Source organism: Pseudomonas sp. 28 E 9 (assembly GCF_900004785.1).
GTDB classification, from domain to species: Bacteria; Pseudomonadota; Gammaproteobacteria; order Pseudomonadales; family Pseudomonadaceae; genus Aquipseudomonas; species Aquipseudomonas orientalis_A.
Window position 1 is genome coordinate 58,611 of the sequence record NZ_CVTK01000047.1, and the last position, 57,045, is coordinate 115,655.

51 protein-coding genes, 1 tRNA gene and 1 pseudogene (1 of these 53 cut by a window edge) are annotated in these 57,045 nt (G+C 61.1%); 22 read left to right on the top strand and 31 right to left on the bottom strand.

Annotation, left to right across the window (positions count from 1 at the left end; genetic code table 11):
- Positions 1-171, top strand: the 3' portion of a protein-coding gene (locus BFQ00_RS14285) for a sigma-54-dependent Fis family transcriptional regulator (RefSeq protein ID WP_065933880.1). 1,647 nt of this gene lie to the left of the window's left edge; the window shows 171 of its 1,818 coding nt (coding positions 1,648-1,818); its start codon lies beyond the left edge, outside the window; the stop codon is at positions 169-171.
- A 1-nt stretch (position 172) separates the two neighbouring features.
- Here BFQ00_RS14285 and BFQ00_RS14290 read toward each other — a convergent pair whose 3' ends face one another.
- The 3 genes from BFQ00_RS14290 to BFQ00_RS14300 all read right to left on the bottom strand — a co-directional run bounded on the left by BFQ00_RS14290 (position 173) and on the right by BFQ00_RS14300 (position 3,586).
- Positions 173-2,284 carry a TonB-dependent receptor family protein gene (locus BFQ00_RS14290; RefSeq protein ID WP_065933881.1) on the bottom strand — a complete coding sequence of 704 codons (2,112 nt, stop codon included), beginning with the start codon at positions 2,282-2,284 and terminating at the stop codon, positions 173-175.
- Between the two features lie 139 nt (positions 2,285-2,423).
- On the bottom strand, positions 2,424-2,705 hold the full coding sequence (locus tag BFQ00_RS14295) for a hypothetical protein (RefSeq protein ID WP_065885006.1): 282 nt from the start codon (positions 2,703-2,705) through the stop codon (positions 2,424-2,426).
- A 140-nt stretch (positions 2,706-2,845) separates the two neighbouring features.
- Entirely contained in the window at positions 2,846-3,586 is a 741-nt protein-coding gene (locus tag BFQ00_RS14300) for a hypothetical protein (protein ID WP_065892825.1), read from the bottom strand.
- A gap of 233 nt (positions 3,587-3,819) precedes the next feature.
- Between BFQ00_RS14300 and BFQ00_RS30050 the strand changes: the two genes are divergently transcribed.
- Positions 3,820-3,954 (top strand): hypothetical protein, encoded by a 135-nt coding sequence (locus tag BFQ00_RS30050; RefSeq protein WP_256095189.1) that lies wholly within the window; start codon positions 3,820-3,822, stop codon positions 3,952-3,954.
- 90 nt (positions 3,955-4,044) lie between these two features.
- Here the strand turns inward: BFQ00_RS30050 and BFQ00_RS14305 are convergent, their stop codons facing one another.
- The 6 genes from BFQ00_RS14305 to BFQ00_RS14330 form a co-directional block, all read right to left on the bottom strand.
- Positions 4,045-5,298, bottom strand: coding sequence for a GTP-binding protein (locus BFQ00_RS14305; RefSeq protein WP_065933882.1), 1,254 nt, complete (start codon positions 5,296-5,298; stop codon positions 4,045-4,047).
- Complete coding sequence (gene nthB / locus BFQ00_RS14310) at positions 5,295-5,951, bottom strand: nitrile hydratase subunit beta (RefSeq protein ID WP_065933883.1); 657 nt, start codon at positions 5,949-5,951, stop codon at positions 5,295-5,297. The genes BFQ00_RS14305 and nthB overlap by 4 nt, the downstream gene beginning before the upstream one ends.
- Positions 5,952-5,989: 38 nt before the next feature.
- Complete coding sequence (gene nthA, locus BFQ00_RS14315) at positions 5,990-6,583, bottom strand: nitrile hydratase subunit alpha (RefSeq protein ID WP_065933884.1); 594 nt, start codon at positions 6,581-6,583, stop codon at positions 5,990-5,992.
- A gap of 70 nt (positions 6,584-6,653) precedes the next feature.
- A complete protein-coding gene (locus BFQ00_RS14320; protein ID WP_065933885.1) occupies positions 6,654-8,168 on the bottom strand; it encodes an amidase in 1,515 nt (504 codons plus the stop codon).
- A 151-nt stretch (positions 8,169-8,319) separates the two neighbouring features.
- Complete coding sequence (locus BFQ00_RS14325) at positions 8,320-9,186, bottom strand: transporter (protein ID WP_065884999.1); 867 nt, start codon at positions 9,184-9,186, stop codon at positions 8,320-8,322.
- 81 nt (positions 9,187-9,267) lie between these two features.
- Entirely contained in the window at positions 9,268-10,326 is a 1,059-nt protein-coding gene (locus BFQ00_RS14330; protein WP_065933886.1) for an aliphatic aldoxime dehydratase, read from the bottom strand.
- A 332-nt stretch (positions 10,327-10,658) separates the two neighbouring features.
- Between BFQ00_RS14330 and BFQ00_RS14335 the strand changes: the two genes are divergently transcribed.
- The 3 genes and pseudogenes from BFQ00_RS14335 to BFQ00_RS30475 all read left to right on the top strand — a co-directional run bounded on the left by BFQ00_RS14335 (position 10,659) and on the right by BFQ00_RS30475 (position 13,493).
- Complete coding sequence (locus tag BFQ00_RS14335; RefSeq protein ID WP_065933887.1) at positions 10,659-11,594, top strand: AraC-like ligand-binding domain-containing protein; 936 nt, start codon at positions 10,659-10,661, stop codon at positions 11,592-11,594.
- Positions 11,595-11,867: 273 nt separating this feature from the next.
- A pseudogene (locus tag BFQ00_RS30470) lies at positions 11,868-12,635 on the top strand (MCP four helix bundle domain-containing protein); the annotation flags it as partial.
- Between the two features lie 69 nt (positions 12,636-12,704).
- A complete protein-coding gene (locus tag BFQ00_RS30475) occupies positions 12,705-13,493 on the top strand; it encodes a methyl-accepting chemotaxis protein (RefSeq protein ID WP_371914198.1) in 789 nt (262 codons plus the stop codon).
- A gap of 93 nt (positions 13,494-13,586) precedes the next feature.
- Here BFQ00_RS30475 and BFQ00_RS30055 read toward each other — a convergent pair whose 3' ends face one another.
- The 4 genes from BFQ00_RS30055 to BFQ00_RS14360 all read right to left on the bottom strand — a co-directional run bounded on the left by BFQ00_RS30055 (position 13,587) and on the right by BFQ00_RS14360 (position 25,480).
- Complete coding sequence (locus tag BFQ00_RS30055; RefSeq protein ID WP_256536529.1) at positions 13,587-14,096, bottom strand: hypothetical protein; 510 nt, start codon at positions 14,094-14,096, stop codon at positions 13,587-13,589.
- A gap of 245 nt (positions 14,097-14,341) precedes the next feature.
- On the bottom strand, positions 14,342-15,550 hold the full coding sequence (locus BFQ00_RS14350; protein WP_065933889.1) for an MFS transporter: 1,209 nt from the start codon (positions 15,548-15,550) through the stop codon (positions 14,342-14,344).
- Positions 15,551-15,699: 149 nt separating this feature from the next.
- Positions 15,700-24,825, bottom strand: a complete 9,126-nt coding sequence (locus tag BFQ00_RS14355) for a non-ribosomal peptide synthetase (RefSeq protein WP_065933890.1) — start codon at positions 24,823-24,825, stop codon at positions 15,700-15,702.
- 564 nt (positions 24,826-25,389) lie between these two features.
- Positions 25,390-25,480: transfer RNA gene (locus BFQ00_RS14360), tRNA-Ser, on the bottom strand.
- A gap of 152 nt (positions 25,481-25,632) precedes the next feature.
- Here BFQ00_RS14360 and BFQ00_RS14365 point away from each other — a divergent pair.
- Positions 25,633-26,304 carry a Bax inhibitor-1/YccA family protein gene (locus BFQ00_RS14365; RefSeq protein WP_053256786.1) on the top strand — a complete coding sequence of 224 codons (672 nt, stop codon included), beginning with the start codon at positions 25,633-25,635 and terminating at the stop codon, positions 26,302-26,304.
- Between the two features lie 70 nt (positions 26,305-26,374).
- Here BFQ00_RS14365 and murB read toward each other — a convergent pair whose 3' ends face one another.
- The 8 genes from murB to BFQ00_RS14405 all read right to left on the bottom strand — a co-directional run bounded on the left by murB (position 26,375) and on the right by BFQ00_RS14405 (position 33,231).
- Positions 26,375-27,394, bottom strand: a complete 1,020-nt coding sequence (gene murB / locus BFQ00_RS14370) for a UDP-N-acetylmuramate dehydrogenase (protein ID WP_065933891.1) — start codon at positions 27,392-27,394, stop codon at positions 26,375-26,377.
- A complete protein-coding gene (locus tag BFQ00_RS14375) occupies positions 27,391-27,855 on the bottom strand; it encodes a low molecular weight protein-tyrosine-phosphatase (protein WP_065894967.1) in 465 nt (154 codons plus the stop codon). Before BFQ00_RS14375 ends, murB begins: the two co-directional genes overlap by 4 nt.
- Positions 27,855-28,619 carry a 3-deoxy-manno-octulosonate cytidylyltransferase gene (kdsB, locus tag BFQ00_RS14380; RefSeq protein WP_065933892.1) on the bottom strand — a complete coding sequence of 255 codons (765 nt, stop codon included), beginning with the start codon at positions 28,617-28,619 and terminating at the stop codon, positions 27,855-27,857. The genes BFQ00_RS14375 and kdsB overlap by 1 nt, the downstream gene beginning before the upstream one ends.
- A complete protein-coding gene (locus BFQ00_RS14385; protein ID WP_003174668.1) occupies positions 28,616-28,801 on the bottom strand; it encodes a Trm112 family protein in 186 nt (61 codons plus the stop codon). The genes kdsB and BFQ00_RS14385 overlap by 4 nt, the downstream gene beginning before the upstream one ends.
- A 24-nt stretch (positions 28,802-28,825) precedes the next feature.
- Positions 28,826-29,836, bottom strand: a complete 1,011-nt coding sequence (lpxK, locus tag BFQ00_RS14390; RefSeq protein WP_065933893.1) for a tetraacyldisaccharide 4'-kinase — start codon at positions 29,834-29,836, stop codon at positions 28,826-28,828.
- Positions 29,836-30,264 (bottom strand): ExbD/TolR family protein, encoded by a 429-nt coding sequence (locus BFQ00_RS14395; protein WP_065933894.1) that lies wholly within the window; start codon positions 30,262-30,264, stop codon positions 29,836-29,838. Before BFQ00_RS14395 ends, lpxK begins: the two co-directional genes overlap by 1 nt.
- Positions 30,261-30,896 (bottom strand): MotA/TolQ/ExbB proton channel family protein, encoded by a 636-nt coding sequence (locus BFQ00_RS14400; protein ID WP_065885051.1) that lies wholly within the window; start codon positions 30,894-30,896, stop codon positions 30,261-30,263. The genes BFQ00_RS14395 and BFQ00_RS14400 overlap by 4 nt, the downstream gene beginning before the upstream one ends.
- 109 nt (positions 30,897-31,005) lie before the next feature.
- Positions 31,006-33,231, bottom strand: coding sequence for a DNA internalization-related competence protein ComEC/Rec2 (locus tag BFQ00_RS14405; RefSeq protein ID WP_065933895.1), 2,226 nt, complete (start codon positions 33,229-33,231; stop codon positions 31,006-31,008).
- 135 nt (positions 33,232-33,366) lie between these two features.
- Between BFQ00_RS14405 and BFQ00_RS14410 the strand changes: the two genes are divergently transcribed.
- From BFQ00_RS14410 to BFQ00_RS14430, 5 genes are all read left to right on the top strand, one after another.
- Positions 33,367-33,882 carry a DUF2062 domain-containing protein gene (locus BFQ00_RS14410; protein WP_065933896.1) on the top strand — a complete coding sequence of 172 codons (516 nt, stop codon included), beginning with the start codon at positions 33,367-33,369 and terminating at the stop codon, positions 33,880-33,882.
- A 294-nt stretch (positions 33,883-34,176) separates the two neighbouring features.
- Positions 34,177-36,930 carry a response regulator gene (locus tag BFQ00_RS14415; RefSeq protein ID WP_065884986.1) on the top strand — a complete coding sequence of 918 codons (2,754 nt, stop codon included), beginning with the start codon at positions 34,177-34,179 and terminating at the stop codon, positions 36,928-36,930.
- Between the two features lie 171 nt (positions 36,931-37,101).
- The gene (locus tag BFQ00_RS14420) at positions 37,102-38,091 is read left to right on the top strand and encodes a 2-hydroxyacid dehydrogenase (RefSeq protein WP_065933897.1); all 990 of its coding nucleotides are present in this window, start codon (positions 37,102-37,104) and stop codon (positions 38,089-38,091) included.
- A 71-nt stretch (positions 38,092-38,162) separates the two neighbouring features.
- Complete coding sequence (locus tag BFQ00_RS14425) at positions 38,163-38,603, top strand: hypothetical protein (protein WP_065884984.1); 441 nt, start codon at positions 38,163-38,165, stop codon at positions 38,601-38,603.
- On the top strand, positions 38,600-39,004 hold the full coding sequence (locus BFQ00_RS14430) for an META domain-containing protein (protein ID WP_065933898.1): 405 nt from the start codon (positions 38,600-38,602) through the stop codon (positions 39,002-39,004). The genes BFQ00_RS14425 and BFQ00_RS14430 overlap by 4 nt, the downstream gene beginning before the upstream one ends.
- Positions 39,005-39,067: 63 nt before the next feature.
- On the opposite strand, the gene BFQ00_RS14435 is transcribed toward BFQ00_RS14430, so the two are convergent.
- A complete protein-coding gene (locus BFQ00_RS14435) occupies positions 39,068-39,529 on the bottom strand; it encodes a TlpA family protein disulfide reductase (RefSeq protein WP_065884982.1) in 462 nt (153 codons plus the stop codon).
- Positions 39,530-39,644: 115 nt separating this feature from the next.
- Here BFQ00_RS14435 and arsC point away from each other — a divergent pair, with 115 nt between their 5' ends.
- Genes arsC through BFQ00_RS14450 form a run of 3 tightly spaced genes read left to right on the top strand, consistent with a single transcriptional unit; the run spans position 39,645 to position 41,000 of the window.
- Positions 39,645-39,998 (top strand): arsenate reductase (glutaredoxin), encoded by a 354-nt coding sequence (arsC, locus tag BFQ00_RS14440; RefSeq protein WP_065933899.1) that lies wholly within the window; start codon positions 39,645-39,647, stop codon positions 39,996-39,998.
- Positions 39,995-40,609 (top strand): NAD(P)H:quinone oxidoreductase, encoded by a 615-nt coding sequence (gene wrbA / locus BFQ00_RS14445; protein WP_065884980.1) that lies wholly within the window; start codon positions 39,995-39,997, stop codon positions 40,607-40,609. Before arsC ends, wrbA begins: the two co-directional genes overlap by 4 nt.
- Complete coding sequence (locus BFQ00_RS14450) at positions 40,593-41,000, top strand: DUF2069 domain-containing protein (RefSeq protein WP_065933900.1); 408 nt, start codon at positions 40,593-40,595, stop codon at positions 40,998-41,000. Before wrbA ends, BFQ00_RS14450 begins: the two co-directional genes overlap by 17 nt.
- A 3-nt stretch (positions 41,001-41,003) precedes the next feature.
- Here BFQ00_RS14450 and BFQ00_RS14455 read toward each other — a convergent pair whose 3' ends face one another.
- Both BFQ00_RS14455 and ttcA read right to left on the bottom strand, forming a co-directional pair.
- On the bottom strand, positions 41,004-41,675 hold the full coding sequence (locus BFQ00_RS14455) for a DNA-3-methyladenine glycosylase I (protein ID WP_034106798.1): 672 nt from the start codon (positions 41,673-41,675) through the stop codon (positions 41,004-41,006).
- Between the two features lie 67 nt (positions 41,676-41,742).
- Positions 41,743-42,567, bottom strand: a complete 825-nt coding sequence (gene ttcA, locus BFQ00_RS14460) for a tRNA 2-thiocytidine(32) synthetase TtcA (protein ID WP_065933901.1) — start codon at positions 42,565-42,567, stop codon at positions 41,743-41,745.
- A gap of 301 nt (positions 42,568-42,868) precedes the next feature.
- Here ttcA and BFQ00_RS14465 point away from each other — a divergent pair, with 301 nt between their 5' ends.
- Both BFQ00_RS14465 and BFQ00_RS14470 read left to right on the top strand, forming a co-directional pair.
- Positions 42,869-43,471, top strand: coding sequence for a Yip1 family protein (locus BFQ00_RS14465; RefSeq protein WP_057721811.1), 603 nt, complete (start codon positions 42,869-42,871; stop codon positions 43,469-43,471).
- A 128-nt stretch (positions 43,472-43,599) separates the two neighbouring features.
- Positions 43,600-44,094 carry a SprT family zinc-dependent metalloprotease gene (locus tag BFQ00_RS14470; protein WP_065934061.1) on the top strand — a complete coding sequence of 165 codons (495 nt, stop codon included), beginning with the start codon at positions 43,600-43,602 and terminating at the stop codon, positions 44,092-44,094.
- Positions 44,095-44,186: 92 nt separating this feature from the next.
- Here BFQ00_RS14470 and BFQ00_RS14475 read toward each other — a convergent pair whose 3' ends face one another.
- Entirely contained in the window at positions 44,187-45,362 is a 1,176-nt protein-coding gene (locus BFQ00_RS14475) for a CaiB/BaiF CoA transferase family protein (protein ID WP_065933902.1), read from the bottom strand.
- Positions 45,363-45,520: 158 nt separating this feature from the next.
- Here BFQ00_RS14475 and tusD point away from each other — a divergent pair, with 158 nt between their 5' ends.
- The 6 genes from tusD (at position 45,521) to BFQ00_RS14505 (ending at position 48,957) form a co-directional block, all read left to right on the top strand.
- Positions 45,521-45,913 (top strand): sulfurtransferase complex subunit TusD, encoded by a 393-nt coding sequence (gene tusD, locus BFQ00_RS14480; RefSeq protein ID WP_065933903.1) that lies wholly within the window; start codon positions 45,521-45,523, stop codon positions 45,911-45,913.
- A gap of 1 nt (position 45,914) precedes the next feature.
- Complete coding sequence (tusC, locus tag BFQ00_RS14485; RefSeq protein WP_065933904.1) at positions 45,915-46,265, top strand: sulfurtransferase complex subunit TusC; 351 nt, start codon at positions 45,915-45,917, stop codon at positions 46,263-46,265.
- Entirely contained in the window at positions 46,265-46,543 is a 279-nt protein-coding gene (gene tusB / locus BFQ00_RS14490) for a sulfurtransferase complex subunit TusB (protein ID WP_065933905.1), read from the top strand. Before tusC ends, tusB begins: the two co-directional genes overlap by 1 nt.
- Complete coding sequence (locus tag BFQ00_RS14495) at positions 46,540-46,875, top strand: TusE/DsrC/DsvC family sulfur relay protein (protein WP_065933906.1); 336 nt, start codon at positions 46,540-46,542, stop codon at positions 46,873-46,875. Before tusB ends, BFQ00_RS14495 begins: the two co-directional genes overlap by 4 nt.
- A complete protein-coding gene (locus BFQ00_RS14500) occupies positions 46,872-47,873 on the top strand; it encodes a glycosyl transferase family protein (RefSeq protein WP_065933907.1) in 1,002 nt (333 codons plus the stop codon). The genes BFQ00_RS14495 and BFQ00_RS14500 overlap by 4 nt, the downstream gene beginning before the upstream one ends.
- Before the next feature lie 88 nt (positions 47,874-47,961).
- Positions 47,962-48,957: a glutathione S-transferase family protein gene (locus BFQ00_RS14505; protein ID WP_065933908.1), complete on the top strand. Its 996-nt coding sequence runs from the start codon at positions 47,962-47,964 to the stop codon at positions 48,955-48,957.
- A gap of 106 nt (positions 48,958-49,063) precedes the next feature.
- On the opposite strand, the gene cysG is transcribed toward BFQ00_RS14505, so the two are convergent.
- Genes cysG through BFQ00_RS14535 form a run of 6 tightly spaced genes read right to left on the bottom strand, consistent with a single transcriptional unit; the run spans position 49,064 to position 56,566 of the window.
- Positions 49,064-50,458: a siroheme synthase CysG gene (gene cysG, locus BFQ00_RS14510; RefSeq protein WP_065897559.1), complete on the bottom strand. Its 1,395-nt coding sequence runs from the start codon at positions 50,456-50,458 to the stop codon at positions 49,064-49,066.
- On the bottom strand, positions 50,459-51,739 hold the full coding sequence (gene serS, locus BFQ00_RS14515; RefSeq protein WP_065933909.1) for a serine--tRNA ligase: 1,281 nt from the start codon (positions 51,737-51,739) through the stop codon (positions 50,459-50,461).
- 16 nt (positions 51,740-51,755) lie between these two features.
- A complete protein-coding gene (crcB, locus tag BFQ00_RS14520; RefSeq protein WP_057721801.1) occupies positions 51,756-52,130 on the bottom strand; it encodes a fluoride efflux transporter CrcB in 375 nt (124 codons plus the stop codon).
- A complete protein-coding gene (locus tag BFQ00_RS14525; protein WP_057721800.1) occupies positions 52,130-53,452 on the bottom strand; it encodes a replication-associated recombination protein A in 1,323 nt (440 codons plus the stop codon). The genes crcB and BFQ00_RS14525 overlap by 1 nt, the downstream gene beginning before the upstream one ends.
- 27 nt (positions 53,453-53,479) lie before the next feature.
- Positions 53,480-54,103: an outer membrane lipoprotein chaperone LolA gene (lolA, locus tag BFQ00_RS14530; RefSeq protein ID WP_065884968.1), complete on the bottom strand. Its 624-nt coding sequence runs from the start codon at positions 54,101-54,103 to the stop codon at positions 53,480-53,482.
- A gap of 54 nt (positions 54,104-54,157) precedes the next feature.
- The gene (locus tag BFQ00_RS14535) at positions 54,158-56,566 is read right to left on the bottom strand and encodes a DNA translocase FtsK (RefSeq protein ID WP_065884967.1); all 2,409 of its coding nucleotides are present in this window, start codon (positions 56,564-56,566) and stop codon (positions 54,158-54,160) included.
- Positions 56,567-57,045: the final 479 nt, after the last annotated feature.

Sequence of the window (57,045 nt, forward strand, 5' to 3'; positions counted from 1 at the left end):
TTTACCGACTTGAAACAGGCGGCGCCGCTGCCGCGCCGCGAACATCTGGATGACAACCTTGACCTCAACCAACGCCTGGCCGCCGCGGGCGGCAACATTTCCCACCTGGCGCGGGAACTGGGGGTGAGCCGAAATACCCTCTATAAGCGCCTGCGCCAGCACGAAGGTTGATTCAGCGCCAACGCCACGACACGCCGGTGTAAACACCACGCCCGTCAGCGGGTGTGGAACGGGCTGCGTCCATGCCTTTGTCGTCGTAACCCGGCGTCACGGTGTTGGCATAACGCCGATTGGTCAGGTTGCGCAGATCGACCCAGGCTTGCCAGTCCTGCCGGGGCGCGTCATAGCCGAACGTGGCGCCAAGGGTGGTGTAGGCCGCCGCGTAGTAGGAATTGGCGTAGTCCACCGCCACCCGCGAGGCATGCTCGGTGTTGAGGCTGGTGTAGAAACCGCTCGGGTGGCTGTAGCGCAGTTGCGCCTGGTAATAGTGCCTGGGGATGCCGGGCAAGGTGTTGTCGCCGAAACGATCATCATCGCGGTAGTGGAAGTCATTGAAGGTGTAGGCCTGGCGCAGCGCAAGCCGGCCATTGCGGCCGCCGTCCCACAGCGGGCTGAGCAGGCTCAGTTCCACGCCTTGATGCACGGTGGGGCTGGCATTGGCTTCGGCGACGATGGCACTGGCGGTCGCGGTCTGGGCCTGGGTTTCCACGGTCAACAGTTCGTGGCGCACTTCGGAGCGGTAGAGCGCCAGGTCCCACTGGCCGAGCCAGGCCTCGCCGCGCCCGCCGACCTCCAGGGTGGTGGCGGTCTGGTTCTTCAGGTTGACGCCTTCGCGTGCCAGCCCATTCGCAGGGCCAGCGTTGAAGTATTTATTGGAACCCCAGATCATCGACCAGGCGTGCGGCGGCTCGACCGAACGGCTCAGGTTGCCGTACACCTGCAATTGCGGGGTTAAGTCATAGCGCAGGCCGATGCGTGGCGCGTAGTCCCAATCGTGCTGACGCGTCGGTGCCTGGCCGTCCGGATAGGTGACCTGGGTTTCGCGGCGGGTATGAATCGCGGCCACGCCAGTGGTCAGCCACAGGTCGGGGACCAGCTCCAGCTCGTTGCCGATATGCAGCACCGTGTCGGAGCCCAGGTAGGTGTAGTCACGGGTCTTGGTGCCGGGCGCGTAGCCCGCCGTGTTGCCGGCCGGGACGCGCACATACTCGGAGGCGCCATTGTTGGGCATCGCCTGGGTGGTGCGCAGGCCGAGGGTGGTGGTGCTGTCATGGCCGAACAGGCTGTCCTGGCGGATGTAATTGAGCGTGCCACTGATGTCGGTGTAGGCGACTTTCAGGCGATTGGTGCCTTCGCGCAGGTCCATCGGATAGTCGTGATAGGCCAGCCCGACCTCGACGCGGGAGGCGTCATCCAACTGCAGGGTGGTCTTGTTGGCAAGCCAGGTGGAACCCGGTTGCAAGCGTTTGGAATCGCGGGCGGCGTTGAGGCTGTTGGCGGCGCGCGGGTCATGGCTGATCTGCTCGCGGGTGAGCTTGCCCGGCGTGTCATTGGTGGTTTCGCGGTAGCGCAGATAGAAGCGCGTTTCAAGGTTGGGGTTGAAGCGATAGCCGAAGTTGGCCGCGATGCCCTTGCCCGTCCCGGCACTTTGCCGCTGGTAACCGTCGGACTGCGAATCGGTGAGGCTGATGTAGTAATCGGCATCACCGAGCACCTGGCCGGAACTGATTTCACGCTGGACGTAACCCCGGCTGCCCGCCTCATAGCGCACTTGCAGTTTGGGCGCGTCGAAACCCGTGCGGGTCACGTAGTTGACGGCGCCGCCCAGGGCCAACGCGCCCTGATCGAAACCGTTGGCGCCGCGAAGCACTTGCACCCGGCTCTGCCATAACGGGTCCTTGAGTTCATAGGGTGTACCGCCGGGGCCGGTCAGCGGCAGGCCGTCGAACATTTCATACAGCCCGGAGGCATGGGAACCCGGGCTGCGGTTCAAGCCCGAACCGCGAATGGACAACTTGACCCCTTCGTTATTCGCCGCCTTGGCGTACACCCCGGCCTGATACTTGAAGACATCCTCGTTGGTGCTCACCCGCCCCTGCTGCACGCTGTCCATGTCGATGAAGTTGGTGCCGCCGGGCACGCTGTTGAGCTGTGCCTGGGCGATCTCGCCGGCGCTGGCTTCGGACGCGGTGACTTCGACCGGCGCCAACTGCAGGTCTTCGGCCTGTACCAGTGAACTGAGGGTCAGGGCGGCGAACAGCAGCGGGGGTTGGCGCAACAGCATGGGCAGGTCCTTGAAATACGGGAGCGTGCACGACAATGCCGGCACGCGAGCAGTCATGGGAAGGCTCCCACACCCGCCAAGTCACGGACGTTTCCCACAACCGTATAGGACCAGGATTATTTAAATGAAAAACCAGTGATCAATCGCTGCCCCGCTTGCCCGACCATTCCAGCGTCTGCATCAGATCGTCAGCGTCGGAGCCGACGGGAAACCTGAAACCGTACATCTGATCGGTGGCCAATATGTCGGCCAGCGTGTCGCATAGCTGCGCCTCCGTCGGCGCGTCGCGCAGCAGTTTGTGCGCGGGTATCAGCACCTCCGAAGCGACCCCTTGGACACTCGCGGCGTCGATGACGGCAAACAGGATAAATCGCAGGCGGATTTCGCGATCAGTAGGCCAAACCGTTTTTCGCTTACCCAAGGTAGGCCCTCATGTTTAAGAAAAGTCCGAGGCTAGGGCCGACCGGGGGCAGGTTTCAAGCGGTCGAGGGCAGGATAGGCAACTTCCTACAGAGGAAAGGGACGCACCGTACCAATTAATCGTTCGTTGGAGCCGGCGTGTCACTGCACAGGCAAGAAATTCATCAGCAGCAGACTTTGCGCGTAGTTGAGGCCAATGCGTCGGTAGCGCTCATCGAGTATCTGGGTCAGCAGGTCGAGGCGCGCGACAATCTTGCCGAACTCGACGGCGAAACTGAGGTTGCTGCCCTCCTCTGATATCTCGTTGGAAAACAGCAGCAACACGCCATTGGCGTCCTGGCGCTGGCCGAGCAGCCAGGTGGCTTTCTCGATATTACGTGCGGCATTGCTGACGAACTGCGGGTTGATGGAGTCGGTCACGTAAAACTGCGTGCGCCCACCGTGGGCGGTCACGAGCATGCTGCCGATCGCGTAGATAAACGCCCCCACCCGATCCCCGCGAAACTCCGGGCTCAAGGAATAACTCAGGGCCGCCAGGTCACGACGCTCCCCCAGCGCTGGCAACGGCTGACGGTTTTCGATCGCCTGACGAATAGTCCGCGCAGCGGTCACCGCATCCGGGTAACCGGACTGGCGCCACTGGCTGGGGTTGCGCAGGTACAGCTTGCTCATCAACAGATAGAGACTTTGAAGGTTGTCGCGCATGCCCAGGGTGGCCATGCGATCCACGCTGGTTTGAAAAAACTCATCAGGCTTGCCGTCGCTGAACTGCCTGGCGATGTCACGCCCCTGCTGCTGGCTGCAGCCAGTGGTACACAACGCTAACAGTGCAGCCAGCAACAGCGGCCAGCGGGTGATAAAAGCAATTGACGTTCGATCCATCGGCACCGGGTCTATGGCTGTTGGCCACCCGCAGGAATCGGGTGGCTGGGACAGAGGTAGATCAGGAGAATGGAAAAAAGTGCAGCCCCACGGGTTCAGATAAGCAATGGACTACGGGGCGTTGCGACGATGGCTTTCAGAACGCATCAATCGCCGCTGTAGAAAATTTGAATTAGCGAGTTGCCCTCTCGGTCAAGAATTATGAACGCAGTCAATCTGACGAGGTAAGCGAAATGACTATCCAGGCAGAAACACTCGTACAACTGACCCAAGCCCTGAAAGAGCGTGGCCTGAATCTGGTGTCCGACGTGCACTTCACCCGCGCGCCCTATCGGCACAATCACCGCTGGATCTGCACCGTAGAGTAGAGAATCGTTTTGCGCCGATTTCAGTCTGGCGTCAGTGTTCCAGGATGACCAGGCCTAGCTGTTCAGCTGAAAAAACACGGAACGTCTCCATCAGAGGGGATCGGTCTGCAAGGCGTGCGTTGACGTGGACAACGCCCGCGAATCAAAGACTGCAGCCCCCGGCAGGGCCTGCCAGACGGCGGGGCCGGCGGCAATTTCCTCGGCACTCAGCAGGCAGGTGTCGAGCGCGCGTTGCAGTGCGGGGATGTCCAGATCCTGGCCGATGAAGACCAGCTCCTGGCGACAATCGCCGACAATCCTGTCCCATTTGGCCATGATGCCCTGCAACCGATAGTGGTCCTGCGGCCATTGCGCCGGATCGATGAAATTCCACCAGCGGCCGACATAATCCCACTGAAACTGCCTGCCGCTTTGTGCCAGCAGACCGGTTTCCTGATGTCGGCTGGCGAGCCAGAAATAACCTTTGCTGCGCAACAGGCGTCCGTTGCTCCAGGGACGGCTGAGAAAGTCGAGCAGGCGCTGCGGGTGAAAAGGTGCGCGCTCGCGGTAGACCCAGGACGTCACGCCATAGGTGTGCGACTCGGAGGCCGCTGCGTCGCCCTCCTCCATCTGTTTCATCCAGCCCGATGATGCCGCAAGGCTGGGTAAATCGAACAGGTGGGTACCGAGAATGCCGGCTAACGCGGTGTTGCCGTGGGTCATCGGCACGATGCGCGCGCTGGGATTCAGCCCCGCCAGGATCGCCTGCACGGCCTGGTAACCCGGCGCATCGAGCAGATCCAGTTTGTTGACGAGAATGACGTTGGCGTACTCCACCTGCTCGATCAGAAGATCCGCCAGAGGCCGCCTGGTCATGCCTTGTGCGTCGTCGCGGGCGACGGTGTCCGATGACTCCAGCAACCCCTGGAAACGGCTGCCATCGACCACCGTCACCAACGTATCAAGCCGTGCCAGTTCGCTGAGGCTGAAACCGTCGGCGTCGAGAAAGGCGAACGTTTCCGCGACCGGCATCGGTTCAGAGATGCCGGTGGACTCGATGAGCAGGTAATCGAAACGCTGCTGACGTGCCAGGGCGCTGATCTGCTCCAGCAGATCGGCGCGCAGCGTGCAGCAGATGCAACCGTTGCTCATCTCGATCAACTCGTCGCGCCCCCGGTGCAGCGACACATCGCGCTGCACCTCGGCGGCGTCGATGTTGACCTCGCTCATGTCATTGACGATGACTGCCACCCGCAGGCCTTCGCGGTTGCGCAGGATATGGTTGAGCAGCGTGGTCTTGCCGGCGCCGAGGAAACCGGACAGCACCGTCACCGGCAGTCGGCCTGTCAAGGCGTCGTCCGTCATGCGCTCACCGTGCCGTCGGCGTGGTCCAGATAGCTTTCGAACAGGTCGACCACCACCAACCCCTCATCGGCCGCATCGCCCCACAGGTCTTTCACGCGAAACTCGACGTGGTAGGTCGGCTGATGCGCCGCACGCGTATCGCCATGGCCGATCGCGTCCGGGAACGGCCATTTTTCTGCCGTGCGGTGCAGCACCACGCCCGTCTTGCCCCGTACGTAAGCCGGCATGCGCACATGCCCGGCCACGTATTCGTTTCGCACCACCACCCGGTCGCCCACTTCGAAGGGGGCGCGGCCGGTGATTGCCGCACGCCCACTCGACCGGGCAGGGTTTGCCAGCTTGAAATGAGACCCCAGGGCCTCATCAAGCTCCGCCTGGGTGATGACGCCTTTCTCGACCAGCAAGGTTGCGGTCGCAATCACATAACGCTCGTAGTACTGGGTTCCGACATGCTGGCGAACGTCCAGGCGTTCGACGGCATGGCGCACTTCGTCCACGCTGAACATCTTCAAGTGATCGGCACCGATGAACATCAGGCTGTAGGCCAGGTGTTCCCAGTCCTGCTTGAACACCGGTTGGTAGCTCAAGCTGTTGACGGTGTGGGGGACTTTTCCAAAGCCCTGGAAACCGCCGAGATCGTGAAAGCCATCCATACTGAAACCTCCGGGAATTGAACAAAAAGGGGCTGGGCTCAGCCAACTCGAGGCAAGGCGACGCCAATCAGCACGTCCTTGGTGACCAGTGCCTGAAGCTGCTCTTGCGTCATATGCTCGGTGCCTTCAGGTCTCACCGGCACCACCAGGTAACGGGTTTCGGCGCTGGTGTCCCAGACCTTGACCACCACGTCGGCGGGCAGCTCAGTGCCCAGCTCGCGCAACACGGTGCGCCCTTCGCGGACCAGGCGTGCGCGGAACTCAAAGCCCTTGTACCACTCGGGCGGCAGGCCCAGCACAGGCCAGTTGGTGCAGGAGCACAGGCTGCACACAATGACGTTCTTGAGGCGCGGCGTGTCTTGCAGCGCGACGATGTACTCGCCCTGCGGGCCGGTATAACCGAACTGCGCGCACGCGGCGGTGCCGTCCTTGAGCAACAGCGCGTGGAACTGCGGGTCGACCCAGGCCTTTGCGACCACCCTGGCGCCATTCTGCGGACTCCATTCGTGCGCCATCAGTTGCGTCATGTGTTCGATGTAGCCCTCGGGGATCAGGTCCTTTTGCTTGAGCACCTGCAATAACGCCTGCGCGCGTTCGCCCGGGGTTGATGTGGTTTTTTCAAGGGTGGTCATCGGTGAGTTCCTCATCAGTGAAGGTCGAAGCAGCGCCTGGCGTTATGGTTGTTGCGCTGCACGGGAGCGGCTAGGCGGTTTTCCAGTCGACGGCCGCTTCGAACGCGGCGGCCGCCTGGTAGATCGTGCCTTCGGCGTAGTGTTTGCCCACGAGCATCAGCCCGACCGGCAAACCGTCCACCAGGCCACAGGGAATCGACATGGCCGGATGGCCGGTAATGTCCTGGGCCGAGGCGTTGCCGATCATTTCCAGGGCTCGCGCCACGTAATCGGTGATCGAGCAACCCGGTTCCGGGTGGGGTTGGGCAATGATCGGCACGGTGGGCATCACCAGCAGGTCATAGCGGGCCAACGCCGCGTCATAACCGGCGCGCGCCAGGCGCCTGAGGTTTTGTGCCTTGGCGTAGTAGCGCCCGTTGTAGCGCTCGACCCCGTACTGGCCGACGAACATGCACAGCTTCAGGGAAGCGGACAGCTCATCCGCCTGCTCGCGCCATCCGGCCTGCTTGTCCAGCAAGGCGAGGTCATACAGCCCCTGCCAGTTAAACCCGGCGCCATTGCCGTGCATCATCTGCATGGTCAGGCCTTCGCAACCGATCGGGTGCCACAGCGAGCCTGCAATCCGGTGTTCGGCCACCGACACGTCTTCGACCTGTGCGCCCAGTTCTTCGAACCGGGCGATGGCATTGCGCACCGAGGCGGCGACGCGCGGGTCCTGATTGGCCAATTCGAAGCCTTCACGCAGCACACCGATCCTCAGCCCTTGCACGCCACGGTCCAGGTAATCGCTGTAGGTGTCGACCTGCGGCGCGGCCTGGCGCGGGTCGAGGCCGTCCGCGCCGGCCATGACTTCCAGCATCAAGGCGTTGTCGCGCACCGTTGCGGTAATGGGGCCGGCGTGGTCGAGGGTTGCTTCGATGGCCATGATGCCGGTGTACGGCACCAGGCCGTGGGTCGGCTTCATGCCGTAGGTGCCGCAGAATGCCGAAGGGATGCGGATGGAGCCGCCTTGATCGCCGCCCACCGCCATATCGACCTCGCCCGCGGCCACCAGCGCCGCGCTGCCGGAAGACGAGCCGCCCGAGGCATACCCCCGGCGGTAGGGATTGTGCACCGGCGCCGGATCGGACGTGTGGCTGCCGCCGGACAAGCAGTAATGCTCGCAGGTGGCTTTGCCGAGGATGGTTGCGCCCGCCTCCAGCAAACGGGTGACGACGGTGGCATCGAACGACGGCACAAAGCCCTCCAGGGGTTTGGCACCGTTCATCATGGGCACGCCGGCCAGTGAAATATTGTCCTTGAGCGCAACCGTCTTGCCTGCCAGTTTGCCTTCACGGGCACCGCTGACTTCGGTGCGGTAATACCAGGCGTTGAGCCGGTTGTGCACCGCCGACGGGCGATAACCCACGCTGCGCTCGTAGCGCGTCGGCGGAATGAAATCGGGCAGTTCGTCGATCAGGTCATAGGCGTCGAAGCTCCCCTGCATCAGGGCCAGGTATTCACTGGCTTGCTCGGGGCGAAGCTGCATGTGCAAGCGACTCGCAATGTGCTGCAGTTGCTCAAGAGTGGGGCGAACGATTGCCATGGAGGGCAGTCCTTATCGTGGGTGGCCTGGCGCTCAAGATAATCTGCGCCAGTGGGCACAGGCTTGGTTGAAACGGACAGCGACTTGGCTGGGCCGGACACCCCGCGCAACCCTCGAGGGCAGCCGGCCGCTGCCGTGCAAGACGGCGACCTTAAAACACGCGGGCGTAGCGCAGGTTCATGCGGAAATCTTCCCGGGGCCCGTTGTCCACCGACAGATCCTTGCCCAGTTGCAGCTGGATCTGGTCCTGGGCGGTGACGAACTTGGTGGCCGTCAGCCGGAAGTTTGTGGTGCCCAGCTCGTTATCCTGGTTGACGTGCTCGACGTTGGTTTCACCGCCCCAGGTGCGTCCAAAACCGATCCCGAAGGTGGTGGTGGCGTCAGGCATATAGCGCCCCATCAGCTGCGCTGCGTAGGAAACATCCTGCTTGAGCCGGTCGGCATTGGCGCCGTAATCGGTGTTGTCGCCATACCAGGTCGCGCCCCCCACCACGTCCACCGCCCAGTGAGGCGTGAAGTGCTTGACGTAGGCGCTCTGCAGTTCGAATTTCCAGCGGTTCTCACCGATGTTCAGCCCATCATCCTTGTCGTAGGTGCCCGTTGGGACGAAGACGTAGGGCGCAATGCTCAGGGTGTCGCGGGCGTCGTTGAAGCGCCACTTCACCGGTGCGGTCAGGATCAGGTCGCCAATCCCGCGGGTACTGCCCAGCGCCGAGGCGTCACCGGCGCTGGAGACATGCCCGAAGGGCAGCAGGAATTGCGGGTCGATGGTGACCGTGTCGCTCAGGGCGTACACATGCAGCAGACGCAGGATGCCGACATCCGAATTCAGCCTGAAATCCGAACTCGCCTTATGCCCCTTGGCGTAGGCCGAGTCCGTGGTGGAGTGCTGGTAATAGAGCGCACCGATAGTCGCGCCAACGGGGTATTGCTCATAGTCGCCGGGGGCGACCTCAACGGCGTGCGCCGGGAACACCGGCAATACCGTGGTGAGTGTGAGCAGGCGGAGCTTGTTCATGGTGTATTCCTCGCAAACGGATGCCGTGCCACCTGATGAGGTGGCAAGCCGGTGAAGTCAGGGCTTAGCGTGTGGGGACGCTCAGGCGGCTGCGGTTTGCGCGTCGCGCAGCATTCCGGTGTGGGGATGACAGTTGATGTATTCGAACAGTTGGCTCTTGGCGTCCGACACCGATACTTCGTGGTACAGGCGTAACTTTTTCAAACCCGCAGCCACACGGAAGAACGTCACGAAAATGCGCAGATGGGTCGGATGCGACTCGGCCCAGCGTTCGAGTTTCTCCACCGAACGCCAGTGGCCGATGTTGTAGCTCACATCCAGGAAGTTGCCGTCCAGGTCGATATTGCGCACGAACCGGTTGCTGTAGCAGCCCAGGGCCTGGCCGTTGTCACGCAGGAAATCCATGCCGTCCTGCAGGGTCGGCAGGATTTCGTCCAGATACAGCGAGCGCTCGTCCGCCTCGGCATCCGCCCAGTCCTGGCCCGAGCGAATCAGCGTGAGGTTGTCATGCCCCATGATCACCACCCGGCCACCCTTGGCCGGATCACCGGCGACCACTTGCAGTTCGCTGGTGGGCTTCATCCAGTCCGTCTGGGAGATCGGGAAACGGTCGCGCATCGAGCCCCAGTAACCGTGCTCCTCGATTTCGCCGCTGGTCGAATCCATGACGGCGCCGACACCGGGCAGGTTGTCCTGGAAGGCATACAACGTCTCGAACTGTTCGGTGCGCGGTGCGCTGATTTCACGGAAATAGCCAAGGCCGTCATTGAGCCGGTCCGGTGAAGCCCACCAGTCGTTGACCGGCGCCGAACGCAACCAGCGGCAATACGCGCCGGGGTCTTTCCAGTAGCCAACGACCATCAGGTTGTCAAAGCCGCTGTTGTCGGTGTGGTGGGTCAAGTCATGGGTCTGCGGGCCGTCGGCCAGGCTGAAACTGCCGACAATATGACGCATGGCTTGCAGCGCGGCTTCGCGCTGGGCCTCGCCTCGATACTGCACACCGAGATACGCCATCACCACCTGTTCAAGCTGCTCGTCTGCGCGGGCGACCCACATCGGGAACGGTGGCTGATACTCCTCGGGCACCCGGCGCGACAGGCTGCGTGGGCATTTGAGATGGGCGTCGATTGCAGATTCCATAGTGAGCTCCTCGTTATTTTCGTTCAGGCCTGCGGATGGGCGGTATGAGCGGCTGCGAGGTGCAAATTAGACCGGGACGACCAGGGGTCGCTTGGCTCGTCGAGACAACCGTTTGGTTGGGCGAGACAGGCGGCGGCCGCCGGGCCGACCGTGATCGGCGATGGTGCATGCGTACTTTCGGTGGGCATGCCCAGGGCGAACTCATCCCCCTGCGGTTACAGATAAGCGAGGCGGCAGGCACACAAGGTCCCGTGCAAACGCCTGGCCTGCTAATTGCTTGCCAAAAAACGCCCGTTACCCCTTCTCGAGCCCGCTGTACCGAGGTCCGTGCCATGAACCCGAGCACTCACTATTCGACCCTTGCCGTTCCTGCGCCCCGTCGCTTTGATTACTGGAAAGAAGTGGTCTGCCGCCACTGTCTGGCGGCCGACAGCAAACCCTTGTCCCAGAGCAGTTTTGATGGCGCCCTGACGGTCAACTCCGTCGGCGATCTGGACCTCTGCTCGCTGTCCTCGCCGTTGCATTATTGGGAGCGATCCGAGCGGCATCTGCGCAGCGGTCCGGCGGAAGACTTATGGCTGGGTTTCGCCCGAAATGGCCATGGTCAGATTGAACAAGGTGCACGCAAAGCCAACCTCGCAGCGGGGAATTTGTTTCTTTACGACGCAACCCAGGCGTTTCGCTTCAGCTTCGGTGGTACCGAAAATCACTTGGTGCGTATTCCGCGGGCCTTGCTCACCGAGCGTCTGCCGCGCATTGCGCAATACACCGCGATGGTCCTCGACGACCGTCGTCCGGGGGTCATCCCCTTGCGCGAAATGCTGCGCCAGGCCGCGAGCACGCCGACGTCGATGCAGGATGAACACATCGCAAAGCGTTATGCCGCGACATTGCTTGACCTGCTGGTGATCAGCCTTGAGCTGCAGGACCTGACAACCACCCACCAGGAACTCGACCTGTACGGCCGCATCATGCAGTACATTCAACGGCATTTGACCGAGCCGGACCTGTCGATTGAGGGCATCGCACGGGCTCACCATGTATCGACCCGCACCGTGACGCGCGCCTTCGCACGCTACCAGAAGACCCCCGTTGCAGAGATCTGGAAAGAACGCCTGAACGCCAGCCGTGAAGCGATCGAGCGCGGTCAGGTGCGCAGTGTGTCCCAGGCGGCACTGGACTTCGGGTTTTCCGACTTCTCCCATTTCAGCCACGCGTTTCGCAAGGCATTCGGTGTGGCGCCGAACACGCTGTTGCACCGCGGCTGAAGCGCACGGCTGTCATCTAAGACACGGCCCCCCCCTGCGCGCCTGCGCCTGGATGAACTGCCTCTGTACCCCTTCCAACAAGGCCTACGCGATTAGTAATCGCGCAATTATTTAGCGCGCCTATTATCTCGATTCATTCTTTTGTATTCCTGAATGTGCACCTGCCCCCCAAGCTGCGAGTGAGCGTCACTGCGCCGCGTGGATGTCTTGTCCGCGCTCCACAAACGGACGTGGAGAAGCCACGCCACTGAATCCCGGCCCCCGGAGGCCTTTATGAAATTAAGATCCTTGAATATCGCGCGCAGGGCTTTCGTCTGCTTTGGCCTGATCACACTGCTGCTGATCAGCCTGGCAGGTTTCTCCTATGTACAGATCGATCACCTGCGTAGCGCAGAGCAGGACATCGAGCAAAACTCACTGCCCAGCGTCCAGGTCATTGACGATATTCAAATCGCCCTGCTCCACGCGCGCCTTGAAAGCATCCGCATGCTTTCGAGTACGACCAGGGAGGTGCATGACAAATCGCAGTCATTGGTCGAAGACGCCATACAGGCACTTCAGTCGAAGACCGCGTTTTACCGTGAACACCTCATCTCCGGCGAGCAGGATGAAATCCAGTTTGCGAAGACCAGCCAGGCGATGAATGTATACATCGACGGCCTCAAGCAAGTGCTTGCCCTCGATAATTCCGATCATGACCAGGCTGTTGTTTTTGCGAACACCGAGCAGGCGCAGCGAGCAATCGCCTATCAGGATCAGCTCACCATCTTGCGTGAGCAGAATGGGCGTCAGGCGGTGGAGTCCGGCGAAGAGGCGACAGCGGTATACACCCATAGCGTGAGCGTGCTGATCTCGGTACTGGTCGTCGCATTCATCCTGACAATCGTCTTGGCGAGCTTGTTTACCAGAAGCATTGTCAGCCCCATCAACTCCTCGCTTGAGTTGGCGGAAAATATAGCGTCTGGCGACCTCACCCACGACCTTGAGGTGACAGGTTCGGATGAAGCCTCGCGCTTGATGCAGGCACTCAATCTGATGCAGAACAACCTCAGGAGCACCATTTCAGAAATCTCGGGAGCGTCTGCTCAACTGAGTACTGCAGCCGTTGAAATGACCTCGATCACCGAGAGTGCCGACCGCACCCTGCAACAGCAAAACAGCGAGATAGAGCAAGCGGCCACCGCCGTCACCGAAATGAGCGCGGCGGTTGAAGAGGTCGCCAGGAATGCCAACTCCACCTCCGAAGCGGCCATGCAGTCCAGCGTCTCGGCTGATCTGGGCAATCAGAAAGTGACTGAAACGCTGACGGCAATGCGTGGACTGACGGAACTGGTAGAAGTCTCGTCAGGCCAGGTAAAAGAACTGGCGGGCCAGGCTCAAGACATCTCCAAAGTATTGAGCGTGATCAGGGCGATTGCCGAGCAAACGAACCTGTTGGCGTTGAATGCCGCCATTGAAGCGGCACGTGCAGGCGAGCAAGGCCGTGGTTTTGCGGTGGTGGCCGATGAGGTTCGGGCCCTGGCGCACCGCACCCAGACGTCGACCCAGGAAATCGAACAGATGATCTCCACGATTCAGGCCGGTTCTTCAGCCGCCGTCGAGTTGATGCAAAAGAGCACCTCAGAGGTGTACACCACCCGAGATACCGCAGAGCAAGCTGGCCACTCACTGCGCCAAATCATTGATTCGGTACTGGAAATCAACGACCGCAATATCCAGATTGCAACCGCTTCCGAGGAGCAGGCTCACGTAGCGCGCGACGTGGATCGCAGCCTTATCAGCATTCGCGACCTGGCCATCCAGAGCACCGAAGGCACCCGCCAGACGTTGATGGCAAGCAATGAGTTGTCACGCCTGGCCGTCAACTTGAACGACTTGGTGCTGCGGTTCAAGACTTGAAGCTGGATCAACACCGATCACAGGCAAAAAAAATCCCGCAGAGCAGTTGGCTCGCGGGATTTCTCTTGGATGTTTTGGCGTGCAACCCGGGATTTATTTGGCTTGGCGAAGCACAAGCTCCGACAGACGGGTCTTAACGCGGAAGCAGAACTCACGAATTTGAAATTGATAGGCAGGCATGACCATATAGTTCAAATCGGCGCCCAGTGAATCCTTAACTTCCATGTATTTAGCGGTCTTGCTGGCAATGGCCTGGTATTCGACCTCGTATTTGTCGTAAGACGCCTTGTTGTAAACCTTCAGGACATCCAACTCTTTACGGCACTGCTCAGCGCGATTCTGGTTGAGTTTTGTCTCTGATTCCGGCTCTTGCTCCGGCTCTGCCGCCTGCGGTGAGTAAGGCACTGCGGCGTAAGCACTGGCGTTCGCAGGTGCAGCCTCATATCGCGCAGGCGATTGTGCGGGTGCCGGAGTTGCGGCCTCAGGCGCTTCTTGCTGGACGACGGCAGGAGGTGGTGTCACTTCAGGTTTTTCTGGAGTTTTAATAGCGCATCCCGAGAGGGCAATCCCTAGCACTGCAACGATGCCACACATTTTATTCATCGGTTCCACCAACAGGTCATTTCGGTTAGCTGAGTCGTTAGGTTCTGGGTAAAAGCCATGACTCATTCAATGATCGAGCATGAATTTCTACCAGCCTCAAGGCGCTCAGCCGCTCTTCCTTGAGTACGCAGATTAACGATGGTAGTAAAAAAACAGCGAGGTGACGAGTAAAAGCTCGTCAGAAAGACCACGGATTTTATGGGGCAATGGCACTGGCCGTCGTGGCGCTAGTGTCTGAGTGCCCCTCATTGAAAGTTCAGCTCGGTGCCAACCGCAGCCGTGGCACGAAGTGTACGCAGCCCCAAAAGTACCACCATCACCATCAACAGACCCGCGCCAATGGCTACGCCAAACCCAGCCTGCGCGCCATGAAAGTCAATCACAAGCCCCGCCAGCACGCCACCAAGCGCGACACCGATACTGATCCCTGTGGTCATCCATGTAAGCCCTTCGGTGATCCGGGACGGTGGAAGAATGATCGTGCCCAGGTTCATGACAACCACCATGGTTGGCGCGAAGGACATCCCGGCCACAAACAGCATTGCACACAGGATATAAACGTTCGGTGAAAGAATGGGCAGTACGGAAGTAGCCGCCGTTATCAACACGCCGATAAAGAATTGCTTTTCAATCGCCAGGGAGATTCTCAGTGCGCCGAATGTAAGGCCGGCGATCATGGAACCAAGCGCATAAGCGGCCAGGATGAAGCTGGCGGACGCGGGCCAGCCCTGCGCATTGGCGAAGGCTACAACCGCCACATCAACCGATCCGCCGATCACACCCATCGCCAAAAGCGCAAGCACAATGGTGCGAACGCCGGGGATAAGCAGGGTCGAGCTTGCGTTGCGCCTGATGCCTGCAACCACCGTGGGCTCAGTTTGGCGCTGCATGAGAAAAGCTGTAACGCCGACAATCAGCAACAGCACCGCTACAAGCGGCCCGGCTTCAGCGAAAAAACTTACGCTCAAGCCAATGGCAAGGGGTGGGCCGATGATAAAGGCAAGTTCGGTCAGAACCGTGTCCAGAGAGAAGGCCGTATGTAACTGTGGCTTGCCGCGGAAAAGCTGTGTCCAACGTGCTCTTATCATCGCCGGCATGCTCGGCATCGTGCCCGCCAATGCCGCCAGAACGAACAGCAGCAAGGCAGCGGCCCCCATGTAAACGGCGAGTATCAGCGCCAGCAACATACCAATGCTGAAGGCCGTCACGTAGGGCAGAACCCGACGTTGGCCGTGCTGGTCGACAAGTTTCGAGATATGCGGACCGATCAGCGCATTCGCCAGCGTGAACGTACCGGCCACCGAACCCGCCAGCCAGTAAAGCCCCGTCTGCTGCACCAGCATGGTAATAATGCCGATGCCGATCATTGCCTGTGGCAGGCGGGCAATCGAACTCGCAACTACCAATCCTACGACGCCCGGCGTAGCGAACAGTTCGCGATAGGGATTCGCCATGATTACTCCTTTTTTATAATGTGTTGCTGATAAGCAGCCCGACGCATGAGGCACGCACCGATAAGGCCGGCATCAGCGCTGATTGGTTATTTGCAGGTGCATGCAAGCGGGTAGCGACGGTCCACTTGCATGCAGATCGGCGCAACCCTCTACAGTAGCGCTCGATTCAAGGCTGCGGCCAAGTACGTGCGGTTATGGATATCTTCCATCATCGAGACGTGATCGCCTGGAATCGCTACCGAACTGATCGCCAAGTCAGGCAGCAACTCGCGCCAGCCGCCAACCCTGTCAACCTGAGATAAAGCACCGTGCTCAGGTTCAGTCGCGAAAAAATGATGGAGATTGACCGGTAACGGTTCGGGTTTGTAGGCACGCGCAATCTGCGAGAAATGATAGATGCCGTGCCATTTGGCGGCCTCCAGTACGATGTCAGCGTTGACATCATAGCCACCCAACGCCTGAGCTTTTTTGATCAGCTCGCAAATCTCCTGCACCTCATCGAGCACATCGAACTTATCTCGCTCCGTTTGCGAGGAAGCCGCTTTCACATGCTCAATAAAGTAGCGCCTGATGTCGTGGTCTTTATAGGGCAACTTATGCGGTGCAGGCACATCGATGAAACCTAAAAACTCGATACTGGCTCCCTTTGCTGTCAGTGCCTGGGCGATGGCATAGGCAAGAATCCCACCCGAAGAATACCCGGCAAGGCGGTACGGCCCCTCAGGCTGGATCGCCTGCATGAGCGGTATGATCCTTTCTGCCATATTTTCCAAAGAGTGCGGCAAAGGCTCGCCAATAGCGGCCCACGGCAATACATGAATCGGGCAACTGGCGCGGATTTGCTGGGCAAGCGAAATAGCATACGAATAATCGGCCAACCCCGAGGGCACGAAAAACACCGGGCACTCAGCACCGTCCGCGCGTACGGTAATCGCACCGATCCGCAGATCAAGCAGGGAAGACTGTGCGACCTGAGCAGCAAGGTTGGTCAATCGGGGGTGTTGGAAAATGTCGCTCAGCGAACATTCCAAACCATGATTTCTGATCTTCTGCATCATCTGAACGGCCATCAGCGAATGACCGCCGAGTGCGAAAAAATCGTCCTGCCGACCGATGCGCTCGAGCTCGAGCAACTCTGACCAGAGTGCTGCCAGGATCGTCTCCGTTGCACCTTGCGGCGGCTCATATGCCGCGTGGGCAAAGGCCTCATCCCCAGGAGCAGGCAAGGCCCGCCGGTCAAGCTTGCCATTCGGCGTCAGCGGCAAGTGTTCAATCTGCACAAAGGCTGCTGGCACCATGTAGTCGGGTAGACGCTCACTCAGATAATCTCTTAATCGTCCTGCCATAGGCCGACTCGCATCGGTGTCGGTGCCGGGTATGGAAATATCATCGGCCGGCTGCACCACTACATACGCGATCAGGCGTTTGTCCGGGTCTGCACCTTGCACGTCCACCACCGCCTCGCGGATGGACGGGTGCTCAGCCAGCCTGGCAGCGATTTCGCCCGGCTCGATCCGCAAGCCACGAATCTTGACCTGGTCGTCATTACGCCCCAGGAACACCAGATTTCCATTGGCTTGATAACGGGCCAAGTCCCCTGTTCGATACATGCGCGCATCGAGCGTAGCGGAAAATGGATCGGGCAAGAAGCGCTCATCCGTCAATGTGGCAAGGTTCAGATAGCCACGCGCGACCCCTGCGCCCCCAATGTAAATTTCACCGACCGCTCCCAGCGGAACGGGCGTGCCATGGGCGTCCAGAAGGTAAATGCAAGCGCTTGAAATAGGACGGCCTATCGGAACCGGATCAACGTCATCGCAGGAACAACGATGGACCGCCGCCCAGACTGTCGCTTCAGTCGGCCCATATTCATTGAACAACTCAACCGCCGCAAAGGCTGAGGCCACCTCCTGCACCAACTGCCCAGGACAGGCTTCACCCGCCACTATCACCTGACGCAATCGCGCATAGCCACGTTGGGCGACCTGCGCAAGAACCAATCTTGCAAGCGACGGCACCATCAGCAAGGACGTGACTTTATTTGCAATCAGGACGCGGCTGATGATGCAGGGGTCCACAACCGCCTCGCTACCGGGCAGACACAAGGCGCCGCCGGTCGTTAAGGTTCCGAAAATACCCGCCACGGAGCTGTCGAACGCCATGGACGACAGCAGCAGAAATACGTCGCCGAGACCTGACTTATAAAACGTATTCCTTGCAAATGTCGATGAGATCAATCCGCGGTGCTCGATCATGACCCCCTTGGGGTGCCCGGTTGATCCCGAGGTATAGATCAAGTAAGCGAGGTGACGGGATGTGAGATCGTCTATCTGCAGATTGGCATCCGCTCCAGTCGGTATTTCATTCGGGTCAAGCACCGGATAAGGCAGTAAGGCCCCACCAAGCGCTTGTCGCCCGGTCCAATCGGCCAGCACCAACAGGGGGGCCGTGTCGTCCAGGATGTATGCCAGACGATCTGCCGGATAAGCCGGGTCAAGCGGCACATAGGCGCCGCCCGACTTCAGGATAGCCAAGAGACCCACAATCATGGCCATGGAGCGCTCGACACAAATAGCCACGCGCTGGTCTGGCCCCACGCCCAACTCGACCAACCGCATTGCCAGCTGATTGGCCTTGGCATTGAGTTCAGAATAACTGAGCGTGTCACCGTCACAAATCAACGCTGTTGCCTGTGGGGTGCGCGCCACCTGCGCCTCAAACAGATGATGAATACATAGCTCCTGCGCAGGTGAGGCGTGCATCGGGTTCCACGTCTTGAGCAGCAATGTGCTTTCTGCCGCCGGCAGAATATTCAGCTGTCGAACCGGACGCTGCGGCGAGTGGTCCAGGAGCTGCGCCAGGCTGTCCAATGCCTGTTCCATGTAGGCACCCACACGAGCGGAATCGAACGGCGCCACCACTTGAGTCGTCAGCCCCAGCGAGTGACCGAAATCTTCGACAGACAAGGTGAACGGGTAATTGGTCCGCTCTTGCTCGCTCAAGAACTGCGCACCCTTCATTTGCCCCAGGGTCTGGACAATATTGTCAGCGCCCGCCAGATCATTGTGACGGTAGTTGAGCAAAGCGCTGAACAACGGCGTGCCGGTGGCGACCCCACTGCACCGTTGCGCCAGCGCCAGTGAGGCATGCTCGTGGGCGAGCAATGCCGCCAGGCGTTCATGTCCCTGCTGGACACTGTGGGCGGTCCCCATGCCACCTGAGTCAAATCGGATCGGCAGCGTATTGATGAACATGCCCATCGCCCGATCTGAACCATGACCGGCTTGCATGCGCCCGAACAGCACCGTACCAAACACAACTTTTTCCTGGCCGCTGGTGCGCGCCAGTACTTGGGCAAAGGCCACATGGCAAAGGCTGGCCAGACTCACGTTCAACCGCTTTGCCTGCGCCCGTAACCGCTCATTCAGCTCGGTCGGGATCATGCGGTAGGTCTGGCTTACCTGTGTCCCGTCCAGATGCACTTTCGCCAGACCAAAGGGCAGCGTCGGCTCCTCTATGTCAGCCAGCATGGACCTGAAGAAAACTTCATGCTCCGCCATGCTCTTACCTGACCGTACCTGGCCTATCAGGTTACGGAAAGGTTGGGGCGGCGGCAGTGTCTCACCACGCCCAGCGATGAAGGCCTGTACCTCGTGATAAAAGAACTGCAATGACGAGGCATCGTCAATCAAGTGATGTTGCAGTTGCACCAGGATGAACCGGTCTGCCTCAGGGTCATGCGCGATGATAAAGCGCAGCACGGGTGCCTGAGTCAGGTCGATCCGATGCCGACAGGAATCAAAGCGCCGCGAAAGCTGATCGGTAACAGGGCCTTTCGTCGGATCGAGCATCACCTCGGTGACCGAGAGAGAAGCCTGTCGCCAGACAACTTGCGCTGCACGAGACAACCCCTCCCAGACAAAGGCGGTGCGCAGAATGTCGTGACGGTTCACAACCTGTTGAACAGCGTGAAGATACCCTTCCAGTGTTTCACGATCGGCAAAGGCCATCTGCGCAACCAGCAAGTAGGGGTCGCCCTCCTTCGCCAATAGATGGTGGAAAAGGATGCCGTCCTGCATGGGTGAGAGCGCGTAGATATCCTGGATATTGGCAACCCCCCCAGGAACCTGTGAAACGATCGAGTCGATGTCCGATTGATTGAGATCAATCAGCGGCAACAGTTCGGGCGTGATAATACGCGTGTCAGACCCGATAAGATTGGGCGGCACCCGTTCTTCCCGATACTGACCAAGCTTCCCAGCCAGCACTGACAAAACCGGCGCCTGGAATAAATCCCGTACAGCCAGGCTCAAGTCCTCACGGCGTAACCGCTCGATCAATCGCACCGCCATAAGTGAATGCCCGCCGAGGGCAAAGAAGTTGTCATGGCGACCGACTTTCTCAACGCCAAGCAGCTCTGACCAAATTCCGGCAAGCACGACCTCTATCCAATCCAACGGTGCCTCGTAGATCCCATGGGCAAAGGCGTCGTCCTCTGGAGTCGGCAATGCTCGCCGATCCAGCTTGCCGTTGCCTGTGAGGGGTAAGCTGTCCATGCGCACGAACGCCGATGGCACCATATAATCGGGCAAACGGTCCATCAGGTAATCACGCAGCGCGCCCGCCAGCGCCAAGCCGGCCTGGCCAGTGTCTGGAATACCTTGAACATCGGAATCCGCGACGACGTAGGCGACCAATCTCTTGTCGGCAGCCTCACCCTGCGCCACCACTACCGCTTCGCGAAGGGCCGGATGCTCAGCCAATCGGGAGGCAATTTCGCCCAGCTCAATCCGAAAACCGCGAATCTTGACCTGATCGTCATTACGCCCCAGGAACACCAGGGTCCCGTTCGCAAGATACCGAGCCAAATCCCCGGACCTGTACATCCGCGCTCCGGACTCACCCACGAAAGGATCGCGCAGGAAGCGTTCGGCCGTCAGTTCGGGACGGTTCAGATAACCCCGCGCAACGCCGGCACCGCCGATGTAGATTTCCCCCGTAGCCCCCAACGGCACAGGCTGGCCGAAGGTGTCGAGAAGGTAGACGTTCAAGTCTGGCAAACGTCGGCCAATCACGCTTTCGTCTTGTTGCGCATCGACTGATGTCAGCGGGTAATAAGTGACATGGACCGTCGTTTCAGTGATCCCGTACATGTTCACCAATGTCGGGCCGCAGTCCCCTCGTTGGTCATACCATTCGCGCAGAGTCGAGGGTTGCAGCGCTTCGCCGCCAAATATGACATAACGCAGCCGGTCCGCTGACGGCTGCGCATATTTCATCAGGGCGGTGAAGGCGCTCGGGGTCTGATTCAGAACGGTGATGCCCTGCTCGCAAATCAACTGATAGAACGCTTGCGCTGAACGGCTGATCGCATGGGGCACTAATACAAGGGTGCCACCATAACGAAGGGCCCCCCACAGTTCCCACACCGAAAAGTCGAAGGCAAAAGAGTGGAATAGGCACCAGACATCACTCGCCGCGAAAGCAAAATCGGCGTGCGTCGTGTCGAACAGGCGCACCACCTGAGCATGTTCGATCATCACCCCTTTGGGCTGGCCGGTTGAACCCGACGTGTAGATAATGTACGCGAGATTCTCTGGGGTAAGATCGGGAACCTGTGGATCAGCCTCCGCTTCGACTGGCGCTTGTGCATGAGCCTCGTTTGGATCAAGTACGGTTCGCCCCTGCAAGGCGTCATCAAGGGCGTGGCGCCCGGCCGCGTCAGCCAGCACCAGCACCGGTGCCGTATCACCCAGGATGAACGACAGTCGCTCGCCCGAATACTCAGGGTCGAGCGGCACGTAGGCGCCCCCCGCTTTCAGGGTCGCCAGCAGGCCGACGACCATCGCCACAGAGCGCTCCACACAGATCGCCACGCGCTGGTCAGGCTCGACACCCAAAGCAATCATCCGGTGCGCCAACCGATTGGCCCTGAGGTTGAGATCGCCATAGCTAACCGAGTTGCCCTCAAAGACCAGTGCCGTTGCCTCAGGATTCAACGCAGCCTGCTCTTCGAACAGCTGGTGAATACACCGATGCGCCGGCTGGGCTTCATCCATCGAGTTCCATGTCTTGAGCAGCAGGGTGCGCTCCGACGGGTCAAGCAGGTTTATTTTTGCGACAGTCTGGCCCGCATCCTGTGTCATCACGCCAAGGACATTCTTCAGATATCCCACGTGACGCTCGATCGTGGCCGCGTCGAACAAGGCCGTTGCATAACCAAGGGCGCCCACAATTTGGTCGCCCGCTTCGGCCAGATTCAATTCCAGATCGAACCGGGCTACTGCATAGGAAGAACCCACCGTGCTGACTTCCAGGCCGGGTAAGTCCCATTGGCCTGCATCGAAGTTTTGCCAGGCGAATACCACTTGAAACAGAGGCGTATGGCTCAAACGCCTGGATGGCTGGATTATCTCTACCACCTGTTCGAATGGCAGGTCCTGATAATCCTGGGCCTGGAGTGCTCGCTCGCGTACTCGCGCAGTCAGCTCGGCAACGCTCGGGTTGCCGCCAAGATCAACGCGCAAGGCCAGTGTGTTGACGAAAAAACCTATCAACGACTCAATCTCACTATGGCCCCGATTGGCACTGGGCACGCCAACCACAATATCTTCCTGCCCCGACAGACGTGACAGCACCGCCGACCAAGCCGCCAATACTGCCATAAAGAGCGTGATGCCTTGCTCCTTACAGAAACGCTTTAGGGCCGTTGTGAGCTCTGCACTGAATTCGATAGGCACCGAGGCGCCGACAAGGGATTGTTGCTCGGGCCGGCGCCGATCAGTTGGCAGATCGAGTAGCGTTGGCGCATCAGCCAGCGTCTTTTTCCAGTACGCCGCCTGTTCGTTCAAGCGCTCCCCGGACAGCCATTGCCGCTGCCAGGCGGCGTAGTCGGGATACTGGACAGGCAACGGCGGCAATGGATCGGCCAGACGGTGACTGAACGCGGTGTAAAGTGCGCTCAGTTCTGGCAACAGGACACCGAGCGACCAGCCATCCGAAACGATGTGGTGTTGCGTCAGTAACAGTACGTGCTCACTAGCGCACTCGGCGTCAGGCACACGTACTAGGCATGCTCGGATCAACGGGCCTGCGGCGAGATCAAAGGGTTCGCGAGCCTCTTGAGTACAAAGCGTTGCAAGCTGCATTTGCGGGTCGGGGCCAACCAGATCGATCTCGCGCAATGGCAAACCCTGATTGCTGCCCAGCAGACGTACTTCGACCTCACCCGCCTGGGTAACGAAAACCGATCGCAATGCATCATGGCGCGACCACAGTGCATCGAGTGCTTGCTGCAGAACCTTCACGTCCAGTTGGCCGCGCAATCTCAGCGCCAGGGGGATGTGATAAGCGTCGCTGATGCCGCTGTCCAATTGCGCCAGGAACCACAACCGCTGTTGCGCGAAAGACAATGGCAGGGGCTGCGCACGAGGCAGGCGCTGGATAGATTCGCACGCCTCAGCACCTGCATTTCGTCGGGCGTCGACCGCCGAAGCCACAGCCTGAAGCGTTGGCGAGGAAAACAAGGATGCAATGGATAATTCCGCCCCGGTGACGGCTATACGATTGGCCAAGCGTACGGCCATGAGCGAATGGCCGCCGAGGGCGAAAAAGTTGTCCTGACGACCGACTTGCTCAACGCCCAACAGCTCCGACCACATTCCGGCAAGAAGGACCTCTGTAGCGCCTACCGGAGCCTCGTAGGCTTCAAGGGCATAAGCACTTTCTTGCGGGACGGGCAAAGCCTTGCGATCAAGCTTGCCATTGGCCGTCAACGGGAAGCTGTCCATCTGCACAAAAGCAGACGGCACCATATAACCGGGTAGACGGTGGCTCAGGTAATCCCGTAGTGCGCCCGCCAACGCAACGTCTGCGTCCGAAACCTCGGACTGCGTCAATACATAAGCCACCAGGCGTTTGTCGGTCTGTTCGCCTTGCGCCACGACGACCGCCTCACGCACGCCAGGGTGTTCTGCCAACTTGGCTGCAATTTCACCCAGCTCAATGCGAAAACCGCGGACCTTCACTTGATCGTCATTGCGCCCCAGGAACGCCAGATTGCCGTCCGGCAGATAACGGGCCAAATCTCCGGACCGGTACATCCGCGCGTTGGGCTTGCCGGAGAAAGGATCATGCAAGAAGCGTTCTGCCGTCAGCTCTGGCCGGTTCAGATAACCGCGCGTCACACCGGCGCCCGCGACATAGATTTCCCCCACTTCCCCGACGGGAACGGGCTGACCGTGCGCATCCAGAAGATACACGTTCAGATCCGGCAAACACTGGCCGATCACGCTGTCGGCCAGTTGCGTATCCAAAGATGTAAGCGCGTAAAAAGTGACGTGAACAGTGGTTTCAGTGATCCCGTACATGTTTATCAGTTGTGGACCGGACGCTCCCCTTGCGCCATACCAGTCGCGCAAGGTCGCCGGCTGCAACGCTTCGCCGCCGAAAATGACATAGCGCAATCGGTCCGATAAAGGTTGCGTGTATTCCATCAAGGCGGTGAAGGCGCTTGGGGTCTGGTTCAGGACGGTAACGCCCTGCTCACAAATAAGCTGGTAAAACGCTTTCGGTGTGCGGGTGACGGCATGGGAAACCAACACCAACGTGCCGCCATAACGCAGCGCGCCCCACAGTTCCCAGACCGAAAAGTCAAACGCGAATGAGTGGAAAAGGCACCAGACGTCAGTGGTGTTGAAACCGAAGGATCCATGTGTCGTGTCGAAAAGACGCACCACTTGAGCATGCTCGACCATGACGCCCTTGGGCTGCCCGGTTGAGCCGGAGGTATAGATGATGTAAGCGAGGTTGTCAGCGGTGAGGCCAGCCACCTCGGGGTTCGTGCGCGCCTCAACAAAGCGATCAGCGGGATCAAGGACGGTATAAGCCTCCAGAGCGCTCCCTAGCGCATCGCGCCCGGTCGCATCTGCGAGTACCAGAACCGGGGCCGTATCACCGAGAATGAACGCTAGCCGCTCTCCCGAACTTTCGGGATCAAGAGGCACATAAGCACCGCCCGCCTTAAGGATTGCCATCAGGCCAACCACCATCGCAGGAGAGCGCTCAACACAGATTGCCACAGGCTGGTCAGGCCTGACGCCTGACCCGATCAGCCGATGCGCCAATTGATTAGCTTTGACATTGAGTTCGTCATAGCTAAGCACTTGCCCTTCAAAAACCAACGCCCTTGCCTCGGGATGGCGCGCAACGTGTGCCTCAAACAGCGTGTGAATACACACGTGAATGGAATCTTCAGCCGTAAACAGGTGGTGCATCCTTGCCTCCAGAAGTGAACTAACTCACTTCTTAACGATTGATTGCACCTCCTCAGGAAGTGCAATTCCATGAAAATCATCGCCCGCCCCAGGCGGCCAATTACCCTAATCCATTCGAAGGTAACGTATTGATCATTAGAACTGACCAAGGTCTTTCGTGTAAGTCAGTTTTGGCATCAGGCCCACGTATCACAGGCCCTCCAGGCAAATCTCAGTAAAAAAACAAGTTATCTACGCCCCTACCGGCGATGCCCGTGGACAAATAAACCTGGACAATCATGTATCCGGGTTGGAGATAAAAACAGCCCATCTAGCAAGGTATCTAAGTTAGATTTAACTGCGAAGCCCTGAAACCCTTGGAGCGCAAGAGTCTACCCGTGGTACTTCGAAGTCAACATTGGATCCGATCTTCATGCCCGCCACCTCGACTTTTGACATTGCTCGCCTGCGAGGTGATACGGCTCGGCTCACCCTGCCCTGAAAGCCTCCCAGAGGCTATTGAGAAAAATCGCAGGCAAAAAAAAATCCCGCGAGCGTTTGCTCGCGGGATTTCTCTTCAATGTTTGGCGGGAAACCAGGGATTCGAACCCTGGGAACGCTATTAACGTTCGCCGGTTTTCAAGACCGGTGCATTCAACCACTCTGCCAATTTCCCTTGCGCATCACGGGATTATAGTCGCTCATCCCGTCTCAGCGGGCGCCATAATACCCGAATGAAACACACTGTCAAACTCTCTGCATAGCTTGTTACAGAGCGTCTGTTATGATCTTTGCGACTGAACGTTTCAAAACTGAAGGAGTGTCGCCATGCGCGAACAGAATTACGCAGTGAATGGCAACGCGCAGGCTGAGCAGCTTGAAGTCAGCCGCGTGTTGCGCAATACGTACGGCCTGCTCGCCCTTACCCTCGCATTCAGCGGCGTGATGGCTTACGTGGCCCAGCAGATGCGCGTCGGTTATCCGAATATCTTTGTCGTGTTGATCGGCTTCTATGGTCTGTTCTTCCTGACCAACAAGCTGCGCGACTCGGCCTGGGGCCTGGTGTCGGCGTTTGCCTTGACCGGTTTCATGGGCTTTATCCTTGGCCCGATCCTTAACCGTTACCTCGGCATGGCCGGCGGTGCAGAAGTGGTCAGTTCGGCATTTGCCATGACTGCGCTGGTGTTTGGTGGCCTGTCGGCGTACGTGCTGATCAGCCGCAAGGACATGAGCTTCCTGGGTGGCTTCATCACTGCGGGCTTCTTCGTGTTGCTGGCGGCGGTGGTAGCCGGCATGTTCTTCCAGATCAGCGGTTTGCAACTGGCGATCAGCGCAGGTTTCGTGCTGTTCTCCTCGGTGTGCATCCTGTTCCAGACCAGCGCCATCATCCATGGTGGTGAGCGTAACTACATCATGGCGACCATCAGCCTGTATGTGTCGATCTACAACCTGTTTATCAGCCTGTTGCAGATCTTCGGCATCATGAGCCGTGACGACTGATTGTCAGCGCTATAAAAAATGCCCCGTATCGTGAGATACGGGGCATTTTCATTTGTGGGGCGGTAGACGCTCAGTACCTGTTAGGTTCCATCTCAAGCTCCACCCCGAAGCGCTCGGCAATGTCCTGCTGGATACGCAGCGCCAGGTTGGCAATATCCCGCCCGGTGGCTGAGCCGTAGTTCACCAGCACCAGCGCCTGCATTTTATGCACGCCGGCATCGCCATCACGAAAGCCCTTCCAACCCGCCTTGTCGATCAGCCAACCGGCGGCGAGCTTGACTTGCCCGTCTGCCTGAGGGTAAGCCACCAGGTCCGGATACTGGCTTTTCAACTCGGCAGCCAGGGCCTGGGGCACCAAGGGGTTTTTGAAAAAACTACCGGCATTGCCCAGCTCTGCCGGGTCCGGCAATTTTTCGCGGCGAATACTGCAGATCGCCTGGCTCACATCCTTCGGCGTGGCCTCGGTGATGCCCTGCGCGGCCAGGCGCTGTTGCACCGGGCCGTAATCGAGTTTCAGGTGACTGGCGCGACTCAGGGCGAAGCGTACCCGCAGGATCAACCAACGCCCGACTTCGTGCTTGAACAGGCTGTCGCGGTAAGCAAACTGGCATTCGTCCAGGCTGAAATCGCGCAGCTCGCCCGTCTGGCGATCCAGCGCCGTGAGGCCGGCAAACACGTCCTTGATCTCGACGCCGTAGGCGCCGATGTTTTGCATCGGCGCGGCACCGACCGTGCCGGGGATCAGGCTGAGGTTTTCCAGGCCGCAAAAACCCTGTTCCAGGGTCCACGACACAAAGGGGTGCCAGGCTTCGCCCGCCTCGGCTTCAATCACCACGTGCTCGCCATCATCGTGCAGTACGCGAATGCCCTGGGTCGCCATGCGCAACACCAGGGCGGGCACGTCCCGGGTCAGCAGCAGGTTGCTGCCGCCGCCGATCACCAACAGCGGCACACTGTGCGCGTCGGCGTAGGCCAGGGCGTCATGCACATCGGCATCACTGCGGGCCTCGGCAAACAGCTGGGCGCGTACGTCGATGCCAAAACTGTTGAATGGCTTGAGCGATACCTGCGCTTGTACGTGCAAGGTCATAGCCGGCCCTTCAATTCGATCACCAATGAATCACAGGCGCGCTCGATCAGGTCCAGCACCCGGTCAAAGCCTTGTTCGCCTTCGTAGTAAGGGTCTGGCACCTCGTCCACTTCGCCGTCGAAGCGGCGCAGGAACAAATCCAGCTGCGCCTTACCCTGCGCAGGCTGCATGGCTTTGAGGTTGCGCAGGTTGCTGTGGTCCATGGCCAGGATCAGGTCATAGCGCGCAAAATCAGCGCGGCTGACCTGTTGGGCACGCTGGGCTGACAAGTCATAGCCCCGCGCCAGCGCTGCGCGTTGGCTGCGCAGGTCCGGTGGGTTGCCGATATGCCACTCCCCGGTCCCCGCCGACGCCACCTCAACCTGATCGGCCAGGCCGGCTTCGCGCAACTTGTGGCGCAAGACGCCTTCGGCGGTGGGCGAACGGCAGATATTGCCCAGGCAGACAAACAGGACTTCCATCAAGCCCCCAGCAGGCGACGGACGCGCTCAAGATCTTCCTGGGTATCGACGCCTGCAGGCGGTGCTTCCAGCGCATCGCCCACGTGGATACGCACGCCGTGCCACAAGGCCCGCAGTTGCTCCAGGGATTCGGTGTTTTCCAACCAGCACGGGCCCCAGCTGACGAAGTCATGCAGGAAACCGGCGCGATAGGCGTAGATGCCGATGTGGCGGCGGTACGGCACGCCTGGCGGCAGTACGCCGGGGTTGCTGGCAAAGGCGTCCCGCGCCCAGGGCAGGGTCGAACGGCTGAACGTCAGGGCCAGGCCGTTGATATCGCTGACCACTTTCACCACGTTCGGGTTGAACAAGGTTTCACTGTCTTCGATCGGTTCGGCCAGGGTCGCCATGCGCGCTTCGCCATGGGCCGCCAGATTGGCGGCGACCTGGTCGATGACGCTGGGCGGGATCAACGGCTCGTCACCTTGCACGTTCACCACGATGGCGTCGGGCGCCAGGCCCAGTTGCGTAGCCACTTCGGCCAGGCGATCGGTGCCGGAATTATGGTCTTCGCGGGTCAGCACCGCCTCGGCACCGAACCCCTTGCAGGCTTCGATGATGCGCGGATCGTCAGTCGCCACCACTACCCGCTCAGCGCTGCTTTTGCAGGCCTGTTCCCACACCAACTGGATCATCGGCTTGGCGCCGATCATTTGCAGCGGCTTGCCCGGCAGGCGGGTCGACGCGTAGCGCGAAGGAATCACCACGGTAAAGGCGGTAGTCATTTATCCAGGCGCTCATCGGTGGTCAGGGTGCGCGCTTCGCTCTCGAGCATCACCGGAATGCCGTCACGGATCGGATAAGCCAGGCCGGCACCTTTGCTGATCAGCTCGGTTTTATCGGCGCTGAGCTTGAGCGGGCCTTTGCAGATCGGGCAAGCAAGGATGTCGAGCAATTTGGTGTCCATGGGTATGTCCTGGAAATAAGCGGTTTAAGGCAAAAAACGGTTGGGCAGCAGGCGCATCAGTTGTGTGTCGAACCAGGCGACAAACGCCGGCGACGGCAGCGCATCCACCGCAAGGTACCACCAGTCGGGCCGGGCGAAGGCGCGGCACTTCACCGCGTCCTTTTCAGTCATGACCAGCGGCCAATGCGGTGTGAAATCCAACACCTGGGCACTGTAGGGCGCGTGGTCGGCAAACGCATGGGGGATCGGCTGCCAGTGTAGCGTTTCAAGGGTAGTGAAGAAACGTTGCGGATTGCCGATACCGGCAACCGCGTGTACCTGCTGGCCTGGCGGAAAGTAGGTAACCGGCTGCCGCTCGCCACTGTGCAGGTTGATCAGCGCCGCAGGCGCAAGGCCAAAGGCAAAGCCGTCTTCGCGGTCCTCGGCGGCACCGTTATAGAGCAGCGCATCCACGCTGTGCAGGCGCTCGACCGGCTCGCGCAACGGCCCGGCCGGCAGGCAACGACGATTGCCCAGGCCACGGGCGGCATCGATCAGTACCAGTTCGAGGTCGCGGGCCAGGCGGTAGTGTTGCAGGCCGTCGTCGGAAAGGATCAGGTCCAGGGGTTCGCTGGCCAACATCGCGTTCACCGCGCGGCTGCGGTCCGGATCGATCATCAACGGGACACCGCAGCGCTGCACGATCAGCAAAGGTTCGTCGCCGGCCACGTCGGCACTCTGATCGGCTTCGACTCGCCAGGGCAACTGTGGCGGCTTGGCGCCATACCCTCGACTGACCACGCCCACGCGCAGGCCACTGCGGCGGCAGTGCTCGATCATCCACAGGATCAGCGGCGTCTTGCCCGTGCCCCCGACGGTGATATTCCCCACCACCACAACGGGCACCGGTGCCTGATAGATAGCGCCCTCGCCCGCCAGGAAGCGCGCGCGCTTGCGCAGCACCACCCGGCGATACAACGATTCCAGCGGCCGTAACAGCACGAGCGCCGGATGGCCCTCATACCAGGCCTTGAGCAAACGATCGGACATGGCCATCAGGGTGGGCTCGCCGCCTCGACGGTGGTCATGCGCAGATGACTGAAACCGAGCTTGCCGGCGGCGTCCATCGCGGTAATCACAGCCTGGTGCTGGGTCTTGCCGTCGGCACTGATCGACAGTGGCAGGCTGGTATCGCCGCCGGATTCCTTCTGCAGGGCTTGCATCAGGCTGGCCAGGTCGTTTTTCTCCAGCAACTGGTTGTTCACCGAAAACACCCCATCGGCGCTGATGGCAATGTCCAGTTGCTTGACCTGCTGGTCTTCGGCCGGCGAGCCGCTGACGGCTTCGGGCAAGTCGACGCGCAGCTGGGTTTCCCGGGTGAACGTGGTGGTGACGACAAAGAACAGCAGCAGGATAAACACCACGTCAATCAGCGACGCGAGGTTGATATCGACATTTTCCCGTCGCTTGCGGCGAAATTTCACGCTTTGCCCTCGACCAGGTCCACATCACGGTCGCCCTGCACCACTTCCACCAGCTTGATGGCTTCCTGTTCCATGCCGACCACCAGTTCATCGATGCGCCGTTGCAGGAAGCGGTGGAAGAACACCGAAGGGATACCCACCATCAGGCCCGCGGCCGTGGTGATCAGTGCCTTGGAAATACCACCGGCCAGCACGGCGGCGTTGGTGGTCATGCCCGAGCCCATGAACGAGCTGAAAATATCGATCATACCCAGCACCGTGCCCAGCAAACCGAGCAGCGGCGCCATGGCGGCGATGGTGCCTAGGGCGTTGATGTAGCGCTCCAGTTCATGGATCACCCGTGCGGCGGCTTCCTCGATGCACTCTTTCATGATCTCGCGACCATGCTTGGAGTTGGCAAGGCCGGCTGCAAGGATTTCACCCAGCGGCGAATTGGCGCGCAGCTCCTTGAGCTTCTCTTTGTCGAGCTGCTTGTTCTTGATCCAGCCCCAGACTTGCCCCAGCAGATGCTCGGGGGTGACGCGACTGGCGCGCAGGGTCCACAGGCGTTCGGCGACGATGCCGAGTGCGGCGATGGAACTCATGATGATCGGCAACATCATCCAGCCGCCGGATTTGACCAATTCCCACACAGTGAATGCCCCCTCGAAAAAGTGCGCCACTTTATCATATAGGTTCGGCGGCAGGGTTCGTTGGCCGCAGACCAGGCTGTCGCAGCCTGCGGTGTTTGGTAACGCCGGATTACGGCAACGGTTCGCGCCAGAACCGGCGTTGACTGCGCGCAACAATGGCGGGCTGGAAGGCGCCCAACTGAAAGCGCACGGCCCCGTGTTCCGCGCTGTCGTATAGTCGGCTGCCCTGGGCCTGATAGCGCGCGACCACTTGCACATGAGGATGACCGAAGGCGTTGCCCCGCCCTCGGGAAATCAGCACCGACTTTGGCGCAAGCCTTTGCACAAAGGGCTTGGATGACGAGCTGCGGCTACCATGATGGGGCGCTTGCAGCCAATCGGTTGGCACCGCCAGCGGCGTATCAAGCAAGGCGCGCTCCGCTGCGCTGTCGATATCGCCGGTGAGCAACAGCCGTTCACCCTTGGCCTGCACCTGCAACACACAGGACTTTGGATTGCCACTTATGGCGCCGGACCACTGCCACAACACGAAGGACACACCATCCCACTCCCACCGTTCGCCACTGATACAGGGCCCGGTCCCCAGAAATGCCGGCAACCCCTCGGTTTCGCCGCCTACCACGCGTGCGATGGGCAAACCACGGGCTATCGCTGCCGCGCCACCGGCGTGATCGGCATCGGCATGGCTCAGCAGCAGCATGTCCAGCCGCTGTACCCCGAGCTTTTTCAATGACGGCAAAACCACGCGCGCGCCCAGATCGACCGCCCCGGAACGCGGCCCTGCATCATAAAGCAGCGCATGATTGCGGGTGCGCAGGATCAGCGCCTGCCCCTGGCCGACATCCAACTGCACCACCCTCACCTGCCCGTGGGGTACCGACTCCCTGGGAGGAAACACCGCCAGCAACAGCATGGGCCAGCCCAGCAACCGAAACGGCACCCCCTTGGGCAGTAGCAGCAGCAGCGCGCCCAGCAGGCTGGCCAGCCAATACACCAGCGGCACCTGGGCCGGCGTCCAGGCCGGCAACTGCCCGGCGAGCAGGGCCAGCACGTTGAACCACCCTTCCAGCGCACCGCCGGCCAACCAAAGCAGGCCGTCGCCGATCACCGGCACCCACAACAGCACCGTGCCGAGCAGCGCCAAAGGCAACACCACCAGACTGATCCAGGGTACGGCGAACACATTGGCCACCGGCGCAATGAGGCTGATGGGTAAACCCAGCACCAGCAGGATTGGAAACAGGCCGATAGCAATCAGCCACTGGGGACGCGTCCACGCCTGCCAGAGACTCCAGGGGCCCAGCCGCCCGCCGAACGTCAGGATCAGGATCGCAACCGCCGCAAATGACAACCAGAAGCCCGGCGTCAGACTGGCCAGCGGCTCAAGCAGCAGTACGCCATTGAACGCCAGCAATAACGGCCACCACGCGCCCAGCTGTCGAAAGCGCAGCCGCCACAGCAACACCAGCCCGACCATCACGCAGGCCCGCTGCACCGGCACGCCAAACCCCGCCAGCAGGCCGTAACCCAGCGCTGCGGCAAAGGCCAGGCCGCAGGCCCACGGCAGCCATGGCAGGTGGCGCGGCCAGCAACCGTAACGGGCCATCCCGGCCACCAGTGCGTAGATCAGCCCGGCCAGCAAGCCGATGTGCTGACCGGAAATGACTAACAAATGCACGGTGCCGGTGTCTTGCAACACCTGCCATTGCTCCGCCCGCAGCCCGGAACCGTCACCCAGCACCAAGGCCGCCAGGGCGGCCTCATGGGTTTGCGCATCGGCGGCCATCAGGCGTTGACGCAGGCTGTCGCGCAAGGCGTTGCGGGCCGGCGCCAGGCGCTGGCCGTCTTTCACCGAGCCCGTGGCCCCGATGCGTTGCGCCAGCAGCCAGGCCTCGTGGTCGACGCCATGAAAATTGAGCAGACCGGACGGCCGCTTGAGGGTGACAGCCAAGCGCCAGCGTTCCCCACTGCGCACCGGCGGCCCGCCGTGCCAGGAGACACGGATGCGCTTGGGCAGCCGGGCCTTGCGCGACCGGCTGTCGGCCAATTCAAAACGCACACCGGTGTCCGTCTGTTGCGGCAACCCGACCACACGCCCCTCCACCCAACGGGTCTCGCCGTCCAGCGCCGGGCGCAATCGGTCATCCAGTGCCCACTGCGCGCTGATGCAAGCCCAGCTCAAGCCCAGCAGGAAAAACGCCAGCGGATAGGTGCGAAACGGCAGCAGCATCAAGGCCAACACCGGCATGGCCAACAGCCATCCGGTGGGCGGCAACGCCGGAAGAAAGCGCAGGGTCAGTAACCCCAGCGCGAGCGCGAACATCCCTGTCCTCATGAATCATTCCTTTCAATGACTCATCCAGTCTTAGCCGGAGTTCCCAGGGGCGCCTTTGATGTTTTGTCACAAAGTCTGAATTTTCTGTTTATAGAATACGCGCATACTTGCCCCTCGAACTGACCTGGACCCCCTATGCCCCGGCGCTTATTCAAACGGTACATGCCCGACCCCAGCAGTATCAGGGAACACAAGTCATTACAGTTTCTTGGCACCCTGCTGCATGATCCGAACCTCTGGCACCTGAACCGGCACTCGGTGGCTCGCGCCATGGCCGTGGGGTTGTTTGCCGCATTTATCCCTATCCCGTTGCAGATGTTGCTGGCCGCGATCCTGGCGATCGTGGTGCGCGGCAACATGCCGATTGCCGTCAGCCTGGTGTGGCTGACCAACCCGGTGACGATGCCGGTGGTGTTTTTCTGCACCTACATGACCGGCGCCTGGTTGATGAACGTGCCGCCACGCAGCCTGCCCGATAACCTCACCTGGGAATGGATCAGCGGCGAGTTGAGCACAATGTGGCAACCATTCCTGCTGGGCTCGGTGGTCTGCGGGTTGGTATTGGGTGCCCTGGCCTACTGCCTGACCATGGGATATTGGCGCTGGTGGGTCACGCACCAGTGGAAGAAGCGCAAATTGCGCCGCCGCTGAGGGCTAACGGGCAGGCAGGTGCAGATGTACGCGCCGGCACTGCGCGCAATGCGCAAGCCCGGGCCGTGAACCGTCCAGCCCGATAACGGGCGCGAAGATACATTCCAAGTCAGCCTCATCGGTACCTCCCCCTGATCCTCCCGCCAGACGCCGGCCGGCGCCGAATCGCCCGAAGATTGCTACATGTCACTAATTTACGAGATTCCCGAGGGCGCAAATGGCTACACTGCGCACGTGGCGTGGGCCGGATGCCTGCGTGGATGATTGATATCAATGTGGTAGCAGGAGAGTGGCGTGCTTAGAAGAATGGGAATAAAAGGCCGCGTACTGTTGCTGACTTTATTGCCGACCAGCCTGATGGCCCTGCTGTTGGGAGGCTACTTCACCTGGATGCAGCTCTCCGAACTGCAGACGCAATTGCTGCAACGCGGCGAAATGATCGCCGAGCAGTTGGCGCCGCTGGTCGCACCGGCCCTGAGCAGCAGGAACACGGACCTGCTGGAGCGCATCGCGACCCAATCCCTGGAACAACCGGATGTGCGCACGGTGTCGATCCTGGCGCCGGACCGCTCGTCCCTGGCCCATGCCGGCCCGACCATGCTCAATCAACCGCCCACCGGCAACAGTTCGCATCTGCTGCAGCGCAGCGGCAATGATGCCACCCGCTATCTGATGCCAGTGTTTGGCCGCCATCGCAACCTGGCGGGCGAGCTGATCCCGGATGAGTCCGACCGCCTGTTGGGCTGGGTCGAAGTGGAACTGTCCCACAACGGCATGTTGCTGCGCGGCTATCGCAGCCTGTTCGCCAGCCTGCTGCTGATCGCCATCGGCTTGATCTGCACCGCGGCGCTGGCCCTGCGCATCAGCCGCACCATCAATTCGCCGATCGGCCAGATCAAGCAAGCCGTGGCCCAGCTCAAGGACGGCAACCTGGAAACCCGTCTGCCGCCGTTGGGCAGCCAGGAGCTGGATCAGTTGGCGTCGGGCATCAACCGCATGGCCGAAACCCTGCAAAACGCCCAGGAGGAATTGCAACACAGCATCGACCAGGCCACCGAGGATGTGCGCCAGAACCTGGAAACCATCGAGATCCAGAACATCGAGCTGGACCTGGCCCGCAAGGAAGCCCTGGAAGCCAGCCGGATCAAATCGGAGTTCCTGGCCAATATGAGCCATGAGATCCGCACCCCGCTCAACGGCATCCTGGGCTTCACCCACTTGCTGCAAAAAAGCGAATTGTCGCCGCGTCAGCTGGATTACCTGGGCACCATCGAAAAATCCGCCGACAACCTGCTGGGTATCATCAACGAAATCCTCGACTTCTCGAAGATCGAAGCCGGCAAACTGGTGCTCGACAGCGTGCCCTTCAACCTGCGCGACCTGCTGCAAGACACCCTGACCATCCTCGCTCCCGCCGCCCACGCCAAACAGCTCGAACTGGTCAGCCTGGTCTACCGTGACACGCCGCTGTCACTGGTGGGCGACCCGCTGCGCCTCAAGCAGATCCTGACCAACCTGATCAGCAACGCGATCAAGTTCACCCGCGAAGGCACCATTGTTGCCCGCGCGATGATCGAGGATGAACAGGAAGACAGCGTGCAGCTGCGCATCAGCGTGCAGGACACCGGCATCGGCCTGTCCAACCAGGACGTGCGTGCGCTGTTCCAGGCCTTCAGCCAGGCGGACAATTCGCTGTCGCGCCAGCCGGGTGGCACCGGCCTGGGCCTGGTGATTTCCAAGCGCCTGATCGAACAGATGGGCGGCGAAATCGGCGTCGACAGCACACCGGGCGAAGGCTCGGAGTTCTGGATCAGCCTGAACCTGCCCAAGACCCGCGACGACGTTGAAGACTTGCCCAGCGCGCCGCTGCTCGGACGCCGCGTGGCCGTGCTGGAGAACCACGAGCTGGCGCGCCAGGCCCTGCAACACCAGTTGGAAGACTGCGGCCTGGAGGTGACCCCGTTCAATACCCTGGAAAGCCTGACCAACGGCATTACCAGCGCGCACCAGACCGAACAGGCGATTGACCTGGCAGTGCTCGGCGTCACCGCCAACGACATCCCGCCCGAGCGCCTCAACCAGCACTTGTGGGACCTCGAACACCTGGGCTGCAAGGTGCTGGTGCTGTGCCCGACGACCGAGCAGATGCTGTTCAACCAATCGGTGCCCAACCCCAACAGCCAGTTGCAGGCCAAGCCCGCGTGTACGCGCAAGCTGCGCCGGTCCCTGGCCGACCTGATCAGCCCGCGCCCTTTGCGCAGCGAACCGGGCGAGCCATTGTCCAGCCGTGCGCCGCGCGTGCTGTGCGTGGACGATAACCCGGCGAACCTATTGCTGGTGCAAACCCTGCTTGAAGACATGGGCGCCAAGGTCATGGCCGTGGAAAGCGGCTATGCGGCCATTGACGCGGTCAAGCAGGAAACCTTCGATCTAGTATTGATGGACGTGCAGATGCCGGGCATGGACGGGCGCCAGAGTACCGAAGCGATTCGGCAATGGGAAAGCGAACGCCATGGCACGCCACTGCCGGTGGTCGCCCTCACCGCCCATGCCATGGCCAACGAAAAACGCGCCCTGCTGCAAAGCGGCATGGACGATTACCTGACCAAACCCATCAGCGAGCGGCAACTGGCCCAGGTGGTGCTGAAATGGACCGGCCTGGCCCTGCGCAACCAAGGGCCGGAACGCGTTCCCGAAGGCCCCGGCCCAGGCGTGCAACTGCTGGTGCTGGACCATGAGGAAGGCTTGCGCCTGGCCGCCAACAAGGCGGACCTGGCGGCCGATATGCTCGCCATGCTGCTGGCCTCGCTGGAAGCCGATCGCCTGGCGATCACGGTCGCCCGTGAAGCCAATGACAATCATGCCCTGATCGAACGCGTCCATCGTCTGCATGGCGCCACACGCTACTGCGGCGTGCCGCAATTGCGCGCGGCCTGCCAGCGCGCCGAAACCCTGCTCAAGCAGGATGACGCCAAGGCCATGGCTGCACTGGATGAACTGGACATGGCAATTGCACGGTTGGCCAGTGAAGCGCGGGTCAGTGCCTGAGGCTTTTTTCATGTGGGGCTTTGCCTTGATGCCTGTAGGAGCGAGCTTGCTCGCGAAAAACTCCCAGGCACCGCGTTCATTCAGACGGCACGCGTTATCGTTGACGTTTTTCGCGAGCAAGCTCGCTCCTACAGGCATTTTTCACGTGTAAATCGCAGGGAGCCTCTTTTAATGCGCGTCATTCTTTTCAGCAGCCAAGCCTACGACCGCGACAGTTTCAGCGCTGAGCCACTCCCCCAGGGCATCGAGCTGCAATTGCAACCCGCCCGCCTCAACCTCGACACCGTGGCCCTGGCCGAACACCACCAGGTAGTCTGCGCCTTTATCAACGATGACCTCAGCGCCCCGGTACTCGAGCAACTGGCCAAAGGTGGCACGCGCCTGATTGCGTTACGCTCGGCCGGCTATAACCATGTCGACCTGCGCGCCGCCAAGCGCCTGGGCCTGAGCGTGGTGCGCGTACCGGCCTACTCGCCCCACGCCGTTGCCGAGCATGCCGTCGCGCTGGTGCTGGCCCTGAACCGGCGCCTGCACCGCGCCTACAACCGCACCCGCGATGGCGATTTCAGCCTGCACGGGCTCACCGGGTTCGACCTGGTCGGCAAAACCGTCGGCGTGGTCGGTACCGGGCAGATCGGCGCCACCTTCGCCAGGATCATGAGCGGTTTCGGCTGCCGGTTGCTGGCCCACGACCCCTTCCCCAATCCTGAGGTCCAAGCCATGGGCGCGCGCTACGTGAGCCTGCCCGAACTGCTCGCCGAGGCGCAGATCATCAGCCTGCATTGCCCGCTGACGGCCGACAGCAGGCACCTGATCAACGCCGACACCCTGGGCCACATGCAACCGGGCGCCATGCTGATCAATACCGGCCGCGGTGGCCTGGTCGACACGCCGGCGCTGGTGGAAGCGCTCAAGAGCGGCCAACTCGGTTACCTGGGGCTGGATGTCTATGAAGAAGAGGCCCAGCTGTTTTTCGAGGACCGCTCGGATCTGCCCCTGCAGGACGACGTGCTCGCCCGCCTGCTGACCTTCCCCAATGTGATCATCACCGCCCACCAGGCCTTCCTGACGCGCGAGGCACTGGCGGCGATTGCTGGCACTACACTGGCCAATATTGCGGCGTGGGCCGACGGCCGTGCGCAGAACCTCGTCGAGGGATGATCAGCGGTCACATACCGGGCTCATGATAGTCCGGCACCCGTGATAGGATGCCGCGCCTATTTGGAGGATCCATGGCCGAACACGATTTCCGCTTCAGCTTGCTGAGCCCGCAACACACCCTGATCGAATGCCGCGCCCTGGTGCCGGGCCGTTATCAAGTCACCGGCAACGGTGGTTCGATCAAGCATGGCGACGTGCTGATCGTCACCCTGCGCGGCAGCAAAACCCTGTCGATGCGCCTGACCGTGGAAGGTGACGCGCGCTATTCCATCCGCCCGGCGGGCCAGTGGGTCGCCATGGCCCAGGGGCCGAAATTCGGCGAGTTGGAGATTCACACCTGGAAGGTCAATTGCGACAGCTGCGACAGCGTGCTGGAGTTCGAATTCGCGGTGGAAACCAAGCTCACCCAGGAACCGCTGCAACCGGCCGCCAATGCCCGCATCAAAGCACTCGGCTGGGCCAGCGAAGGCGACAGTCACCGCTGCCCGAAATGCCAGCAGGCCGCGCAATGAAGGGCCTGCTGCTGCTCGCCGCCATGGGTACGGCCCTGAGCGGCTGCGCCGGCGATGCGGTCAAGCTCAAGCAGGATCACAGCTATGTAGTGGAGTGGATCGGCGAGCGGCCGTTGATGGACTACGCGCACCTGACCGTGACCCTCGGTGCCGATGGTCGCGCCTATGGCAATGGCGGCTGCAACCACTGGTTTGCGCAGTACACCCTTGAAGGCGACAAGCTCAGCTTCGGCCCGGTCGGCAGCACCCGCAAACTGTGCGCCGAGGCGCTGATGGAGCAGGAGCACCGCTTCTTCCAGGCCCTGCAAGGCGTACAGCGCTGGGATATCTCGCCGATCGAGCAGACGCGGTTCTGGCCCGCCGAAGGCAAGCCGATTCGCTTGTGGCTTGAAGAAGGCTGATATCTCCAATCTTTAGTTTGATGGGGTTCCAAATGTGGGAGGGGGCAAGCCCCCTCCCACACTTTAACCGCGCAAGGCCTTGAGTTTGGCCAACACGCCCTCTGCCGTCTGCTCACCCATCAGTTGCTCGCGCACCTTGCCCTGGTCATCGATGATGTAGGTCACCGGCAGCGCCTCGCTGCGCGGAATATCGAAGATGCCCTCCGGGTTCTGCGCCAGCACGGTGAACTTGATACCCAGCTTGTCACTGGCAGCCTTGAGTTCCTCACCCTGCACATTGTCGAAGTTGACCCCGAACACGCCCACGTTCTGCGCTTTCAATTGTTCGGCCAGGGCATTGAGCTCGGGAATTTCCGTACGGCACGGGCCACACCATTCGGCCCAGTAATTGACCACCAGCCACTGCTTGTCCAGGCGTTCGGCCGGCACTGTCCGGCCGTACTGGTCAACGCCGTAATCGTTACCGCAGCCGCTGAGCAGCAGGGTTGTGATGATCGCCAATGCACCGATCAGTCGCCTTGTCATGGGGTAATCCTTCGCAAAAATGAACGTTGGCTGCGGCCTATCGCCTCTGACGGTTTAAGGACAGGCGCCAGCACGGGTAGAATACCCGCCACCTTACGCAAGATGCGACCCGCACATGACCGATCTGACGCTTTATCACAACCCGCGCTGCTCGAAATCCCGCGGTGCGCTTGAACTGCTCGAAGCTCGCGGCCTCACGCCAACCGTGGTGCGCTATCTGGAAACGCCGCTGAACGCGGCGCAATTGCAGGCCCTGCTGGCCAAACTTGGCCTCAGTGCCCGCCAATTGTTGCGCACCGGCGAAGATGAATACAAAAGCCTCAACCTGGCCGACGACAGCCTCAGCGAAGCGCAACTGGTCGCCGCTATCGCCGCACACCCCAAGTTGATGGAGCGCCCGATCCTGGAAACCGCCGATAAAGCCATCATTGGCCGCCCGCCGGAAAACGTGCTGGAGATCCTGCCGTGACTGCGCCCTACGTGCTGGTGTTGTATTACAGCCGCAATGGCTCGGTCAGCGAAATGGCCCGGCAGATTGCCAGGGGCATCGAGCAGGGCGGCATGGAAGCCCGGCTGCGCACCGTGCCGGCGATCTCCACCGAGTGCGAGGCCGTGGCGCCGAGTATCCCGGACGAGGGTGCGCTGTATGCCAGCCTGGATGACCTGAAACACTGCTCGGCCCTGGCCCTGGGCAGCCCGACACGTTTCGGCAACATGGCCGCACCGCTCAAGTACTTCCTCGACGGCACCAGCAACCTGTGGCTCACCGGCGCCCTGGTCGGCAAGCCCGCCGGCGTGTTCACCTCCACCGCCAGCCTGCACGGCGGCCAGGAGACCACGCTGATGTCGATGCTGCTGCCGCTGCTGCACCACGGCATGCTGATCACCGGCCTGCCCTACAGCGAACAGGCGCTGCTCGACACCCAGGGCGGCGGCACGCCCTATGGCGCCAGCCACCACGCCGGGCCTGACGGCAAGCGTCTGCTCGACCCGCATGAAATCAGTCTGTGTCGCGCCCTGGGCCTGCGCCTGGCCAAGACCGCCACACTGCTGGAGAACGGCGTTGGCCAGAAAGCCTAAGGTCCTGCCGTCCCAGGCGTGGCTGGAACCACGGGTCAAGCTGGCGCGCGCACTGAGTCTGCTGGCGTTTTTCGGCCTGGTGGGCTTGTTGTGCGCCTATTACCTGTTCGTCGCCGACCTGCACGGGGCGCGCCCGTGGGTGATCCTGCTGATCGAACTGGTGCCGCTGCTGGTGTTGGCGCCAGGGATGATCACGGGCAGCGCGCGCGGGCATTCGTGGATGTGCTTTGTGGTGAACCTGTATTTCATCAAGGGCGCACTGGCCGCGTATGACCCGAACCGCCAGGGCTTCGGAGTGCTGGAAATGCTGGCGAGCCTGGCGGTGTTTTGTACGGCGCTGTTGTATGTGCGCTGGCGGCATCAGTTGAATCGACGCTTGGCGCAAGCCTGACGATCAGTGGTTGACGGTGTAGGCCAGCATCATCGACAACTGGCACATTGGCCGCCCACTCTCGGCATGCCATTGGTTGAACGCGCCCTGCACCGTCGCCAAATCCCGCAGGCTGGTCGGCGCCTTGTCGACGATCTTCTGCGCGTTCAACGCCGCCACCACGTCATCGCTCGGTACAAACGTATCCTTGCCCACCATGCGCAGGAAACGCGGGGCCGACAGCCCGCCCAACTGGTGGCCGTGCTTGCTCAGGTACTTCCACAGCCCAACGATATCGGTCACCGGCCAGTCGGCGACAAACGCACCGAAGCTGCCCTTTTCCTGCTCGATATCCAGAATCATCTGCGCATTGCGCGGCACGCTCTTGAGCTTGCCCAGGTGACGGATGATGCGCGTGTCCTGCATCAGCCGTTCCAGATGCTCGGCGCCCATCAGTACGACTTTTTCCGGATCGAAGCCGAAAAATACCTGTTCGAACGCCGGCCATTTCGCGTCGACCACACTGTGTTTCAAGCCCGCCCGGAACACCCGCAGCGCCAGGGTCGACAGGTAGCGATCATCGCTGATCTTGCGCAATTGCGCCGGCGTCTTGGGCACAGGCAGATGGGCTTCCAGCTTGGCCGCCGAACCGAAGCGGTTCAGACAATATTCGTGCAGCCACTTGTAATCGCGCATGCCCTCTCCTGGCAGTTGAATGGAAAACGGCGCCCGCAAGCGCCGTGTACTAGAGCCTCGATGCGGCTCAGAGGTTCACTACATTGACGAAACGCGAGGCGGCCGTCTCATCGATTTTCAAGCTGGCGAAGTCGAACAGGTTGCGATCGGCCAGTTGCGACGGGATCACATTCTGCAGGCTGCGAAAAATACTTTCGGTGCGCCCCGGGGTCTTGCGCTCCCACTCGTGCAGCATGTCCTTGACCACCTGGCGCTGCAGGTTTTCCTGGGAGCCGCACAGGTTGCACGGAATGATCGGAAATTGCTTGAAGTCGGAATAAGCCTGGATGTCCTTCTCGTTGCAATACGCCAGCGGGCGGATCACCACGTTGCGTCCGTCATCGGCGCGCAGTTTGGGCGGCATGGCCTTGAGCGAACCGTTGAAGAACATATTCAGGAAGAAGGTTTCGACGATGTCGTCGCGATGATGCCCCAGGGCCATCTTGGTCGCGCCGATCTCATCGGCAAAGGTATAGAGCGTGCCACGTCGCAGGCGCGAGCACAGCGAGCAGGTGGTCTTGCCTTCCGGAATCAGTTCCTTGACCACCGAGTACGTGTCTTTCTCGACAATGTGGTACTCGACGCCCAGCGCTTTCAGGTAGGCCGGCAGCACATGTTCGGGAAAGCCGGGCTGCTTCTGGTCCATGTTGACGGCAACGATCTCGAACTTGATCGGTGCGACCTTTTGCAGGTGCAGCAGCACGTCGAGCAGGGTGTAGCTGTCTTTGCCGCCGGAGAGGCAGACCATGACCTTGTCGCCCTCCTCGATCATGTTGAAATCAGCGACCGCTTCACCGGCCAGGCGACGCAGGCGTTTTTGCAGTTTGTTCTGGTTGACCGTAAGAGTGCCCATGGCGCTTGGATCCGCTAAAGGTGTGTGACGAAAAGCCGAGCATTTTACCGGTATGAACGACCAAGTTCCAATGTGGGAGGGGGCTTGCCCCCTCCCACATTGGATCGCATTGTCATCGACAGACCACGTGGCGATTAAGCGCTGCATTTACAGCGCGATTTACTCTAAAGGCCCTACAGTCTTCCCGGGTATCACTTCCTATACTGCGACGTGAGGTCGCACAACTATCCAGACCTTGCAGGCCAGTTGGCCGGTGGGCGCTCCGATGGGGGCGATAGGAATAACGACAGGAGTGACTGGCATGATCCATCACGTCGTGGGGCTGTTTACCCATCCCGATCAGGAATGGCGGGAAATTCGTGGCGATAAAGAAGAAAGCATCAGCCACATGTACCTCACTCACACGCTGGTTCTCGCAGCGATCCCCGCCATTTCCGCGTTTATCGGCACCACCCGGGTCGGCTGGGTCATCGGCAACCGCGCCCCGGTGATGCTTACCCAGGAAAGCGCGCTGTGGATGACCCTGATGTCGTACGCCGCCATGCTGGGCGGTGTGGCGGTGATGGGCGCGTTCATTCACTGGATGGCCCGCACCTATGACGCCAACCCCAGCATGGCGCGTTGCGTGGCCTTTGCCACCTACACTGCGACGCCCCTGTTTATCGGCGGGCTGGCGGCGCTCTATCCGCACATGTGGCTGGGTATGGTGGTGGGGACCGCAGCGATCTGCTACACGGTGTATCTGCTGTATGTGGGCTTGCCGACGTTCATGAGTATCGACCCGGATGAAGGTTTTCTGTTCTCAAGCTCGGTATTGGCCGTCGGCCTGGTGGTGCTGGTGGCGATCATGGCGTTTACCGTGATCGTCTGGGGCCTGGGCGTCGGGCCCATCTACACCAGTTGAGCCCCAGGCATGCAGGCAAAGCCACCGAAAAGGTGGCTTTGTGCGTTAGCCATGACCATTCGGCGCCTGAGAGATTCGGAACCCCCCTGCTTTGCGGCATACTGGGCGTCTCTGGAGATATGTACAGCATGCCCGAGCAACTCAATACCCGCGTCGAAGAGTGTTTCCTGCAAGCCGAATCCTTTTTCAAACGAAGCTTCAAACGCCCCACCGTCAGCCTCAAGCTGCGGGGCCAGAAAGCCGGTGTCGCGCATTTGCACGAAAACCTGCTGCGCTTCAACCCTCAGCTCTACCAAGAAAACAGCCAACACTTCCTCAAACAGACCGTGGCCCACGAAGTGGCGCACCTGATTGCCCACCAACTATTTGGCGAGCGCATCCAGCCCCATGGAGAGGAATGGCAGTTGATCATGCGTGGGGTCTACGAACTGCCGCCGGACCGTTGTCACACCTATGCGATCAAGCGTCGCCAGGTGACTCGCTATATCTACCGGTGCCCGTGTGCCGACAGTGACTTTGCGTTTTCAGCCCAGCGCCATGGGATGGTCGACCAGGGGCGGCGGTACCTGTGTCGGCGGTGCCGGCATACTCTTGTGTTCACTGGGGAGACTCGGGTGGAGTGAGGGCCTCATCGGGGGCAAGCCCCCTCCCACATTTTGAATGTATTCACAAACCAAAGGTGGGAGGGGGCTTGCCCCCGATTGCGCCAGAACAGTCACCCAATCACCTTGGCCTGCCGCAAATCCGCAATCCGCTGAGCACTCAACCCCAACTCCACCAACACTTCATCACTGTGCGCACCGACCGGCGCCCCAATATGCCGTGGCGCCGGCAAACCCTCGGAGAACTTCAGCGGACAGGCCATCTGCGCCTGGGTCGAACCATCGCCCCTCGGCACCTGGCTGATCAAATCGCGCGCCTGCAACTGCGGATGCGCCAACGCTTCACTCATGCTCAACACCGGTTCGACACACGCATCCACGCCCGCAAATAACGCGCACAGCTCGGCAAAGCTGCGTTTTTCAAACTCCACCTGCAACGCCCGCTTGAGTGCCGGCTGCTGCTCAGGCTTCACACCGTGCGCCGCCAGCTCCGGTCGCCCCAGGGTTTCACACAACTGCTGCATGAACGCCGGTTCCAGGCTGCCCACCGACATCCAGCGCCCGTCACGGGTGCGGTAGTAATCGTAAAAACTGCCGCCATTGAGCACATGGCTTTCCCGCTCCGGCTCCACCCCGCAGGCCAGGTAGCCCGCGCCGGCCATGGCGTTCAGGCTGAACGAGCAGTCGGTCATGCTCACGTCCAGGTATTGACCGACGCCGCTGTGCTGCCGCGCAACCACCGCCGCGAGCACGCCCACCACCGCATGCAGGGACCCGCCGCCCACATCCGCCAGTTGCACGCCCAGCGGCAACGGCCCACTGTCCCGCCGCCCGGTGTGGCTGGCCACGCCTGCGACAGCGAGATAGTTGATGTCGTGACCGGCGCGGTCCCTGTAGGGGCCGGTCTGGCCGTAGCCGGTGATCGACACATAGATCAGCCTGGGGTTGATCGCCTTCAGGGCGGCGTACCCCAGGCCCAGACGGTCCATGACCCCGGGGCGGAACTGTTCGATGAGGATATCGGTGCCCTTGACCAGCTCGAAGACGATCTGCAGCGCCTCGTCCCGCTTGAGATCCAGCGCCAGGCTGCGCTTGTTGCGATTGAGATAGGCATGGCTCGCCGACGTGTCGTGATCATGGGGCGGCCACACGCGCAACAGGTCCGGCCGCGTCGGTGATTCGATGCGCAATACGTCGGCGCCCATGTCCGCCAGCATCAGCGAGGCGAACGGGCCGGGCAGCAGGGTGGAAAAATCCAGCACTTTGAGGGACGCCAAGGGACCTGACATACAAACTCCGTTTGCGATTGGACTGGCCACAGCGTAGTCAGCCTTCGGCGCCGGCGGCAATCGTCAGAACGATCAAGCGCAGTGACCGTTTTGATCACGGCGGGCTTTTTCGTCGCGGCGGCTTTATGATTGGCCCACGTTTGTTCGCAGAGTGTTCCATGAAGTTCGCGATTGCAGTGTTTTGCGCCGCCCACGCGCCCGCCTCGCGCCGCGCCCTGTTGTTCGCCCAGGCGGCCCTGGCCGGCGGGCATGAGATTGTGCGGCTGTTTTTTTATCAGGATGGCGTGTACAGCGCCGCCAATAATATCGTCGCGCCCCAGGACGAGCAGGACATCGCGCGCCAGTGGCGCGAACTTGTCAGCACCCACCAACTCGACGGCGTCGTGTGCATCGCCGCCGCCTTGCGCCGTGGCGTGCTCAATGCCGAGGAAGCCACGCGCTATCAACGCAGCGCGGTGAACCTGGACGCGCCCTGGGCCTTGTCGGGCCTGGGGCAGTTGCATGATGCGATCCAGGACGCCGACCGCCTGATCTGTTTTGGAGGTGCGTGACATGGCCAAATCATTGCTGATCATCAGCCGTCAGGCGCCGTGGTCCGGCCCCAGCGCGCGCGAAGCGCTGGATATCGTGCTGGCCGGAGGCGCGTTCGATCTGCCTATCGGCCTGCTGTTTCTGGACGACGGTGTGTTCCAGCTGGCGCGGCATCAGGACGCCAGGGCCGTGCAACAAAAGGATTTGAGCGCCAACCTGCAGGCGCTGGGCCTGTTCGGCATCGATGACGTGTTCGCCTGCGGCCACAGCCTGTCCGCACGCGGGCTGGCGCCACCCGACAATGCGCAGGCCCTGGACAGCCAGGCTATTTCCAGGCTGATTGACCGTTACGATCAGGTGATTACCCTCTGATGTCGACTCTACATGTGGTGAGCCACTCCCCCTTTACCGACAGCCGTCTGGACAGTTGCCTGCGTGTGTGCGGCAACGCGGATGCAATCCTGCTGTGCGGCGACGGCGCCTACGGCCTGCACAACGCAGCGCTGCAAACCAGGGGGGTAAAAGTGTTTGTGCTGGCTGAAGACCTGCAGGCACGCAACCTGCCGCTCCCGGACTGGGCCGACAGCGTCGACTATCCGGGGTTCGTGCAGTTGTCGATCGACTATGACAAGGTCAACAGCTGGTTATGAACACACTGACCGTCGGCACGCGTAGCCTGGCACTGGACAAGGACGGCTACCTCGTCGACCTGAATGACTGGTCCGATGAGGTGGCGCACGCCCTGGCCAACGCCGAAGCGGTGGAACTGACCGCGGACCACTGGGAAATTCTCCTGTTGCTGCGCCAGTTCTACAGCGAATTCCAGCTGTCCCCCGCCACGCGCCCGCTGATCAAGTACACCGCCTTGAAGCTCGGCCCGCAAAAGGGCAACAGCCTGCACCTCAATAAACTGTTCAACGGCACTCCCGCCAAACTCGCCGCCAAGCTGGCGGGCCTGCCCAGGCCGACGAATTGCTTATGACCGATTTTGCCCCCCTGACCCTCTCGACGCCTGAAGAACATCCGTTTGCGCCGTTCGTGCGCATCCTGGGCAAAGGCAAGCGCGGCGCACGCAACCTCACCCGTGAGGAAGCGCGGCAAGCCATGGGCATGCTGCTCGATGAAAAAGTCGAAGACACCCAGCTGGGCGCCTTCCTCATGCTGCTGCGCCACAAGGAAGAAAGCCCGGAGGAGCTCGCCGGCTTCACCGAAGCGGTACGCGAGCGGTTGAACCCGCCCGCACTGAATGTGGATATCGACTGGCCGACCTACGCCGGCAAAAAGCGCCACTTGCCCTGGTTCCTGCTGGCGGCCAAATGCCTGGCGCAACAGGGTGTGCGCATCCTCATGCACGGCGGCGGCGCGCATACGGCGGGGCGCTTGTACACCGAGCAACTGCTGGAGCGCTTGCACATACCGCTGTGCCGCAATTGGCAACAGGTCGAGGCGGCGTATGCACACGGCAACCTGGCGTTTATCCCGCTGGGCGACTGGGCGCCCCAGTTGCAGCGCATGATCGACCTGCGCAACACCCTGGGCCTGCGCTCGCCGATCCACTCCCTGGCCCGCCTGCTCAACCCGCTGAATGCCCGTTGCGGCCTGCAAAGCATTTTCCACCCGGGTTACCAGGGCGTGCACCGCGATGCCAGTGGCCTGCTGGGCGACAACGTGATTGTGGTCAAGGGCGACGGCGGCGAGATCGAGGTCAACCCCGACACCCTCAGCCACTTGTACGGCACCACCGGCGGCCAGAGCTGGGACGAGGAATGGCCCGCCCTCTCCGCCCAGCGCCACGTCAAACCGGCAACCCTGGAGCCCGCGCATCTGAACGCCCTGTGGCGTGGCGACGTCGAGGACAGCTACCCGCAACTGGCGCTGATCGCGACCATGGCCCTGGCCTTGCGCGGCCTTGGACACGCCCGCGAGCAAGCATTCGAACTGGCACAGCAATACTGGGACGCGCGAGACAAATCGATTTAATCGATCATTCACCTCCGGTCTTTGCGCTTTTAGTTCGAACTCATCCCTTTAGACTGGGCTCCAACGCTTATTAGCCAAGGAGCCAGTCATGGGTTTGCTGATCGAAGGACACTGGAAAGACCAGTGGTACGAAAGTAGCGCAGATGGCGCTTTCCAACGCGAACAGGCGCAACGCCGTCACTGGGTGACCGCCGACGGCCAGCCCGGCCCGAGCGGCGAAGGCGGATTCAAGGCCGAGGCCGGACGCTATCACCTCTACGTTTCCCTGGCCTGTCCCTGGGCCCACCGCACCCTGATCCTGCGCAAGCTCAAGGGCCTGGAAAGCCTGATCGACGTCTCGGTAGTCAGTTGGCTGATGCTGGAAAACGGCTGGACCTTCGACAAGGCCCACGGCTCAAGCGGCGACGCGCTGGACGGTTTCGACTTCATGCACCAGCGCTACACCGCCGACACCGCAGACTACACCGGGCGCGTCACGGTGCCGGTGTTGTGGGACAAAAAGCTCAAGCGCATCGTCAGCAACGAATCGGCGGAGATCATCCGCATGTTCAACAGCGCCTTCAATGAACTGACCGGCAATACCCTGGATTTCTACCCGCAGGCATTGCGCTCGACCATCGACACCCTGAACGAACGCATCTACCCCGCCGTGAACAACGGCGTGTACCGCGCCGGGTTCGCCACGTCGCAGCAGGCTTATGCAAGCGCGTTTGATGATGTGTTTGCCGAGCTTGATCGCCTGGAACATCACTTGGGCGAGCATCGCTACCTGGCCGGCGAATACCTGACGGAGGCGGATGTCAGGCTGTTTACCACGCTGATCCGTTTTGATGCGGTGTATTACAGCCACTTCAAGTGCAACCTGCGGCGGATTGCCGATTATCCGAACCTGTCGAACTGGCTGAGGGAGATGTATCAGTGGCCGGGAGTGGCCGAGACGGTGGATTTCGAGCATATCAAGGGGCATTACTATGCCAGCCATCGGACCATCAATCCGACGGGTATTGTGCCGAAGGGGCCGTTGCAGCGGTTTGATGCTGGGCATGATCGGGCGCGGTTGAGTGGCAAAGGTGTGTGGAGCTGATCCGGATGGCGGGCTGGAGTTGATGGCCTCATCGGGGGCAAGCCCCCTCCCACACTTGGAATGCATACCCATGTGGGAGGGGGCTTGCCCCCGATGCTTTTGAGCTTTAGACCTGAGACTGAGCGCCTTCAAACCACTTGAGCTTCTCGCGCAACACCACCACCTCTCCCACGATCACCAACGTCGGCGCATGTACTTCATGCTCCGCCACCATGCGCGGCAAGTCGGCGAGTGTGCCGGTGAACACGCGCTGGTTGGAGGTGGTGCCCTGCTGGATCAACGCTGCCGGCGTATCGGCGGCGCGGCCATGCAGGATCAACTGTTCGCAGATAATCGGCAAACCGATCAAGCCCATGTAGAACACCAGGGTCTGCGATGGCCCCACCAGGTCCCGCCAGGGCAGGTCCGACGTACCGTTCTTCAGGTGCCCGGTGATAAAGCGTACCGACTGCGCATAGTCACGGTGCGTCAGCGGAATCCCCGCATACGCCGCGCAACCACTGGCCGCGGTGATGCCGGGCACCACCTGGAACGGAATGCCGTGGGCCGCCAGTTCCTCGATCTCTTCGCCGCCACGCCCGAAAATGAACGGGTCGCCGCCCTTGAGACGCAGCACGCGCTTGCCTTGCTTGGCCAGGTCCACCAGTTGCTGGTTGATCTGGTCCTGGGGCACGGCATGCTCGGCGCGACGCTTGCCGACATACACGCGCTCGGCATCACGGCGGCACAGCTCCAGAATCGCCGGGGCCACCAGACGGTCATACAACACCACGTCGGCTTGCTGCATCAGGCGCAAGGCGCGGAAGGTCAGCAGGTCCGGATCGCCCGGGCCCGCGCCCACCAGGTACACCTCACCCGGTGCGTAAGGCGGTGCGCCATTGACTTTTTCGATCAGCAGGCGCTCGGCCTCAGCGCCCTGCCCGGCCAATTGACGGTCGGCAATCGGGCCCTGGAAGACTTCTTCCCAGAACGCGCGACGCTGCTGCACATCCGGGTACAAGCCTTTGACCTGGGCACGAAAACGCGCCGCCAACCCGGCCAATTGGCCATAGGTGGACGGAATCCAGGTCTCCAGCTTGGCGCGGATCAGGCGCGCCAGCACCGGCGCATCACCGCCACTGGACACCGCAATCACCAACGGCGAACGGTCGACGATCGCCGGGAAGATCACGCTGCACAAGGCTGGCGCATCCACCACGTTGACCGGTACACAGCGACGCTTGGCATCACTGGACACCTGCGCGTTCAGTGGCTCGTCGTCGGTGGCGGCGATGATCAGCACGCAACCGTCGAGGTCGGCCTCCTGATAACCGCGCAACATCAGGTCCCCGCCACTGCCCAGTACCAGTTCACGCAACTGGTCTTCGATCTGGGGAGCAACCACCCGCAGCACTGCGCCGGCGTCAGCCAGCAGGCGGGATTTGCGCAAGGCAATCTCCCCCCCGCCGACGACCAACACACGACTGCCGCGCAGGTTATGAAACAGCGGCAGAAATTCCATCTAGCCGATGACCTCGACGCCGCCCATGTACGGCTTGAGCACCTCAGGCACGCGGATCGAACCGTCGGCCTGCTGGTAGTTTTCCAGCACGGCCACCAGCGTACGGCCTACGGCCAGGCCCGAACCGTTGAGGGTGTGCACCAGCTCCGGCTTGCCGGTTTCCGGGTTACGGAACCGCGCCTGCATGCGCCGGGCCTGGAAATCACCGCAGTTGGAGCACGACGAAATCTCGCGGTATTTGTCCTGGCTCGGCACCCACACTTCGAGGTCGTAGGTCTTCACGGCGCTGAACCCCATGTCGCCGGTGCACAGCGCCAGTACGCGGTACGGCAGCTCCAGCAGTTGCAGGACGCGCTCGGCGTTGGCAGTCAGGCCTTCCAGCGCCTCCATCGACGTCGAAGGCTCGACCACCTGGACCATCTCGACCTTGTCGAACTGGTGCTGGCGAATCATGCCGCGCGTATCGCGACCGGATGCACCGGCTTCACTGCGAAAGCACGGGCTGTGGGCCACAAACTTCAACGGCAGTTGCCTGGCATCGAGGATTTCCCCGGCAACGATGTTGGTCAGCGACACTTCGGCGGTCGGGATCAGGTACAGATCAGCGTCACCATCGCGGCTGATCTTGAACAGCTCTTCCTCGAATTTCGGCAACTGGCTGGTGCCCATCAGCGCCGGCGCCTGCACCAGGTAAGGCGTGTAGGCTTCTTCGTAACCGTGCTCGGCGGTGTGCAGGTTGATCATGAACTGCGCCAGGGCACGGTGCATGCGGGCGATCGGGCCTCGCAGCAAAGCAAAGCGTGCACCGGACATTTTCGCGGCGGTCTCAAAATCCAGGCCGCCGGTCAATTCGCCCAGGGCCACGTGGTCCTTGATCTCGAAATCGAAGGCTTTCGGCGTGCCCCAGCGGCGCACTTCGACGTTGCCGTCTTCGTCTTCGCCAATCGGCACCGACTCATGGGGAATATTGGGGATGCCCAACAGGATCGAGTCCAGTTCGGACTGGATTTTCTCCAGCTCGAGTTTGCCGTCGGACAGCTCGGTGCCCATGCGCTCGACGTCCGCCATCAGCGGCGCGATGTCTTCGCCGCGCTGCTTGGCCTGACCGATGGATTTGGAACGCGCATTCCGCTCAGCCTGCAGTGCTTCGGTGCGGGTCTGGACGGTCTTGCGCTGTTCTTCCAGCGCTTCGATGCGCGCAACATCCAGGGCAAAGCCACGGGATGCCAGGCGGTCCGCTACGTCCTGAAGGTTGCTACGTAACAGTTTGGAATCGAGCATGTCGTTCTCTCGTTTATCAAAGTTTGGTCAGGGACAGGCCGGCCCAGGTGGCGAGCAGCCCGCCGAACACGCTGATGCCCAGGTACCCGAAGGCGACCAGGGCCTGCCCGCTTTCCAGCAGGCGCAGCGTATCCAGTGAAAAGGATGAAAAGGTCGTCAGACCGCCTACAAAGCCGACAATCAAGCCGGCGCGAATTTCAATCGGCACTTCCGGGCGCAACAGGAACCAGCCGTACAACAGCCCGATGATCAGGCAGCCCACCAGGTTGACCGCCAGGGTCGCCGCATAGAAATGCTTCGGCCAATGGGCGCTGACCCAGGTGCCGGTGGCGAAACGCAATAATGTACCAGCGATGCCGGCTGCGGACACGGCAAGAATCGTCTTGAGCACTACTTTCTCCGCTGACGGGGGCTGAGACGGTCGAGTTGGGCCAGATGGTTGAGCTTTTCGCCGATCTTCAGCTCCAGGCCACGGGGCACCGGTTGATAGAGCGCCAGCGGCTCGAGCTCATCGGGAAAGTAATCTTCGCCGGCCGCGTAGGCGTCCGGCTCGTCATGGGCATAGCGGTATTCATCGCCGTAACCCAGCTGTTTCATCAGCTTGGTCGGCGCGTTGCGCAAATGCATCGGCACTTCGAGGGAGCCATGTTCGGCCGCCGCTCGCAGCGCCGACTTGAAGCCCATGTACACCGCGTTGCTTTTCGGCGCGCAGGCCAGGTAAGTGATGGCCTGGGCCACCGCCAGTTCGCCTTCCGGGCTGCCGAGGCGCTCTTGCACGTCCCAGGCGGCCAGGCACAGGCTCAAGGCGCGGGGGTCGGCATTGCCGATGTCTTCGCTGGCCATGCGCACCACGCGGCGCGCCAGGTACAACGGATCGCAACCGCCGTCGATCATGCGCGCGAACCAGTACAGCGCGCCGTCCGGGTTGGAACCGCGTACGGATTTGTGCAGCGCCGATATCTGGTCGTAGAACGCTTCACCGCCCTTATCAAAGCGCCGACGCGTGTCGCCCAGCAGGCTTTGCAGCAGGTCCACGCCAATCTCGCCGCCGTCTTCGGCAAGGTCCGAAGCGTTCTCCAACAGGTTGAGAAAACGCCGGCCATCGCCATCGGCGGCCGTGAGCAGGATCTTGAAGCCCTCTTCGCTGACGCTCAGTTGGCGCTTGCCCAGGCCCTTGTCTTCGCTCAAGGCGCGCTGCAACAACTTCTGCATCGCCGCTTCGTCAAGGCTCTTGAGCACATAGACGCGGGCTCGCGAAAGCAGTGCGTTATTGAGTTCGAAAGAAGGGTTTTCAGTGGTGGCGCCGATGAAGATCAACGTGCCGTCTTCGACGTACGGCAGGAATGCATCCTGCTGCGACTTGTTGAAGCGATGCACTTCGTCGACAAACAGGATGGTGCGCTTGCCGTACTGCCCGGCCTGCTGCTTGGCGACTTCCACCGCCTGGCGGATCTCCTTGACCCCGGCCAGCACGGCGGAGACCGTTTCGAAGTGCGCATCCGAGACCTTGGCCAGCAGCCGTGCCAGGGTGGTTTTACCCACCCCCGGCGGCCCCCAGAAAATCATCGAGTGCAGCGCACCCTGCTCCAGGGCTTCACGCAAGGGCTTGCCGCGAGCGAGCAGATGTTCCTGACCGACGTACTCATCCAGGTTGGTCGAGCGCAGGCGCGCGGCCAGTGGCTGGGCAATCGGGTCACTTCGAAACAGATCCATGGGCAGCGTTTGAAACCTCTGGGGAGTTTATTCCTGGATCACGTCGGCACCCTTGGGGATGTCGAACTTGAACTTGGACGCGGGCACAGGCTGGTTGGCCTTGACCCCGGAGAACAGGATATCGGTGCGCTGGCCAACGCTGTCAACCAGGCGCATGTTGTTGATCACGCCGTTGCCGAACGACAGCGACAGGGTGTCGAACAAGGTGTCCCTGGATTTGGGCTTGAGCGTGAACTCGATGACGTTGCTGGTTTGCTTGGAGGTGATGTCGAAACTGTCGTTGATCTTCGACACATCCCCCGACAGCAGCAGCGCCGGCGTCTGGTTCAGGCGCGGGTCGAGCTTCTTGATGGTCGCCTGTTCCAGGTCCGGGTCCCACAGCGTGACTTTCTGGCCGTCGGACACGATGGTCTGCTCGGCCTTGCCTTCGGTGTGCCAGTAGAACAGGCCGGGGCGCTGCACGGCCATTTCGCCTGCGGTCTCCTGCAACTGGGTGCCACCGGCGTCCAGGGTCAGTTGGGAAAAGCGCGCGGTCAGGGTCTGGGATTTGTCCAGCAGGTTCTTCAGACTGGCCACGGAAGCCGGGTCAGCGTGGGCCGAAACGGCGGTCAGGGCCAGTGCCGGCAACAACAGCATGCGGATAATGCGCATGGGAGTCCTCATTGAATAGTCAGGGCGCGCCGCGTGCTGCCACGCGGCGCGGGATCAGTCGCGCATCTGCCCGGGGGCGATGATTTCGCGCGAGCCGTTGGTGTTCATTGCGGTGACGACGCCGGCGTGTTCCATGGCTTCGATCATGCGGGCGGCGCGGTTGTAGCCGATCTTCAGCTTGCGTTGCACGGCGGAGATCGAGGCACGGCGGCTTTCCAGCACGAACGCCACGGCTTCGTCGTAGAGCGCGTCGGTTTCGGCGTCATCGTCGCCACCCCCGCTGCCGCCGTCGAAGCCGCTGCCGGCCTCTTCCACGCCCGCGAGAATGTCGTCGTTGTATTCCGGTGCGCCACGCAGTTTCCAGGCTTCCACCACGCGATGCACTTCATCGTCGGAAACGAACGCCCCGTGGACACGGATCGGCAGGCTGGTGCCGGGCGGCATGTAGAGCATGTCACCGTGGCCCAGCAGTTGCTCGGCGCCGCCCTGGTCGATGATGGTCCGCGAGTCGATCTTGCTCGACACCTGGAACGCCATACGCGTAGGAATGTTGGCCTTGATCAGGCCGGTGATCACATCCACCGACGGCCGCTGGGTGGCGAGGATCAGGTGGATCCCGGCCGCACGGGCCTTCTGGGCGATACGCGCGATCAGTTCTTCGACCTTCTTGCCGACGATCATCATCATGTCGGCGAATTCGTCGACCACCACCACGATGGTCGGCAGCTTGGTCAAAAGCGGCGCTTCGTCGTGAATGTTCTCGCGCTTGTACAGCGGGTCGGTCAGCGGCGTACCGGCGTCCTGGGCTTCCTTGACCTTGGCGTTGAAGCCGGACAGGTTACGCACGCCCATCTTCGCCATCAGCTTGTAGCGACGCTCCATCTCGGCGACGCTCCAGCGCAGGGCGTTGGCGGCGTCCTTCATGTCGGTCACTACCGGGCAGAGCAGGTGCGGAATGCCTTCGTAGATCGACAGCTCAAGCATTTTCGGGTCGATCATGATCAGCTTGGCGTCGTCCGGGCCCGACTTGAACAGGATCGACAGTATCATCGCGTTCACACCCACCGACTTACCGGAACCGGTGGTACCGGCCACCAGCAGGTGCGGCATTTTTGCCAGGTCGGTGATTACCGGCTTGCCGCCGATGTCGTGGCCGAGGGCCAGGGTGACCGGCGATTTGAAGTTGTCGTATTCCGGGGTCGACAGCACTTCGGAGAAACGCACGATCTGGCGGTCTTCGTTGGGAATCTCGATACCCACGGTGGTCTTGCCGGGAATCACTTCCACCACGCGCACGCTGGTCACGGCCAGGGAGCGCGCCAGGTCCTTGGCCAGGTTGGAAATGCGGCTGACCTTGACGCCTGCGGCCGGCTGAATCTCGTAACGGGTAATGACAGGGCCTGGGTGAATCGAGTCCACCGACACTTCGACGCCGAACTCCTTGAGCTTGATTTCCAGCAGGTGGCCGACGGCCGCCAGGGATTCGGGCGAGTAGTTGAGTTGTTTCTTTTCCGCAGGGTCGAGAATCGAGATCGGCGGCAAGGTGCCTTCGACGGCACTGTCGATGAACAGCGGCGCCTGTTTCTCTTTCTGCACGCGGTGGCTGGGCTCGGGCGCCTTGGGCGGCGCGGGGGCGATCACCGGCGGCACCTGCTTCTCGCGATCCGACATGTGCTTGCTCAGGGCCTGTTCGCGCTCGATCAGGCGCTCCTTGACCTTGGCCTGCTCGCGGCGGTCCGGCGTGCTTGGGGCCACCACTTCGTTGACGCGGGTGTCCACTTCACGCAGTTGCGCAACCATCTGCTTGCGCTCCACGCGCGCCGCCCACCAGCGGTTGGCGGCGCCCTGGAACAACTCGAACAGGTCAAGGGTGATCTTGCCGGTCACGTCCATCACTTTGAACCACGACAGGTCGGTGAACACCGTGAGACCGAACAGGAACAGCGCGATGAACATCAGCGTGCTGCCCTGGATATTCAGGGTGCGCCGCGCCAGATCGCCCAGGCTTTCGCCCAGCGCCCCGCCCGCGCCCGCCGGCAGACCGGTCGGTGCATGGAAATGGATATGGGCCAGGGCCGCGCCGGACAACACCAGGAACACCAGCCCGATCAGGCGCCAGGAGAACAGCCAGCCGCTCCACTGCCACGGCTCGTGACGCTGGCGGAAAATCTGCCAGGTCTTGATCGCCAGCAACAGCGGAAAGATGTACGCGAAATAACCGAGAATCATGAACAGGATATCGGCGCTGTAGGAACCCACCGGGCCACCGAAATTCTGCACGTCATCGATTTTGCTGTTATGGCTCCAGCCAGGATCGTCCTTGCCATAGGTGAGCAAGGCCATCATCAGGAACAGGCACAGCGCGCCGATTGCGATCAGCGCACCTTCCTTGAGTCGGTAATGCAGGTGCTGACGCCAGGCCGGCACGACTGCTGCTTTGGGTGTTGCGGCGGATTTCTTCAAAACGGGTCTTTTCCTGCGCCTTTTAGCGCGTCCATCTGTTGAATGACTGCACACGACTGCTCTATCCGAGCAGCTGAAAAATGACAAATGTTGCTGAATCTACTTTTTAACACTGCATAACCCATGGATGAAATGGCGATAACGCCATGATCGCCGCATTGTACGGGTTTGCGTGCGCGATGCCACGCACTTGCCCATCACCCGGCGGCCTGAGCCGTTCACGTGTTGCAGCCTGTTCAATTTGAGCATGCATTGTCTTTGCTGACAAAGGCTTATGCGCTGTATTTACCAATCAAGGCAAGCTTGGCAAATGGCCTGCATTGGCCAGACCCGATTACGACCGCACCTTATACGCAGAGTTGCAGAAACACCCTTACACGCTAAACCAGCTCGAGCAGCCATTTGCGCTGGCCCCGAGGCGCTGCGTCGACAATAATCAGGTCCTGGGGCAGGCGCCCGACCTGCCACTCCCCTCCCCT

Bases quoted from the DNA above. Each gene is read 5' to 3' on its own strand.
- BFQ00_RS14405 (WP_065933895.1), bottom strand. From the start codon at position 33,231: ATGAGGACAGGGATGTTCGCGCTCGCGCTGGGGTTACTGACCCTGCGC.
- BFQ00_RS14500 (WP_065933907.1), top strand. From the start codon at position 46,872: ATGACCGATTTTGCCCCCCTGACCCTCTCGACGCCTGAAGAACATCCG.
- BFQ00_RS30475 (WP_371914198.1), top strand. From the start codon at position 12,705: ATGACCTCGATCACCGAGAGTGCCGACCGCACCCTGCAACAGCAAAAC.
- BFQ00_RS14355 (WP_065933890.1), bottom strand. From the start codon at position 24,825: ATGCACCACCTGTTTACGGCTGAAGATTCCATTCACGTGTGTATTCAC.
- BFQ00_RS14420 (WP_065933897.1), top strand. From the start codon at position 37,102: ATGCGCGTCATTCTTTTCAGCAGCCAAGCCTACGACCGCGACAGTTTC.
- nthB (WP_065933883.1), bottom strand. From the start codon at position 5,951: ATGGATGGCTTTCACGATCTCGGCGGTTTCCAGGGCTTTGGAAAAGTC.
- ttcA (WP_065933901.1), bottom strand. From the start codon at position 42,567: ATGGGCACTCTTACGGTCAACCAGAACAAACTGCAAAAACGCCTGCGT.
- BFQ00_RS14300 (WP_065892825.1), bottom strand. From the start codon at position 3,586: ATGGATCGAACGTCAATTGCTTTTATCACCCGCTGGCCGCTGTTGCTG.
- BFQ00_RS14435 (WP_065884982.1), bottom strand. From the start codon at position 39,529: ATGACAAGGCGACTGATCGGTGCATTGGCGATCATCACAACCCTGCTG.
- BFQ00_RS14335 (WP_065933887.1), top strand. From the start codon at position 10,659: ATGAACCCGAGCACTCACTATTCGACCCTTGCCGTTCCTGCGCCCCGT.
- BFQ00_RS14465 (WP_057721811.1), top strand. From the start codon at position 42,869: ATGATCCATCACGTCGTGGGGCTGTTTACCCATCCCGATCAGGAATGG.
- BFQ00_RS30050 (WP_256095189.1), top strand. From the start codon at position 3,820: ATGACTATCCAGGCAGAAACACTCGTACAACTGACCCAAGCCCTGAAA.
- BFQ00_RS14425 (WP_065884984.1), top strand. From the start codon at position 38,163: ATGGCCGAACACGATTTCCGCTTCAGCTTGCTGAGCCCGCAACACACC.
- BFQ00_RS14475 (WP_065933902.1), bottom strand. From the start codon at position 45,362: ATGTCAGGTCCCTTGGCGTCCCTCAAAGTGCTGGATTTTTCCACCCTG.
- tusD (WP_065933903.1), top strand. From the start codon at position 45,521: ATGAAGTTCGCGATTGCAGTGTTTTGCGCCGCCCACGCGCCCGCCTCG.
- BFQ00_RS30055 (WP_256536529.1), bottom strand. From the start codon at position 14,096: ATGAATAAAATGTGTGGCATCGTTGCAGTGCTAGGGATTGCCCTCTCG.
- BFQ00_RS14505 (WP_065933908.1), top strand. From the start codon at position 47,962: ATGGGTTTGCTGATCGAAGGACACTGGAAAGACCAGTGGTACGAAAGT.
- BFQ00_RS14410 (WP_065933896.1), top strand. From the start codon at position 33,367: ATGCCCCGGCGCTTATTCAAACGGTACATGCCCGACCCCAGCAGTATC.
- BFQ00_RS14525 (WP_057721800.1), bottom strand. From the start codon at position 53,452: ATGGATCTGTTTCGAAGTGACCCGATTGCCCAGCCACTGGCCGCGCGC.
- cysG (WP_065897559.1), bottom strand. From the start codon at position 50,458: ATGGAATTTCTGCCGCTGTTTCATAACCTGCGCGGCAGTCGTGTGTTG.
- lpxK (WP_065933893.1), bottom strand. From the start codon at position 29,836: ATGGCCATGTCCGATCGTTTGCTCAAGGCCTGGTATGAGGGCCATCCG.
- BFQ00_RS14330 (WP_065933886.1), bottom strand. From the start codon at position 10,326: ATGGAATCTGCAATCGACGCCCATCTCAAATGCCCACGCAGCCTGTCG.
- murB (WP_065933891.1), bottom strand. From the start codon at position 27,394: ATGACCTTGCACGTACAAGCGCAGGTATCGCTCAAGCCATTCAACAGT.
- BFQ00_RS14290 (WP_065933881.1), bottom strand. From the start codon at position 2,284: ATGCTGTTGCGCCAACCCCCGCTGCTGTTCGCCGCCCTGACCCTCAGT.
- BFQ00_RS14365 (WP_053256786.1), top strand. From the start codon at position 25,633: ATGCGCGAACAGAATTACGCAGTGAATGGCAACGCGCAGGCTGAGCAG.
- lolA (WP_065884968.1), bottom strand. From the start codon at position 54,103: ATGCGCATTATCCGCATGCTGTTGTTGCCGGCACTGGCCCTGACCGCC.
- BFQ00_RS14430 (WP_065933898.1), top strand. From the start codon at position 38,600: ATGAAGGGCCTGCTGCTGCTCGCCGCCATGGGTACGGCCCTGAGCGGC.
- serS (WP_065933909.1), bottom strand. From the start codon at position 51,739: ATGCTCGATTCCAAACTGTTACGTAGCAACCTTCAGGACGTAGCGGAC.
- BFQ00_RS14495 (WP_065933906.1), top strand. From the start codon at position 46,540: ATGAACACACTGACCGTCGGCACGCGTAGCCTGGCACTGGACAAGGAC.
- BFQ00_RS14375 (WP_065894967.1), bottom strand. From the start codon at position 27,855: ATGGAAGTCCTGTTTGTCTGCCTGGGCAATATCTGCCGTTCGCCCACC.
- BFQ00_RS14470 (WP_065934061.1), top strand. From the start codon at position 43,600: ATGCCCGAGCAACTCAATACCCGCGTCGAAGAGTGTTTCCTGCAAGCC.
- BFQ00_RS14385 (WP_003174668.1), bottom strand. From the start codon at position 28,801: ATGGACACCAAATTGCTCGACATCCTTGCTTGCCCGATCTGCAAAGGC.
- BFQ00_RS14455 (WP_034106798.1), bottom strand. From the start codon at position 41,675: ATGCGCGATTACAAGTGGCTGCACGAATATTGTCTGAACCGCTTCGGT.
- BFQ00_RS14305 (WP_065933882.1), bottom strand. From the start codon at position 5,298: ATGACGGACGACGCCTTGACAGGCCGACTGCCGGTGACGGTGCTGTCC.
- BFQ00_RS14325 (WP_065884999.1), bottom strand. From the start codon at position 9,186: ATGAACAAGCTCCGCCTGCTCACACTCACCACGGTATTGCCGGTGTTC.
- arsC (WP_065933899.1), top strand. From the start codon at position 39,645: ATGACCGATCTGACGCTTTATCACAACCCGCGCTGCTCGAAATCCCGC.
- nthA (WP_065933884.1), bottom strand. From the start codon at position 6,583: ATGACCACCCTTGAAAAAACCACATCAACCCCGGGCGAACGCGCGCAG.
- tusC (WP_065933904.1), top strand. From the start codon at position 45,915: ATGGCCAAATCATTGCTGATCATCAGCCGTCAGGCGCCGTGGTCCGGC.
- BFQ00_RS14350 (WP_065933889.1), bottom strand. From the start codon at position 15,550: ATGGCGAATCCCTATCGCGAACTGTTCGCTACGCCGGGCGTCGTAGGA.
- kdsB (WP_065933892.1), bottom strand. From the start codon at position 28,619: ATGACTACCGCCTTTACCGTGGTGATTCCTTCGCGCTACGCGTCGACC.
- BFQ00_RS14320 (WP_065933885.1), bottom strand. From the start codon at position 8,168: ATGGCAATCGTTCGCCCCACTCTTGAGCAACTGCAGCACATTGCGAGT.
- tusB (WP_065933905.1), top strand. From the start codon at position 46,265: ATGTCGACTCTACATGTGGTGAGCCACTCCCCCTTTACCGACAGCCGT.